This window comes from Ruegeria marina, from assembly GCF_900101475.1.
Lineage (GTDB): Bacteria > Pseudomonadota > Alphaproteobacteria > Rhodobacterales > Rhodobacteraceae > Ruegeria_B > Ruegeria_B marina.
On the sequence record NZ_FMZV01000019.1, the window covers coordinates 1 to 57,671 of the forward strand.

Here is a 57,671-nt window from a genome sequence, read left to right on the forward strand (position 1 = left end):
GAGCCGTGAATCACGCCGTGCGACCGAAATCAATGCATCCTGACCCTAAGCCCTCCTCAGGTCAACTTGGGGTGGTGGTAATTTGCGGTCTCGACACGTCGCCAGTCCAGCCCCTCGAACAGGGCTTCAAACTGGGCCTTGGTCATGGAAATGGTGCCTTCGCTCAGCTTTGGCCAAACGAAACCAGCGCCCTCGATACGTTTGTAGACCAGAACGAGACCCGTTCCATCCCACATCAGTATCTTGATCTTGTCTCGCCCCTTCGATCTGAAGACGAAGAATGCCCCTGAGAGCGGATCGAGGTCAAAATTGCTGAGAACGTAATTTGCCAGCCCATCCATCCCCTTTCGAAAATCGACAGGGGTCGTGGCGAGATAAATCTTGTAGGTGTTGGAAGGCGCAATCATTGGAGCTGGCCCGCGACCTTCATGAGCTTCACAAGGTTGCCTTCCGAGATCCCCAGAGGAAATTCGATTGTCACGGTCCCGCAGAGAATGCGCCCACAGCCCGTCTGATCGCTGGCCGGTCGTGGCGTCTCGACGACGGAAGCATCATCCTCGACACTCAAAGCGGCGAATGCAGGGCCTTCTATATGGATTTTCTCGCCTCGGCGTCGCCGGTCGGCAACGGACCACTTGCGGACAAGGCATTCATGAGCACCAAGCTCTGCAGCCACGTCTCCCGGAGATTGCCCATCTTCTCGAATGCGCCGAGTAGCTTCCCACTTCAACTCATTGGGCCAGATGTTCTTTCCTGTAGGGGTCTTGCGAATGGTGAAGCCCCAAACCTTATTTTCCGCCATGGTGGCCTCCAGTTTAGTTCCGGGGCCTGAATACCATTCGCAGCACTGGTAGGTTTAGGGGGCAAGAAGCGGGCTAGATGCAACGCTTACGATTGTCAAACCTAACGCCGAAAAGCGTCAAACCCGATCCGATTAAGGACCAGACATGACAACAAAACCTAACTATTTCAGCTTTTAAGTGGTGCCCGGGGGCGGAATCGAACCACCGACACGAGGATTTTCAATCCACTGCTCTACCCCTGAGCTACCCGGGCACGGGAACGACGACTGCCGTTGGGTTGCGGCCTTCTATGACGAGCCAAGCAAGGTGTCCAGAGGCTTTTTTGTTTTTTCCCGTTTTCCATAACCATCTGTTTTCCTGCGGCGCAGAACTTCTTTCGCTGCTTGAAGAATTGAGATGTCACCAGGTGTTCTGTCCCGGCATTCATTGTATCGAGTCGGCGTTGGATCTGTGGGACTCTTGAACCCGGGCACTGCAAATGTATTCATAGGGTGTGGGTCCTTAGAGCATCGTGACCCTGCGAGTGACTTTGGGGAAATGGGCGTCTGCGCAACGCGTCCCGTGCGGGAAAGCGACGTGACCGCACACCGGGTCCCGGTTGCCGTTGGACACGGCATGTTTCCCGTTAACTGAAAAATGCATTCTCCCAACATGATTTCGATAACAATTTACTATGGAAACAATCGGAAAATAAAACTTATACTGATCCGTCGACCTTGCTAACGTCTTGCCATGTTGCCCGTTTCGCTTCCGGAGTCGCGGGCCCCGGGGTGATTGGCACGCGACAAATTCACATTGTTCCACAATTGGAGATACACATGGACGGAAACGACGCCCCCCAGAATGGCAAGTGCCCGGTAATGCGTGGGCATGCCGCAGGTACCGGCATGCAAAACCATCACTGGTGGCCGAACCAGATCAACCTGAAGGTGCTGCATCAGCATTCGTCCAAGTCGGATCCGATGGGCGCCAACTTCGACTATGCCGAATCCTTCAAGTCGCTTGATCTCGATGCGATCAAGGCCGATCTGACCGCCCTGATGACCGACAGCCAGGACTGGTGGCCCGCTGACTATGGTCACTACGGCCCCCTTTTCATCCGCATGGCCTGGCACAGCGCGGGCACTTACCGTACATCGGACGGACGGGGAGGTGGCAGTACCGGCAACCAGCGTTTTGCACCGCTCAACAGTTGGCCGGACAATGGTAACCTCGACAAGGCACGCCGCCTGCTCTGGCCGATCAAGAAGAAATATGGCGACAAGATTTCCTGGGCCGACCTGATGATCCTGGCCGGGAACGTGGCGTTGGAATCGATGGGTTTCAAAACCTTCGGTTTTGCCGGTGGCCGCGCCGATATCTGGGAGCCCGAGGAAGACATCTATTGGGGGTCTGAAGGAGAGTGGCTCGCGACTTCGGACAAGCCGAACAGCCGCTATTCCGGCGAACGCGATCTGGAAAACCCGCTTGCCGCAGTTCAGATGGGTCTGATCTACGTGAACCCCGAAGGACCGGACGGCAACCCCGATCCCGTTGCCTCGGGCCGTGACGTGCGCGAGACATTCGCCCGCATGGCGATGAATGACGAGGAAACCGTGGCGCTGGTCGCAGGCGGACATACCTTCGGCAAGGCTCATGGGGCCGGTGATGCCGCCAATGTAGGCCCGGAACCCGAGGCAGCTCCGATCGAAGCGATGGGCCTTGGCTGGCTCAGCACCAATGGGTCCGGCAAGGCCGGCGATGCCATCACCAGCGGTATCGAAGGCGCATGGAAACCCAACCCGACCCAATGGGACATGGGGTATTTCGACGTGCTGTTCGGCTATGAATGGGAACTGGTCAAGAGCCCGGCAGGCGCGAACCAGTGGCGGGCCAAGGACGTGAAACCCGAGCACATGGTGGTTGACGCCTTCGACCCGGAAAAGCGTCATGCACCGATGATGACCACGGCCGACTTGTCCATGCGGATGGATCCGGAGTACGAGAAGATCTCGCGCCGTTTCCATGCCAATCCAGAAGAATTCGCCGACGCCTTCGCCCGCGCCTGGTTCAAGCTGACCCATCGCGACATGGGCCCTCGCGCGCGCTATCTGGGCAAAGAGGTTCCGGCCGAGGAACTGATCTGGCAGGATCCGATCCCCGCCGGCCCGGTTATCGACGCCGCGGATGCAACACTGTTGAAGGAAAAGATCCTTGCTTCGGGTCTCAGCGTTTCGGAACTCGTCTCCACCGCCTGGGCTTCGGCCTCGACCTTCCGCGGGTCCGACATGCGCGGCGGCGCAAACGGCTCACGTATCCGCCTGGCCCCGCAAAAGGACTGGGACGTGAACCAGCCAGAACAACTGGCCAAGGTTCTCGGCGTGCTCGAAGCGGTTCAGTCCGAGTTCAACTCTGGTACCAAGAAGGTTTCGATGGCAGACCTCATCGTGTTGGCCGGTTCGGCGGGTGTCGAAGCGGCGGCCAAGGCTGGTGGTCACGAAATCGAGGTTCCGTTCGCATCCGGCCGTGGCGATGCCACCGCAGAACAAACCGACGCCGACAGCTTTGCGGTGATGGAACCGGTGATGGATGGGTTCCGCAACTACCAGGCACGCAAGCTCAGCACCTCGCCCGAAGAGATGCTGGTGGACCGCGCCCAGTTGCTGGGTTTGACTGCGCCTGAGATGACGGTTCTGGTTGCTGGCCTGCGTGTTCTGGGCGCCAACCACGGCGGCTCGAAGCACGGAGTCCTGACTGACCGTCCGGGCGTACTGAGCAACGATTTCCTGATCAACCTGCTCGACATGGGAACCGTATGGAAACCGTCGGGCGATGGCGTCTACGAGGGTCGCGACCGGGCAACCGGCCAGACCCGCTGGACGGCAACCCGCGTCGATCTAGTGTTCGGCTCGAACTCACAACTTCGGGCACTGGCCGAGCGCTACGCCCAGGACGACGCGGCCGGTGACTTCGTTGCCGATTTCGTCGCGGCCTGGACCAAGGTCATGAACGCGGACCGGTTCGACCTGAAGTAATCGGAACCCCATGATGACAGGCGGGGCGGCTTCGGGCCGCCCCGTTTTTTGCGCCTGCAAGGTTGTTGGTCCGGAAATGCCGACCTGCTGCCGCGGCGCCAGATTATCCTCGCACTGATTGATGCGGCATTCGTCGCTTTATGCCAAAGTGATCGCGCCGCAGCGTGGTTGCCGAACAGCCTGCAAGACTGCTTTCGTGCCCCCCCTTTGGAACCGCATCTGACCTCGAATGTGACGACAGAACGCGTGGCCCCCTGCCCTCACACTGCCGCCGCCCAGAAGCGGTATCTTCCCTGCCCGGTGATTTCGCGGGCCAGACCACGGTCGGTGAACAGGTTGAGGTTACGCCGGGCCGACATCGGGGAACAGCCTACATACTGCGCCACTAGATCGGCCGACAGGATCGGAAACCGGGTGAGCGCGTCGGTCAAAGCGGGCGGCGTGCGGCCGGACAAGTCCTGTGTCTTCAAGCGTGCGCGCTCCAGCCAGACTTTCAGCCGATCCAGTTCCATCAGCGCGGCCAACGCGCCGGCCTCGACGGCGGCGTAAAAAACCCGCAGCCGCGCTTCGGCAAAATCTTCGCCGCCATTTACCGCATAGCGGTCAAACCGGTGCCCGCCCGCGACCGGCAGAAACGGGGCCAGCCCCCCTGCCCCGATGATCATTGCCGCCGTTACAGGTTCTAGAAGTTCATCCCACGGCGTGATCCCTTCGCTTCGCCAGAAAGCCAGATCGCAAGCCGCCCGAGTTATCTCGTGGCAAGCAACCTGGCTTTGATGGTGGGCACAAAATGCAGTGCCGAGCGCGTCCAGTTCACCGCCCACGGGACGGTCTGCATAGGGGTCAGGGTCACGAGCGTCCGTGACATCTGCCCGGCCCAGGAAGGCGCGCAGATCCTCATGAACCGCGATGCCTTGCCCGGTCAGTCGCCGCACCGCCCAACTCGCTCGCGCCAGGGCGCGCGCCTCGTCCTCCCCGGCCAGGCGCGAGGCACGATAGAGCGCAATCTTCTCCGGGCCCAGCCAGACACCTTCTGCGCGCAAGATGGCCGAAACCGACTGCAACGCAAACCGCTCTCTGATGCCGATGGGCATTTGTTTGAGCCTTTCTCCGAAACGGGTCACGGCCTCTACTGAAACCAGCAATTCGCGATAGCAGGCTCGCTCGGCCTGAAGCCAGACATCGGGCTGCAACGATCCTTCGCGCGCGGTGACGGGCCAAGGCAGATCGGTCGACGTCTCGTCCGGGTCCGGCGCCTGAGGCAGGAACCACAGGTCCTCTTCCGGCGTCGGATCTCGGTCGTAGATCGACTTTGGCTGGCCCAGAATTACTGCCATATTTTTTTCGCTTCCTTTATTTACAAACATTATATCCGAATTTTGTTCGTATCATAGAGGGTTCCATTTCAGTACATTTATATTTGATAACTTTCTGTTATCGTGTGTGATTGAACTTCTGCCGGCATCATGCATAATCAGCCGCATGACACAGGTCAGCACCCCTCCCTTTGCGCCGCCCGCCCTATCCGTCCAGGATATCGAGGCATTGAACGACCTGTATCGGCGCGGCACCCCAGAGAATACTATACGCGCCTACGAACGGGACCTGGTTTACATTACAGCGTGGAAACAGTTGCGATTTGACGAACCCCTGGTCTGGCCTGAGAGGCACGAATGTGCGCTTCGCTTTGTACTGGATCATTCCCGCGACCTGTCCGAAGCCAAGGATGGCGCCCGCGAGGTGGCCGAGGCCCTGATCGCCCAACGGTTACGCCGCGCGCTGACCTGCCCTGCACCGTCAACATTGAATCGCCGCATCGCCTCCTGGCAGGCCTTTCATCGCATGAAGAACCTCGACAGCCCATTCGATGCACCCCTTCTGAAACAGGCCCGGGCCAAGGCGCGTCGGGCCGCTGCACGCCCAGCCAAGCCGAAATCCCGCAACCCGATCACCCGTCCAATTCTGGAACAGTTGCTTGCGACCTGTCGCGGTACGATACGTGACTGTCGAGATCGAGCCATTCTGATGCTGGGTTGGGCAAGTGGCGGTCGCCGCAGATCCGAGATCGCCGCGTTGATGGTCGAGGACATCTCGCTCAAGGATTTTGCCAAGACCGGTATTGTTTGGATCTCACTGGTCGAAACCAAGACAACGGCGCGCGGCAGCACGCCGCGTCTTGTGCTCAAGGGACGCGCCGCGCAGGCGCTGGTTCACTGGCTCGAAATATCCGGGATTAAGGACGGTCCGCTGTTCCGCCCGATATCCAAAGCCGATCGCCTGCTGAAAAGGCGCATGACCCCGGATGCAATTTATCAGATCGTAAAGCGCCGCCTGCGACTGGCCGGATTGCCCGAAGATTTCGCGTCACCCCATGGCATTCGCTCGGGCTTCCTGACACAAGCCGCACTCGATGGCGCCCCGATCCAGGCAGCCATGCGCCTGTCGCTGCATCGTTCGGTCGCGCAAGCGCAGCGTTATTACGACGATGTAGACATAGCCGAAAACCCGGCAACGGATCTGCTTGGATAGCGCGGTCTTACCCGTGGGTAAGACCGCGTGGCTTATGGCTTCGACAAGCCGACATCAGTCATCCTGAAGATCGTCGATCAATCGCGCAACCGCCTGCTCAAGCCGGTTTCGATCAATTCGCGTAAAATCGAGATTGTACCGCAGATCGATTCGACCGTTCGAGGCAGAGCATTTGGCGACACCATGCGAACGGCTGATCTGGAACGTAGTCTTGGCCTTTCGGGGATTCACGACACCCTGCACAGGTGCCGCCCCCCCCTTCCCTTCGAGCTTTTCACCTTCCAAGGCCCCGCGCAAAATCGCCAACTCTTCGGCGCTAGTCCGTTCAGGCCGCATCGCCAGCGACGTCTGAAGCCTGAGCACAAGATCGGGATCGACGTCGAGCCGGCGCTTGAGATCAACGCCCAGGTTGCGCGGAATGTCATTTGCATGTGCCAGCGATGCACCCAAAACAGACAAAAGGCTGGCGAACGCCCGGATGTAGCTGCGCTTGGTATAGCTTGCCGACTTGAACAGAACGCTGACCGCCTTGTCCACGTCCTCGCACTCGTTCTCCGGATCCTCTGCATAGGCTCGCGCCAGCGCCCCCATTTCCGCAAAAGAGATATCCTTGCGGATCAGGTTCTCGTCCACCATCCGCCGGTACTGGTCGTCGCGCGAAGCTTCGGACAAGATGCCCGCCGGGATGCGAAGATATCGGTCATCGCCGGTTTCCTCGAAAAGCGCGCGATAGGCCGACAACCGACGCATCCCCTGCACCAGTTCATAGCTGCCGTCGGCGTTCTGTTCGACCCGGATCGGGTTGGACAGCCCGATTTCCCGGATCGAGGTCTTGAGCTCCTCCAGTTCCGGATCAGGGCCGTCGGCGCGGTCCCGGGTCAGCTTTTCTGTCCGGATCGCGTCCAGCGGTACAAGGTCGGTGATCAAGCCTTCTTTCTTCAAACGAACAAGTTCGTGCGCCAGCTTGTCGTTTTCGGCCCGGATACGATCTTCGGTTTCCTGCCGGTTGCGCAGCGCATCGGCGTTTTCCGAAATCGCCGTGGCCATCGGACCGCGACGCCGCTCAACTACCGGGTCTGGAACCTTGGTCGCCGGGATGGCTTCCATCTCCGGCATGTCGATGTCGAAAATTCTCCGCTTGCGGCTCATGCATCATCCTCCAGTTGGCCCCAGGCCGACAACATCACCGTTCGAAATTCGCGATAAGCGTTGTCAAACGTACCCCGCGCGCGGCGCCAGGTTTCCCGAGTCATGTCGCGATAATCCATCTCGTAGACCGAATTCAGGAAGCGTCCCGACTGCTCGACCGCGCGCGTCATCTCGACGGGGTGCTCGGCCACATGTTCACCAAACACCTTGCGGAATGCATCGAACATCGCCTGGTGCAGCGCGTTGCCGGGTTCGTAGCGGGTCAGAACGAAACGGATCTCGGCAAAGGCCTTGGGCAGACCGATCTTACCCGTGGGTAAGGTGCCATTGAAGCCATGCGCCAGATCCTCCAACGCCTCGGCCAATTGCCCGATAAAAGACGTGGTTGAATCGTATTCCCAATAACCCGGACCTGAGGGGATATAGAGCATGTCTGCCGCAAATACCGCGTTCATCGATTGATAACCGATGGCAGGAGGACAGTCGAAAAGAATCAGGTCGTAGGCGTCGTCAGGAATTTGATCCAGATAGCGAGACACCGCAGCAAAGAACGACCACTCCGGATTTAGGTGCCGGTATTGCGCACTTGCAAATTCGACAAAGGCCGCGTTGGCGCAGGATGGGATCGCGTCGATGGTAGACCAGGACGTCGGCTTGATGAAATCGCCAACCCGCAGATCACCCAGACCCATGCCCGTAATCGATGCCGGCAGTTGCCGGCGGGGCAGGGCGGTACCGCTTTCCGCCGCCGCAGACCGGTTGTTCATTCGCTCGGTTTCACGGATCAGATCGCGCGCCATGATGCCCCAGACGGTGTAATCCTCCGCCACGTCAGTCAGGCCCATGGAGTGACTGAGCGTAGCCTGCGGATCGAAATCCACAACCAAAACCCTGTAGCCATCCAAAGCGGCAGCATGCGCCAGGTGCAGCGCGACCGTGGACTTGCCGGCCCCGCCCTTGAAATTGGCGACCGCTGCACGAACCGCCCGCTTTCCGGCGGGACGTGGTGGCATCAATGACTTACGGTTGACCTTCAGTCGGCGACGCAACTCGTTGACCTCTTCGAGGCTGAACCAGCGTTGGCGGCCGTCCGGCTCGACCTCGCCGCCGGGCAGGGTGGGGTCGGCGGCCAGTTTGCCGCGAAAGGTTGACTGGTTCAGTTCGAAGATAAGCTCGCTGACCTCCCAACTGGAAAACCGGCGCAGGGTCTTCTCCATCTGCGGACTGAAAGTCTGTTGCCGGATCCAGCCTTGCAGTTTCAGCGACTGGTTTCGCAAGTTGTTCAGGTCTTCGTGCGTGTACATGCCTCTGGCTCCCCTGTTTGTCAGGACGCTAATTTTAACTGTTTGCCTATTTACGCTTAATTTGCATTCATGGCAAAAGGAAATATCATGAACACAGGACTTACCCGTGGGTAAGGTTTTCTCAACCAGAACCGGGACTTCCGATTCGCGGACGCCCCGAATCTCCCAACGGCCAGAGACCCCTAACCCGCGCCGAAAACCAACAACATCTGGGGGGTCATGACCAGCCCCATCCCAAACAATAGGGGGGCATAAAGCATAATTAAGGGGACAGTATGAATGTCCCCCTTCACCAATAACTCACCATTTTTTAGAACAAGATTTAAGGATAACCGCCGCCGGAAATCCAAGTCGCTTGACAGAATCGAGGAATTGGACGCTAATTACGGCATGATCCGGAAAAGCGTTGCGCAATGACCAAATTCGGACACCTGGGCACCAGACCCAACCTTGAGGCGATCGAGCGGAGAGAAATGCGGATGCAAATAGCCAAACCGGTCGGGCGAAATGCTTCGGCCTTGAAATACGACATACTCTCGGCACTATCCGCCCATGCACTGGCAGGTGACAAGAACCGTCAGCGACTTGTCCTGCGCATCAGTCTATTGATTACCGCCCGTTACAACTGGCAAAGAAACGAACTTTCCATCGGTCGCGAGGAAATCTCGCGCCTATGGTCTGTCGATGAACGCACCGTGAAACGCGAGATGTCACGGCTTCGGTCGATGGGTTGGTTAACGGTAAAACGACCCGGAGCACGGGGTCGGGTCAGTGTCTACGAACTGGATTTGAAACAGATGCTCGTCGATACGAGACCCTCCTGGCATGTTCTCGGGGCGGATTTTACCGACAGGATCGACCAGGAGCCAAGGACGGAAAGCAATGTTGTTCCTTTTCAGGCAAATGTTGCCGCACCGCCGGACGGAACGGAAGACACGTGGTCATTGGTGCAGGCGGCGCTCCACGCTCGCGACCCTGAACTCTGGTCCAGCTGGTTTCGCCACCTTTCCGAGGCGGAGAGGGCAGGGGGCCGCGCCACGCTGATGGCCCCTAGCCGCTTCATGGCCGATTATATCGCCTCGCAATGGACAGGCCGACTGTTGGCCGCCTATGCGCGGGTTGATCCCTCCGTCCGTTCTATCCGGATCGAAAGCGCTGTTTGAACAGGCTCTAATATGCTGTTTAGAGCCTGTTCAACGTTTACGGAACGCATCCTGCAAAGCAGCTCCCAGCGCTCCACCGGTGTTGTTTTCGCGCGGTGCGGATTGCATTGGCCCTTTTGGTTTTCGGTCACGCGGCCCCGGCTGGCTCCGCGCCGCGCGGTCCTCGCGGGCCGAGGACCCGCCATCCTTGCGCATCGTCAGCCCGATCCGCTTGCGCGCCACGTCCACCTCGGTCACCGTCACCTTGACCACCTGGCCGGTCTTGACCACTTCGTGCGGGTCCTTGACGAACCGGTCGGCCAACTGGCTGACATGCACCAACCCGTCCTGATGCACGCCAATATCGACAAAGGCACCGAAGGCCGCGACATTGGTCACCGTGCCTTCCAGCACCATCCCTGGCCGAAGGTCGGTGATCTCTTCGACGCCGTCGGCAAAGGCCGCGGTGACGAAACTCGGGCGCGGGTCGCGGCCGGGTTTTTCCAGTTCGGCAAAGATGTCGCGCACCGTGGGCAGACCAAATGTGTCTGTCACGAACTGTTCGGCGCGCAGCCCCTTCAACGCGCCCTCGTGCCCCATGATCTGGCGGATATCGCGGCCGCAGGAGGCGACCACCCGGCGCGCCACCTCATAGGCTTCGGGATGCACGGCCGAGGCATCCAGCGGTTCCTTGCCGTCGCGGATGCGCAGGAAGCCCGCGCATTGTTCGAACGCGCGCGGCCCCAGCCGCGCGACCTTCAGCAAATCCCGACGCGAGGCAAAGGCGCCATGCGCATCCCGGTGTGTCACGATGGCCTCGGCCAGACCGGGGCCCAACCCCGAGACATGCGCCAGCAGCGGCGCCGAGGCGGTGTTCAGATCCACGCCGACAGCGTTCACCACATCCTCGATCACCGCCTCCAGCATCTGCCCCAGCCGGTGTTGATCGACATCGTGCTGGTACTGGCCGACACCGATACTCCTGGGTTCGATCTTTACCAGTTCGGCCAGCGGGTCCTGCAGCCGCCGGGCAATCGACACCGCCCCGCGCAAGGATACGTCGAGCCCCGGAAACTCGCGCGCCGCAAGTTCCGACGCCGAATAGACCGAGGCGCCGGCCTCGCTCACCACCACCTTGGTCGGCGCCTTGGCCGATTTCGGCAGCATCTTCAGCGTTTCGGCCACCATTCGCTCCGTCTCGCGGCTGGCGGTGCCGTTGCCGATGGCGATCAGTTCCACCTTGTGCTCGGCGATCAGCTTGAAGATCGTGGACTGCGCCCCGCGCAGATCGTTCCTGGGTTGAAACGGATAGAGCGTCTCGGTCGCCACCAGCTTGCCGGTGGCATCGACCACCGCTGCCTTGACCCCGGTGCGGATACCCGGATCCAGCCCCAGCGTGGGCCGGGCCCCGGCGGGGGCGGCGAAAAGCAGGTCTTTGAGATTGCGGGCAAAAACCTGGATCGCCTCTTCCTGCGCCCGCGACCGCAGATCGCCCATCAGTTCGACCATCATCGACAGTGAAAGTTTCACCCGCCAGGTCCAACCTGCCACCTTGCGCAACCAGTCATCGCCGGGGCCGCTGCCACGGGTCTGCAGACAGGCCGCAACCATCGCCTCGGCCCGCGCGACCCCGTCCTCGTCGGGCGCGATGTCGAGTGTAACCACGCCCTCTTTCTGGGCGCGCAGCATCGCCAGCGCCCGGTGCGACGGGACGGTGGCCCATTTCTCGGAATGGGCGAAGTAGTCCCAAAACTTGGCGCCTGCCTGTTCCTGCCCCTCGATCACCTTCGCGCTCAGCACCGCTTCGCGTTGCAGAAACGTGCGCAACTCACCCAGCAGGGCGGCGTTCTCCGTCAGCCGTTCGGCAATGATGTCACGCGCGCCGTTCAGCGCATCCTTGGTCGTGGGAACTGCCTCGGACAGATACCCGGCTGCCAGCGCCTCGGGCTCGGTGCGGCGGTCGGCCAGAATGGCATCGGCCAGCGGCTCCAGCCCGTTTTCCCGCGCGATCATCGCCTTGGTCCGGCGTTTGGGCTTGTAGGGCAGATAGATGTCTTCCAGTTGCGCCTTGGTCTCGGCCCGCGCGATCGACAGCGCCAACTCGTCGGTCAGCTTGTCCTGGTCCCGGATCGAGCCGAGAATGGTTTCACGCCGCGCCTCCAGTTCGCGCAGATAGGACAGCCGATCGGCCAGAGTGCGCAGCTGCGTATCATCCAGCCCGCCTGTCACCTCCTTGCGGTAACGCGCGACAAAGGGCACGGTCGCGCCTTCGTCCAGCAGTTTGACAGCCGCCATGACCTGTTCGGGGCGGGCGTTGATCTCGGTGGCGATGGTGCGGGCAATGCGGTCCAAGCGATATCCTCCGGGCATGTTGGACAATCTATCTAGCCAGCGGGGCAGGGGAGGGGAAGTGCCATTGATCCTACCCTGCGGAAATGCGCAAATTGCCTGCAAATTGCGCAGCATGATCGCCGGTTTCCAGACCCGCGCGGCTTTTTGCGCAGACTGGGGCAAAATGCGCAGGCTACCTCGATTGATCCGCAGCCAAAGGCCATGTATGGGGAGCCTGTCAAATCAGAGTCGCCCCGAACGGTCCACCTGTGACCTGTTCGGTCAAGCCACGAATTCCGTGGCCCACGCCCTCGGAATGCACGCCCCAGGAAAGGCTAAAAAAGGTAAGAGAATATGGCTGATAAAATGACCTCCGACATATTGTATACCATTGTAGACGAAGCGCCCGAGCTTGCCAGCGCCTCGTTCCTGCCGATCATTCGCAAGTTTGTTTCGGCCGCGGGCATCACCGTCGGCACGCCCGATATCTCGCTGGCCGGCCGCATCATCGCGACCTTTCCGGAAAACCTGACCGCCGAGCAGCGCCAGTCTGACGACCTTGCCGCCTTGGGTGAACTGGTCAAGACGCCCACCGCCAACGTGATCAAGCTGCCCAACATCTCGGCCTCGGTGCCGCAGCTGGTCGCCGCCATCGAAGAGCTCCAGAGCCAGGGCTACGACATTCCCGACTATCCCGAGGCGCCCGCCACCGACGCGGAAAAGGAAATCCGCGCCCGCTATGACTCGATCAAGGGCTCGGCCGTGAACCCGGTCCTGCGCGAGGGCAACTCGGACCGCCGGTCGGCCAAGGCAGTCAAGAACTACGCCCAGAAGAACCCGCATTCGATGGGCGAATGGGTCTCGACCTCGAAAACCAAGGTCAGCTCGATGCCGGGCAACGATTTCTACGCCAACGAGAAATCGGCCACAATCACCGCCGCCCAGGCCGGCAAGGCGCGGATCGAATTCGTCGCCCAGGATGGCAGCGTGACCGAGTTGAAGAAGAACTGGCAACTTGACGAGGGCACCGTCGCCGATGCCACCTTCCTGTCGGTCAAGGCGCTCAGCGCCTTCCTGGCCGATGCCATCGAGGACACGAAAAAAGACGGCACCATGTTCTCGCTGCACCTGAAGGCCACGATGATGAAGGTCTCGGACCCGATCATCTTCGGCTATGCCGTCAAGGCCTGGCTGGCGCCGGTGTTCGAGAAATACGGTGACCGCATGGCGGCGCTGGGGGTCAACCCCAACTCGGGCATGGGCGACCTGCTGGAGCGGGTGAAGGGCGATGCCGAGATCATGGCCGCCATCGAGGCGGTCAAGGCCGACCGCCCGCATATGTACATGGTCGACAGCGACAAGGGCGTCACCAACCTGCACGTTCCGTCGGACGTGATCATTGATGCCTCGATGCCTGCCGTGATCCGCGCGGGCGGCAAGGGTTGGGACGAGACCGGCGCCAAGGGCGACACCAACTGCGTCATCCCCGACCGTTGCTACGCACCTGTCTATGACGAGGCGATCAACTTCTTCAAGGCCAACGGCGCGCTGGACCCGACCACCGCCGGTGCCGTCGCGAACGTCGGCCTGATGGCCCAGAAGGCCGAGGAATACGGCTCACACCCGACCACCTTCGAGGCTCCGGCCGACGGCATTATCCGCATCGTGCTGGCCAACGGCGAAACCCTGCATTCGCATGAGGTCGAGGCCGGCGACATCTGGCGCGCCTGCACTGTCAAGAAGGCCCCGATCGAAAACTGGATCCAGCTGGCGATGGACCGTCAACGCCTGACCGGCTCCGAAGCCATTTTCTGGCTCGACGAAAATCGGGCTCATGACGCGCAGTTGATCGCCTATGTCAAACCGGTGCTCGAAGCGGCCGGCGTGGCCGACAAGTTCCTGATCATGGCCCCGCGCGAGGCGACTGCCCAATCGCTCAAGACCATCACCGCAGGCCAGGACAGCATCGCCATCACCGGCAACGTCCTGCGCGACTATCTGACCGACCTGTTCCCGATCCTGGAACTGGGAACCTCGGCCAAGATGCTGTCGATCGTCAAGCTGATGCAGGGCGGCGGCCTGTTCGAGACCGGGGCAGGGGGCTCGGCCCCCAAACATGTGCAGCAACTGGTCGAGGAAAACCACCTGCGCTGGGATTCTATGGGTGAATTCTGTGCGCTCAGCGAGTCGCTCAACTTTCTCGCCGACAGCCGTGGCAACGCCAGGGCTGGCGTTCTGGGCGCCGCCGCCGAGCTGGCGACCCAGGGTATCCTGGATTACAACCGCAGCCCCAGCCGCAAGGTCGGTCAGCCAGACAACCGCGACAGCCACTACTGGTTCGCGCGCTACTGGGCTGAAGCGCTGGCGGCGCAGACCGAGGACGCAGCCCTTGCCACCGAGTTCGCGCCCATCGCACAAGCGCTGGCCGCTGGTGAAGCGCAGATCCTGCAGGAACTGGCCGCCGCTCAGGGCAGGCCCGTTGACATCGGTGGCTACTATCATCCCAGCGTGGAAAAGAAGGCGGCGGTGATGCGTCCCAGTGTGACACTGAACGCAATCATCGGCTAAGCTGGACCAAGGTCGAAAACCAGGGGCGCGGGGCAAGATCCCGCGCCCTTTTCGTTTCAGCCGAGACGTGGAAAAAACGCCGTCCTCTTGGCTGCGCCATAAAAGAAATCGGTGTCTATTGATACATAGCCTCCATCGGAATTTATCCGTTTGCGGGGTCGTTCACTGTCATCCAGCCCGGACACCACGACCTGCGGTTGATAATCCATCGCACCGATCGTGGCGTGACATTCCCGCACCTCTTCGCTCTGCCGCACGCGCGCCTCGAAACGGCGCAGGTGCTGGCTATGCCGTTCTGGCCGGATGCGGACAAAGACGGTGATCTTCAGTCGATAACCGCCGGATCGACGGCATGGCCCGGATCGCGTCCTTTTGCTACCGGTTGCGCACCCGGATCAGGCAGAGTGCGGGTGCCGGACTCACCTTGTCCGCAAGGTGCTCATTTGGTCATGTGCCGGTCCTGTTCCAGGCGCAGATGACCTGAGGACTTCAAGGATTTGGCCGAGCCGATATGGCGTAAAAAGTTAATATGAGAACAAATCGTAGGGAAATAAGCCAATATGAAAGCACAAAATATAATAATTCACTAAAATTTTAGATCAGATTGGTGGTATCTGCAACTCATGTGCGGTTGGCATTGAATGCCCGAGCACAACACAAGTTCAGAAGAACCTGCCATGACCAGGCCAAGCGTTTTGCCGGCCCGTCCAGGCCCCTTCGAGTGTGGCGATGCGCCGTTCTGTGGACGTGGTTTCCTCCCGGTGACGAGGTGCGCATGGAGGAGACGCCGGCGCCCGGGGGGGGTATTTCAGTCTATCATAGGTTCATCGCTGATCGGGATGGGCCAGAACGGGCTTGCCCTCGCCTGCCACAAGGTGATTAACATGTTACAAGTATCGGCGTGGGCCAAGCGGCGGGAATTTCAGTAGATATCCGCCGCCACGATTTCACGCGAAATCGTGTTCCACAGAACCTCCCGTCGCCGGCGAAAGAGGAGAAGCGCCATGCCGCATTTCATCGTCGAATATTCAGGCAATCTCGAAGTCACGCTGGATATCGGCGCGCTCTGCGAGGTGATACGCGCCACTGCGGCGACGATCGATACCTTTCCAATGCCCGGCATCCGGGTGCGCGCCTTTCGCGCCGATCACTGGGCGATTGCGGATGGCGATGCGAAACACGGATTCATCGACATCTCGATCCGGCTTCGCGCGGGCCGCGCCCCAGAGGTGAAACAGGCCGCTGCCAATCAGATATTCGAGGCGGTCCGCGCCTTTGTCGCTCCGGTCATGGAGCGGCAATCGCTGGCCCTGTCGCTGGAGATGCGCGATATAGACCCCGATCTCTCGCCCAAGACAGGCTCGATCCGCGCTCACCTCTGAACCCTGACCAGATTGGACTCGCCCCCCCGCCCGATCCGCTGTAATCGGCGGGAATGGACAAGACGCAGACATTCGACATTTTCCTGATGGCCCCGCCGGGGCTGGAACAACCCCTGGCCGAAGAGGTGGTGGAACGCGGGTTTGCCGATCCGCGCGCGGTGCCGGGTGGCGTAGAAACCCGCGGCCCCTGGTCCGAGGTACTGCGCGCCAATCTTGTGCTTCGCGGTGCGGGCCGGGTGCTGGTGCGGATTGGCGGCTTTCCAGCGGTGCACCTGGCGCAGCTAGACAAGCGGGCGCGCAAGTTTGCCTGGGGCGACTTCCTGCGCCCCGATACGCCGGTGCGGGTCGAGGCCGTTTGTCGCAAGTCGAAAATCTATCATGCTGGCGCCGCCAAGGAGCGCATCGAACGCGCCATTGCCGAGACGCTGGGTGCACCGATCTCCGATACCGCCGACCTCCGGTTGATGCTGCGGATCGAACGCGATCTCTGCACCTTCTCCATCGACACTTCGGGCGAGGCGCTGCACAAGCGCGGCCACAAGGAGGCGGTCGGCAAGGCCCCCATGCGCGAGACCATGGCGGCGCTCTTCCTGCGGCAATGCGGCTTCGACGGGACCGGGCCGGTGCTCGACCCGATGTGCGGCTCGGGATCCTTCGTGATCGAGGCGGCGGAATGGGCGGCGGGGCTGGCGCCGGGCCGCTCGCGCAGCTTTGCCTTCGAACAGCTGGTCGGTTTCCACGCCGCCGAATGGCAGGCGATGCAGGCCGGGGCAGGGGGCCGCACCCCCGACAGCCGCTACTGCGGCTCCGATCGCAACGCCGGCGCCATCGAGGCCAGCCGCGCCAACGCGGCCCGCGCCGGCGTGGCGGAATTCTGCGACTTCCTGCAACGCCCGGTCAGCGACATCCGCCCGCCCGAGGGCAGGCCGGGCCTTGTCATCGTCAACCCGCCCTATGGTGCGCGCATCGGTGACCAGACCCGGCTCAGGGCGCTCTACGGCAGCCTTGGCAAGGTGCTGACAGAGCGTTTCGCCGGCTGGCGCGTCGGTCTGATCACCTCCGAGATGAGCCTGGCCCGCGCCACCCGGCTGCCGTTCAAGGCACCCGGTCCGGTCGTCGACCACGGTGGCATCAAGGTCCGGCTTTACCAGACCCCACCGTTGCGCTGATCCTTACTGCGCCGCCATCGGCACCCGCGCCATCTGGCATCGCTGCCACAATGTGCTCAGCGCCTGAACCAGATGTTCGACATCGGTATCGCTGTGCACCGGCGATGGGGTGATGCGCAGCCGTTCGGTGCCTTTCGGGACCGTGGGATAGTTGATCGGCTGGATATAGATGCCAAATTCTTCCAGCAGCGTGTCCGAGATGAACTTGCATTTCACCGGGTCGCCCACCATCACCGGGATGATATGGCTGGGGTTCGGCAGATGCGGAATGCCCGCCGAATCCAGCAGCGCCCGCACCTGCGCCACCCGCGCCTGCTGCGCCGCGCGCTCGGCCTGCGAGGTCTTCAGATGCCGGATCGAGGCGGCGGCCCCCGCCGCCACAGCCGGTGGCAACGCGGTGGTAAAGATGAACCCGCTGGCAAAGCTGCGCACGAAATCGCACAGTGCCGCCGAGGCGGCGATATAGCCGCCGACCACGCCGAATGCCTTGCCCAGCGTCCCCTCGATCACCGTCAGCCGGTGCATCAGCCCCTCGCGCTCGGCGATGCCGCCGCCGCGCGGACCATAAAGCCCCACCGCATGAACCTCGTCGAGATAGGTCATCGCGCCGTATCTGTCGGCCAGGTCGCAGATCTCGCGGATCGGGGCGATGTCGCCATCCATAGAATAGACCGATTCAAAGGCGATCATCTTCGGCGCCTGCGGGTCGGCTGCGGCCAGCTTGGTCTCCAGGTCGGCAAGGTCGTTGTGCTTCCAGATAACTCGTTCGGCACGCGAATGGCGAATGCCCTCGATCATCGAGGCATGGTTCAGCGCGTCTGAAAACACGATCATGCCGGGGACCCTGGCGGCAAGGGTGCCGAGGGCGGCCCAGTTCGACACATATCCGGAGGTGAACACCAGCGCCGCTTCCTTGCCATGCAGATCGGCAAGCTCTTCCTCCAGCAGCACATGGTCATGCGTGGTGCCGGATATGTTCCGGGTGCCCCCGGCCCCGGCACCGCAGCGGTCCAGCGCGTCATGCATCGCGCCTAAAACCGCCGGGTGTTGACCCATTCCAAGGTAATCGTTCGAACACCAGATCCGCACCTCGCGCCGGGTCTGCCCTTCGGTTTGGCGCGCCGCGGGGAAACTGCCCCGCCGTCGCTCCAGGTCGATGAAAACGCGATAGTTTCCCTCTTCCTTCAACTGCGCAAGACTGTCGCGAAAGAATTGCTCGTACTCCATGCTGTACGCTCCCGGATCTCGTGGCTCTGTCGTGAGGATATGAAACAGCGGCGTCCCGCGACATGACTATGGTCAAGCGCACCACGGGTTGACGGCCCGAACCGGAAAAGGCAGATGCACCGGCGCGGCATTTGCCATAGGCTGGTCGCAACGAAGGAAATGCGGGGACAGGAGAGGCGGGCGTGACTCATGAACGGCAAAAGGCGATAGCCAGGAATTCGCTGCTGATCAGGTCCCTACCTGAACAGCACGTGGACGCGCTGTTGTCTCAGGCGATCTGGCGCGGCTACGGGCGCGGCGAGACCCTGTTCCTGCAAGAGGAAAAGGCGCAGGCGATCCATGTCGTGATCGACGGTTGGGTCAAGCTGTTCCGCATGACGCCCACCGGTGCCGAAGCGGTGGTGAGCGTGTTCACCCGCGGCGAAAGCTTTGGCGAGGCGGTTGCGCTCAAGAATATGCCCTATCCGGTGTCGGCCGAGGCGGTTACGGCCTGCGAAGTGATGCATATTCCCAGTTCGGTATTCCTCTCCCTGATGCGCCGCGATCCCGAGATCGGCATCTCGATCCTTGCCTCGACCTTCGGCCACCTGCATTCGCTGGTGGCCCAGCTCGAACAGCTCAAGGCGCAGACCGGGGCGCAGCGTGTCGCCGAATTCCTGCTCAATCTCTGCGACGGCGGCGATGGCACCTGCGAGGTCAGGCTGCCCTATGACAAGATGCTGATCGCCGGCCGCTTGGGGATGAAGCCCGAAAGCCTCAGCCGCGCCTTCGCCCGGCTCAAGGACGCGGGCGTTACGGTAAGACGCAACCATGCCGAGATCGCGGATATCGCGCAATTGCGCGACTATGCCGAAAGCGATCCGGCCGAAAGCTGGAGCAAAGGATGACGGAACGCCTGCAAAATGTTCTCGCGGCCATCGACGCCGCCAACAGCGCCGATCCGCGCCAGGACGAGGGCCGCCCCGAGGCGCTGCTCTATGGCGAGCGGATGAGCGCCGAACTGGACCGGCTGTTTCCCGACGCCTCCGAACCGCTGCGCATCGCCGCGCGCGGCCAGCACGTCGAGCGCTGGAAACTGGCGCGCGATACCTATCCCGAGGGCCGCGCCGGATACCTCGCCTGGCGCCGGGCGCAGGCGGTGCACCATGCCGAGCGCATCTCGGCGCTGATGCAGGATGCAGGCTACGGCGCCGAGGATATCGAGGCCACGGGCCGGATGCTGCGCAAGGAAGGCATCAAGCGCGACCCGCAGGTGCAGGCGCTCGAGGATGTGATCTGCTTTGTCTTCCTGCGGTGGTACTTTGCCCCCTTCGCCGTCAAACACAGCCCCGACAAGGTGCTCGATATCGTGGTCAAGACCGCCCGCAAGATGTCGGCTGGGGCCCGTAATCGTGTGTTGGACGAATTCGATCTGCCCGAAGACCTGGCCGCCGCGTTCCGGATCTAGAAATGACAAGGTCCAGCCCGATGGACTGGACCTTGTCATGGCCGGGGCCCTTTCGGGGCCCCGATCCGGTTTTGTATCAGAAGATGAAATCGAACGAGTCGATGTCGGCCAGCTGGATCCCGACCAGCGTCAGGGTGTTGCCGTTCAGATCGTCTATGATCAGGTTCCCGCCGGATTCGGTGGTATGCCCGCCCAGCGGATCGACCAGATCGGTAAAGTTGACGATCGTGGTGGCAAAGCTCAGGTCGATACGGTCTTCGGTGCCAGAGAAGAAGTTCAGCGTGTCGTTTCCTGCCGACATGATGATGACATCCGCGCCGGGTCCGGCGAACATTTCATCGTCACCCTCGCCGCCATCGATGACATCGTTGCCAGCCGCGCCATAGATGGTGTCGTTTCCTTCGTTGCCGAACAACGTATCGTTTCCAAGACCGCCGAACACTTGGTCGTTGCCAGCGCCGCCCGATGCAAGGTCGTCGTCAGCGCCTGCGCCGATACTGTCGTCGCCTTCGCCACCGTCCAGCGTGTCGTTGCCTGCGGCGCCCCACATCTCGTCGTTGTCGCCCTCGCCCAGAAGGCTGTCGTTGCCGGTGAAGCCGCCCAACGTGTCCTGCCCGTTGCCGCCAAGGAGCGTGTCGTTCCCATGCGAGCCCCAGACCTCGTCGTTTCCGTCACCACCGTTGGCAGAGTCGTTTCCGTCCGCACCTCCGAGTGTGTCGTTGCCCAGGCCGCCGTCCAGCGTATCGTCGCCGGCTGCGCCCCAAAGCTGGTCGTTTCCGCCTCCGCCAGTCAGGCTGTCGTTACCGGTGAAGCCGCCCAGTGTATCACTGCCAAAGCCACCTTCGGCAGTGTCGTTGCCAGGGCCGCCATAGCCTTGGTCGTTGCCGCCGCCGCCGTTGAGGGTGTCGTCGCCAGCGCCGCCACCCATCAGGTCGTCGCCTTCGCCGCCGCTCAACGTGTCGTTGCCGCCGCCACCGTATTGGGTGTCGTTGCCATCACCGCCTTCGAGGTTGCCCACTTCACCCTGCGGCACGGTCTGTGTATCGCCCCCGCTGGTTCCAGGTGTCGCCGGAGTTTCGATGACCGGAACAGTCTGTACACTGGCCAGCGCTTCGGGAGTGCCGCCGCCATCGACATAGTTGACGAGAACCGAAATGCGCGCGCCGATATCCGCCGCAAGAAGCGTATAGGTCATCGCGTTTGCGCCCGGGATCGCCACGCCGTCACGCAGCCAGGTGTACACAAAATTGCCCAGCCCGTTGGCATCCTGGATGCTGCCGGTCAGCGCGGTCAGAACCTGACCGGTTTGCGGTGTTCCGCTGATCACCGGTGCGCCGGTTGGCGCCTGGTTGATCCCCTGCCCGACAAGCGTCAGGGTCGAACCATCGCTCAGGGTGATGACCCGGTTGCCGTTCACGTTGGCTTCGGTGATTGCGGCGATCTCGGTCTGGCCCAGCCTGCTGTAATCCAGTTGGTCCTCTCCTGCGATATAGTCGAAGACGGTATCGTGCCCCATGCCAAGTTCCAGAAGGAAGCGATCCCCTCCGGCTTCGCCGTTCAGAGAGTCGTTGCCCGCCCCGCCGAACATCTGGTCACCACCGGCACCACCCAAAAGGGTGTCGTCACCGGCGCCGCCGTCCAGAGTATCGTTGCCGGCAAGGCCGCTCAGGCGGTCATTCCCGGCAAAGCCCAGCAACTCGTTTGCTACCCAGTTCCCGGCGATCGTGTCGTTGCCGGAACCTCCCCATGCGTTCTCCACAAGGTTGATGACCTGTCCGCCTACTGTCACGGCGGCAGCGATGCCGATGTTGTTGGCGATTGAACCGATGGTCGAATAGCTTCCGGGTGCCAGGTTGATATTGCTGTTCGTCGAAAGGTCAGAGCCGTCGATAGTATCGTTTCCGCCGGCATCCCAGATTGTCAGGATCACCGGACGGTCACGGTTGTCTTCGCCGGTAACCATCATGTTGTTGGTGCCGTATTGATAGGCGGCCTCGTGATGGCTCGATTCCGTTGGCAGTACACCGTCGCCGAAGTAGGCGGTATCGCCTGTCCGAGTCGTGGTGTTGGCACCATACAGTTCCTGCAGCGCCTGGATATCCCAGACCATCGGCGTCAGGCTGAATGCCTGGTCGAGCAGTGCCTCACCCGCGACGCTTGGGTGCGGCACATAGGACATCACCGTGAACTGGTTGTTGGTGGCCGGATCGTTCGGCGCCTCGTTGGGATGGCGCAGGCCCAGTGCATGACCCAGTTCGTGCAGATAGGTGTTCCAGCTGGTATGGCCATAGATCGGGCCGACGCCCGGTACGAACTGGTTGGGGTTGTTGGAGTTGATCCACATATCCCCGTGTGGCGACGGGGTTTCACCCAGATCGTCCGGTTCAGGGAAATCCGAGACGAAGCCGTAAAGCCCGGTGTCGGGGAAGTTGGTGGCGCCAAACGCGATGTCGCCAGCAACTGCGCCGTTGCGGACTTCAAACACCCACATGCCGGTGACCCCGGTATTGCCCACGGTGTTCTCAAGGTTCAGGATGGCGCTTTCGCTGCCGGATTGTGGCAGTTCGAAGAAGTCCTGTCCGTTGCCTGCTGAAAAACCGGCTCTTGCGGGAGTTCCGCCAAGCCCTTGATCGTTGCTTCCCGACGCCTGACCCGAGGTCCAGTTGATGTCTTCGTAACGGAAAACGATGTCGAAGTCGCCATTGCCGCGGTCGAATAGCTGGAGTTGGAAGGAATTGAGCGCGTTGTCGTTCTCGTTGTAAAAGGCGACATTTTCCCAGGTGATGGTGACCACATCGGCATTCGGGTCGACGTTCACGAGAATTGGGTTTCCGGGCGTATCCACACTGTCGCCGGTGTCGACATCCGCCCAGAACGGCGCGATCAGGGCCCGTGTGCCGGCCGAAATGCCCGAAGGCGTATACTGGCTGAGGTTGCCGTTGAACGTGATGTTTCCGTTGGTGTTTACCCAGATCTGGCTGGCATCGTAATGCTGCCCGAAGAAGTTCAGGCCGTCTTCGAACACCGCCGAAAAGTCCTGAAGCGATGAGCCGTCATCGTTTCGCGGCAGCGGGTTGCCTCCGACCGGTTGCAATGTTCCATTTCCGGTAATCGGGGTACCGTGCAGCGGGTTTGGGTTGGCTGGATCGTCGGGGTCGATCGTACCCGGTTGCAGGTTGACGTTGGCGACCTCGTTCCACGCCTGGATCGCCAGAGACGTCATGGCGCGCTGCTCCACCGTCATCGAGAAGTTCTGGCCGGTGAACGGAATCAGGTCCCCTTGGCCGACATCCCAGCTGTCCGCGTCGCCATCGGCATTCGTATCCACTGTCGGATAGTAGTTGGGCATTTCCGTTCCGATGAACGAATAGGTAATGATGCCTTCTCCGTCATGCCAGCCGTCGGTGTTGCTGACGAGAAGGGACGTATAGTTCTGTACCATCTTGGGTCCCCTAATTAGTTTTTTGGTTGCAACTGAGTCTGATGGATCCACGCGTTACCGGCGCAGCACTGGTAATATCTCACGTTCGTGAACTGCCTGAGGATGGACTGTGCTTCGGACGCCGACATCGTCTTCCCCTCTGTGCAGAGCTGGAAAGCGGAAGTGGCGGTCTCGATGGCCTCGACCTGATTGCCGCAATCGACCTTGGCCATGCAGGTCGGTTCGGCTGCCTCACGCAGAATTTCACATCCGGATGGAAAAAGGCTGGCCGCTCGGCTCCCATGTGGCACCAACGCAGAAAGCACAGCAATCAGCGACAGCACCGGCGGCAAGTTCAGCATACGGCCCCCCAACATGCAGCAAACGCGTCGAACACACGCTTCCGCGATCTTGCCAAGTACATTGGCGCAATGGAAGGGTTGTAACACGAAACCGTCCAAAGGTTAAATATTCTATTTAACATATGTGTTTAGCGGGCACGAAACAGAAAAAGGTCACCACACCTTGGCTTGAGTAGTCCGATTGTGCAATGGAGGAATACGTCCAGTGACAGCCCGTTGTTGCCGTGCCGTCGTGGCAGAAACTGTGGGACCGGACAGTGTTGTTTCAGTCCCTGAAGGCCGTGGAGTGGTCGGGAAAGACCGTGCGCAGATATGCCATTGTCAACCGCAGCGCATCGGTGACCGAAAAGGTTTCCGGGCTCAGATACAGTCTTTGCCAGAACCCGTCCGTCAGGGAATCGATGCTGAAAGCAATGTCCTGGGCTGTTCCCTCCGGGGCATCCGAAAGCAGTTCATCACACAGTTCGCACAACACGGCGCCGCGCTGAAGATCGAAGTCCCGTGCGCTTTCCGCATATCGGGGCCGGAAACTCGCCTCGCCCCAAAACGAGAACCAGACCGCCAGCGCCTCGCGGTTGCAGACCAGGGGTGAAAAGTCAGCCCTGATCAGAGCCGCCAGTTTTTCGGGTGCATCAGTCCCGGCCTCGGACACCGCCTTACGCCATGTATCGGCGTAGATTGAATACTGGTGCTCCAATGCCGCCGCCAAAAGCATGTCTTTGCTTTTGAAATAGAATACAGCGACGCCTTGCGACAGCCCCGCGGCATTGGCGACCGTAGCAAGCGTCGTGCGGGACAATCCATTCTCCACGACCGAGCGCAAGGTTGCTTCGATCAGCTGTTTACGGCGCCGGTCGGCGTTGTCCTTGCGTTCCTTGCGTTGCCGGGGCGGGGGGGCGTTCTGAATCATCAATACGGCTCCGACTTTTCAGCTGTCGTCTCTCTATCGTGTTTGCGGCTACGATTAAAGCAGGATACAAATTTATTTGAGCGCTCAAAAAACTTTACCGATCCCGGGAACTAGGGTATTCATTTGGCAGGCTTGGAGCAAACGATGGGGCGGAGACCTTTTCGCCGCCTGCACCGCAGGCGCAGTGCAACCATTGTGCAGGGCTGAAAATGGCGCCTGCGGCCCAGGAAACATGAACTCGGCGCTGGTGCCGGGTTCGGATCAAGATCGAAATGAAGAGAACATCATGTCTGGAGCTCATTTGAAATCCGTCAGAAACAGCCCCACGGTGGACGAGTTGCACGAGTGGGATCGCCTGCACAACCTCAAGCCGTGGTCGATGATGAACACATGGCGCGAGGAAGACGGGCAGATCATCGACCGGGGCGATGGCATCTACATGTGGGACAGCCATGGCCGCCGGATGATAGACGGGCCGGGCGGCATGTGGTGCGTGCAGATCGGTCATGGCCGCCGGGAAATGGCGGATGCCATTTCGGATCAGGTCATGCGGCTTGCCTATTCCTCGCCGTTTTCGACGGGGACCGAACCGGCCGCGATCCTTGCGCGCAGGCTGGCCGAGTTCGCTCCGGGCGATCTGAACACGGTGTTCTTCACCACCGGCGGGTCGACCGCCGTCGACACGGCGCTGCGCGCAATGCATTTCCTGAACAACCGGCGCGGAATGCCGGACAAGAAGATCGTGATATCACGCGAACGCGCCTATCACGGGTCGACTTATCTGTCGGCGACCGTTTCCGGCAAGGAGCGCAACCGCACCCGGTTCGACAAGGAAAACCGGCTGGTGCATTTCCTGCCCGACGTAGACCCCTATCGCCGCCCCGAAGGCATGAGCATCGAGGCGTTCTGCGATCAGAAGGTCGATGATCTGGAGCAGGCGATCCTGGAACTTGGCCCCGAAAACGTGGGTGCCTTCATCGCCGAACCGATCCTGTGTTCGGGCGGGGTGATCGTGCCTCCGCCAGGGTATCACAAGCGCACTTTGGAAATTTGCAGAAAACACGACGTTCTTTACATTTCCGACGAGGTGGTCACGGGTTTCGGCAGGCTGGGACACTGGTTTGCCTCCGAACCTGTCTTCGACATCGTGCCCGACATGATTACCTGCGCAAAGGGGCTGACTTCGGGCTACCTGCCGCTCGGAGCCTGCATCATTTCGGACAGGGTCATGGAACAGATGACAGGCCCGGAGGAAGTTCTCTTCTCGAACGGGTACACCTATTCCGCGCACCCGGTCAGTTGCGCGGCCGCGTTGAAGAACATCGAGATCATGGAGCGGGAAAACGTCCTTGGTCATGTGCGCGAGGTCGCACCCTATTTTCAGGAACGCTTGCGCAGCTTCGAAAAGTTCCCGATCGTCGGAGACCTTCGCGGCATGGGCCTGCTGGGCTGTATCGAGGGCAAGGTGACCGAAGGGCGCTCGTCACTGGCGCTGGACAGTGATTTCGGCACGCGCCTGGACACGATCTGCGAGGAAAACGGGTTGCTGCTGCGCCCGCTGATCAACATGGCCGTGTTCTCGCCGCCGCTGATCATCTCGAAGGCGCAGATCGACGCCATGTTCGATATTATCGAGGACGCACTGGAGCAGGTTTCAAGCGAAATGGAGGTCGATGGCTGACAAGTTTGTACCCTGGTTTCCTTTGCGATGTGCAAAATGCTTGTGCGCTCGGCGCACGGGTTCGTTCGACCGGGATCGCCCGAGCGAGGAAAAACAGAAGGTAACAAGAGAACCAAAACAGGGAGACAATTTATGAAACACTTCAGAATGGCGTTGCTGATGTCCGCCAGTCTTGTGGCGGGCGCCGCTTTTGCCGAAGACACGGAACTGGTCGTGTTCGACTGGGCCGGGTACGAAGACCCGGAGTTCTTCGTGGACTTCACCGAGAAGTACGGCGATGGCCCGACCTTCGCCTTTTTCTCCGACGAGGAAGAGGCCTTCCAGAAACTGCGCGCGGGTTTCAAGGCGGACGCGGTCCATCCCTGTTCGCAATCGGTGCCGAAATGGATCGAGGCCGGACTCCTCGCTCCGCTCGACACGTCGAAGATTACCGAATGGGACAATCTCGAACCGGGGTTCCGTGACATCGAGGCTTATTGGAAGGACGGTAAACCCTATTTCGTACCAGTCGACTGGGGTAACACGGCGCTCACCTACAACACCGAGTTGTTGAAGCCCGAGGACGTTCAGTCGCTCAAGGCCTTTGCGGACCCAAAACATGCCGGACGCGTTTCCATTCCCGACAATGTGGATGACGCCTATGCTCTCGGGTTTCTGGCGACGGGTGTCCGCGACTGGACCAACGTGACCGACGATCAGGTTCAGGCGGCCTCCGATTTCCTCCGTCAGGTTCACCAGAACATGCGCGCCTATTGGACCGACGGCGCCTCTCTGGCCCAGATGATGCAGAGCGGTGAGGTTTATCTGGCCTGGGCGTGGAACGAAACCTTCTCGACCATGAGCGCCGAGGGCCATCCCATAGCAATGAAGCGCGACACGGACGAAGGATCGTCGAGTTGGGTGTGCGGATATTCGAAACTGGTCGACGCGCCGGGCAGCGAAGACAAGTTCTACGATTTCGTGAACGCGTGGCTGGCACCGCGCACCGCCGACTACATCGTTTCAGCCTGGGGCTATGGCCATTCCAACGCGGCGGCCATGAGCCAGATGAGCGCCGAAGATCTGGCGGCCGTAGGTCTCGATACCTCTGAAAACCTGCGTGCGGGAACCTTGTGGCAGGCACCGACAAGTTCGCAACTGCGCGAGAAACTGATCGCCGATTTCGAGAAGATCAAGGCCGGGTTCTGACCCCCTCCAAGGCAGGATGAAGCCGCCCGGAGGTGTTCCGGGCGGCTTGTTTCATGCGATCGTGCGCAGGTAGGATTCGACGAACCACCGGGTATGGCTTTCCATTGGTGAAAAGGGTCCGGGTTCGTAGAACCGCGAGTTCACCCCTTCCTGGTTCTTTTCGATGATCAGCTTGTCGCTTTCGGTGGTCACGTCCCAAAGCCAGGTCAATCTGTCCTTGTCATAGTCGCGGCCCTCGACCGCATCCTCGTGCACCAGCCAGATGATCTCCTGGATCGAATTGTCCTTGTCCACGGGAATGAAGCGATAAATGACGGCGTGATCGGAATAGACAAGCATCGGGTTCAGGATGCCCACATAGATGTCCGACGCGGCACTGTCCCAACCGCTGAGGTCGCCCAGAAGAGGGGCAAGTGGCTTGCCGTCTTCGCTGCCGGTCTCGTAGCCATCGAACAGGGCATAGCGTCGATAGTAGATGTCTATCGCCCCCTTCGGTTTGTTCGGGCCGGTGGCATCTAGCCGGTCCGCCGGCGCCCCTGTGCCCGCAGCCCTGGCGCCAACCTTGGCGTTCAGCGGTTCATAAAGCCGCTCGGGCAGATGGATCACATGGCTGCGCGAAAACTCGGGATGGGCGGCGGTGCAATGGTAGCACTCGTTGTAATTCTCGACGAGCAGCTTCCAGTTTGCCGCCACCGGATAGGAAGTTCGCGCCGCTATCCTGGTTCGGACCAGACCGAAGGGCGCAACCATCGGTTCCAGCATTGTACGGGCGGTCGAGAAATCCTCGGGCCTATCCGAGAAGCACACGTAGATCAGCCCGTGGAACACTTCGATGGCGAACCGTTTCAGGCCCAGACTGTTCTTGTCCGTGTCGGCACCCATCAGGCGGGCTGAAAACAGGCTGCCGTCCAGATTGTAGACCCAGGCGTGGTAAGGGCACGAAAATCGGCTGACATTGCCGCGCGGTTCCAGGCAAACGCGCGATCCGCGATGGCGGCAGACGTTTGCAAGCGCGTGAAAAGCACCTTCGCGATTGCGTACAACGATCACGCTTTCGCCCAGAAGTTCGAACAAAAGATAGTCGCCGGGTTCGGGCAATTCGCTGACATGACCAACAAGGTGCCATTCCTTCAGGAACACGCGGTCGACATCGCGCTGAAATACGGCCTCGGACGTATAGAACGGCTGGGCCAGCGCATATCCTCGTTTGTACCCCGCGATCAGTTCGGAGATTTCGTCCTGCCACGGAGTAGGATGCAGTGTAGGTTTTCCAGTCATGCGGAACCTCCTTTTTAGCCGGACGTCGGAAAGGGATCTTCGCCTCAGCGAAACAAGATTATCGAATCCGTTGCGAAACCGACGCGCGCGATCTCGCCCGGGCGCAGTACGGCGCGCCCGGCCGTGTTGCGCATGGAGATGGTGACTGGCTCCTCGAGGCCGATCAACCTGACCGCATAGTAGGTCATGTCGCCGTAATAGGAGGTTTCGACCACTTCTCCTTCGATGATGCGCTCGGCTGTGGTGGCGCTGTCGATCAGAATGGTCATCATTTCGGGTCGCACGCCGACACGGTGGATATCCTCGGGCTTCATTCCTTCCGGCAGGCCAGCACGCGGAATGTCGATCCTTCCCAATGCCTGAACGTCGAGTGACACTTGGTTTTCATCCGACCCGGAAACCTGGGCACCAAGAAAGTTCATCACCCCGATAAAGGAGGCAACCCGCTGGTTGACGGGACGCCGGTAGAGGTCTTCGGGTGTGGCGAGCTGTTCGATCTGCCCATCGAACATCACTGCGATGCGGTCGGACATGATCAACGCTTCCTCCTGGTCGTGGGTCACGAGAATGAAGGTGATCCCGACAGAACGCTGCAATTGGCGCAGTTCCAGCTGCATCTGGTCGCGCAGTTTCTTGTCGAGCGCTGACAACGGCTCGTCCAGCAGAACAACCTTGGGCTTCATGATCAGGGCACGGGCCAGCGCGACGCGCTGACGCTGACCGCCCGACAAGGTGTGCGCCGCGCGCGGGCCGTAACCGCCAAGATCGACCATCTCCAGCGCCTGTTCCACCTCTCGCCTGTATTCGGCCTTTGGCAGGCGGCGTTTCTTCAGCCCGTAGCCCACGTTGTCGGCGACGCTGAGATGCGGGAAGATCGCGTAACTCTGGAAGACCATGTTGGTTGGCCGATGATTGGCGGCGATCCCGGCCATGGGTTTGCCATCGATCGCGATGGTTCCGGTCGTAGGTTCGTCAAACCCCGCGATCATGCGCAAAAGGGTCGTCTTGCCGCAGCCCGAAGGGCCCAGCAGCGAAAAGAACTCACCTTCCCGGATATTCGCGGTGATCCCCTTGAGCGCTTGTACCGCACCAAAGCTCTTGGTGACGGCATTCAGCGCGATGATCGTTCGGGCCTGAGGGTTTTCGGTGTCGCGCATGTTCAGACAAGCCCTTCGGTTGTGGAGGCATCGAGACCGCGGCGCGTGGCTGAACGGCGGCGGAAGATTTCGGCCAGGATCAGCAAGGCAACGGTCAGGCCCAGAAGTATGGTTCCGAGAGCCATGATGCTGGGCAGTTTCGCCGGAAAGCGCATCTGGCTCCAGATGTAGACAGGCAGGGTGACATCGGTTCCGGTCAGGAAAAAGGCGATGATGAACTCGTCCAGCGAGATCGTGAAGGTAATCAGAAGACTCGAGATCACCCCTGGTAGCACCAGCGGAAAAGTCACGCGGCGAAAGGTGCCCCAGCGTGTTTCACCAAGATCAAAGGAGGCTTCCTCCATGCTGGGATCCAGGCCCCTGAAGGCGGAACCGAGAACCGCTATGGAGAAGGGCGTGCAGATCAGCACATGCCCCAGGACGACGGTCCAGAGAGACAGGCTCAGACCCAGCTGTATCAGCACGATCAGCAGGGCCACCGCGATGATGATCTCGGGCAGCACCAAGGGTAGCATGATCAGACCCATGATGCCGCGCTCCAGGGGGAAAGAATAGCGTGCCACTGCGCGGGCCGCAAAAAGCCCAAGGACGGTGCTGATCGTTGCGGCGGACACTGCGACCAGCAAACTGTTCCTGACCGCGCTGTGCAGCGCGTCGGTCGTCCAGAGAACCCCGAACCATTCGGTCGTGAAGCCGCTCAGCGGAAAGGCGATGATGGTTGAACTGTTGAAGGCAAAGATCGGCAGAAGCACGACCGGGGCATAAAGAAACACCATGTAGACGACGGCGTAGGTGTTCAGCCAGTTCAATTTGTTCCGACGGTTCGACATGGTCAGTCCGCGCCTCCGCGCCCGATCTTGCGTGTCGCAAAGAAGATCATCAGGCTGAGGCCGCCGACGATGAACATCGAAGATACCGCGAGCGCCGCGCCCAGCGGTGCGTTGTTGGCCTTGCCGAACTGAACCTGGATCATGTTCGAGATCATCAGCCCTTCGGTTCCGCCGACCAGACGCGGGGTGATGTAATCGCCGACGGTCGGGATAAGGACGATGATCGTGGCCGCGACAACACCGGGCATCGCCAGCGGCAATGTCACCCGAAAGAAACTGCGCACAGGCCCGTCGCCCAGGTCCTTGGCCGCTTCGAGCAGCGATCGGTCGATCCGTTCGAGCGCCACGAAGATCGGCAGGATCGCAAATGGCGCCCAGGCATGGGCCAACGTTATGACCACCGCATTGGCGTTATAGAGGATGAAAGACAGCGGCTCGTCGATCAGGCCGAGGCCCAGCAGCGCCGAGTTCAGAACGCCGTTGTACCCTAGGATCACCTTCCACAGGAAAACCCGCAGCAGATAGCTGGTCCAGAACGGAACCGTGATCAGGAAAAGCCAGAGCGCCTTGTGGTTTCGGACGTGGAAAGAGACATAATACGCGATGGGAAAGGCCAGGACGACGGTAGCAACCGTAACGACCACCGATATTCTGAGCGACCGCAGCATCAGTTCTCGATACAGCGGATCGGTCCAGGCCTCGCGGTAGTTGGCAAGCGTGAAGGTCGTATCGAGATCCAGGTAGTTCTGGGTCCAGAAGCTGAACGTCACGACCATCGCCAGCGGCGCAGCCAGAAGCAGCACTGCATATGTAAACGGCGGGCCGATCAGTATCAGGCCTTGCCTTTGGTCTCGGTCGATCAGTTGTGCAACTCCCAGTTTGTCGGTCCGGCATTTTTCGGTGCGCGGTTCCGACAGGTTATCCTGTTTACTCAGGTCGGCAATTCCCCGGATTTTCCGGCTTCCTTTCGCAATGCGTCGTTGCGTTGTTTCAATGTTCCGGGTTCCGGTTCGTCTTCCTTCAGGATGGGAAAGACCTGTCGCAACTGGTCGTGGTAGCTCATGACCCCGATTTCCAGGTCGGACAGAATTACGCCGTCATAGACGGATGAAAACGCTGCCTCCCAGGTCCATTTGGTCAGCATCTCGTCCTCGCGAGAGGTGATGCGGTCGATACGACTGGACAGGTAGCGCGCCGCACGCATTCTGCGGCCTTCGTCGGGATGGCGGTACACGGCACCCCGCTGGATGGTGCGGCCGACCTCGACCGGGATTTCCTGGTAGAAATAGATCGAGTCAGGATAAAGACCGAAAACGAAATTCGGGAACACGCCGATGTAAAGCCATGCCCGCTTGTGATCGGTGTCGAGATCAGCAACATCGGGCAGGATCTTTTTGTAGTTCCGGACGCTCCAAAGACGCCCGTCGCCCGCCCGGAACTTCGAAAAGGAACGTGATGTCCCGTCGCGGAATGGTTCGTCGAAGTAATTCCGTCCGAACAGATCGTCCAACCCCGGATGCGCCATCGGAACGTGATAGCCCTCATTGTCCACGTCGCGAATGCATTTCCAATTCACCTCGACCTCGGTCGACCAGACGCCGTTGCTGTCGGGCACCATCCGGTCCATTCCGTATTGCGCCAGTTCCTTGTCCCAGCGCCTCAGAAGATGGGAGACCGAAGGCTGAGGGCCGGGTTGAAAGCGGACAAATACAAACCCGTTCCAGATTTCCGATTCCAGCGGTTTCAGACCCCATTCCACCGGATCGAGATCGGGCAGGCTGTCGGGCTGGGCGGGGCTTCTGAGAGTGCCGTCCAGATTGTAGACCCAGCCGTGAAACGGACACACGATGGAATTCCGGCAATTTCCCTGTTCGGCACCCAAAACCCGGCTGCCGCGGTGGCGGCACAGGTTGTGGAACGCGCGAACGGCTCCTTCGGAATCGCGAACAATCAGGGCGCGGTCGCCGACGATGTCGCAGGTGAAGAAGTCGCCGGGTCCTGGAATGTCATTGACATGGCAGATGACCTGCCAATGCCGGCGAAACAGGTCTTCTTTCTCTTGCTCAAGCAGGTCCTGACTGAAGTAGCCCCATGCCGGCAGACCGCTGCGGTCACGGTCGTTTTCCACGCTTTTCGCTTGGCTTCCGGTGCGCCTGGTGGTCATGTCCTTGTCCAATATTTTTTTGAGCGGTTAAATAAATTTTAGTCCAGACTCCATTTTCAGGCAAGCCAAAAGCTGGCATCAAGAAATGGAAAGCGGCTAGCATTGCCTTAAAACCAGCGAAGGACGGCGAGATGGCGCAAACAGCGGCAGATGCGGAAAACCCGGACTATGATGCGCACGCGATTGAATTTCTCGAACTTTTATGGGGCAAGGGCCATCTGTCTCCGGGCGGTACGGATGAGGTGGACCGGATCGTTTCCGGTATCGACTTCACCGGGTTGCGGGTGCTCGACATCGGATGCGGTTCTGGCGGCAACGTCCTGCATCTTGCGCGGACCAGGCCACTTGCGTCGATCGTCGGCTTCGATGTCGAAGCTCCGGTGGTCGCAGTCGCGTCTCGCCGCGCCGAAAAAGATGGGCTGGCCGAGCGGGTGAGTTTCGTCAGGGCCGATCCCGGCCCTTTACCCTTTGCCGAAGAAGCCTTCGACCTGGTCTTTTCCAAGGATTCGTTGTTGCACGTCCCGGACAAGGACGCTCTGGCTGCGGAATTGTTCCGCATCCTGGCTCCTGGCGGTCAGGTTGCTGTTGGCGATTGGATGATCGGGCACGATGGTCCGATGTCAGCGGACATGGCGGCCTATGTCGCCGCCGAGGATCTGGGATTCGCAATGGGATCGCCCGAGCGTTATCGCTCTGCGATGGAAAAGGCCGGTTTCCGGGAGGTGAAAGTCGTATCGCGGAACCGCTGGTACCTGGAGCGGGCGCAAAACGAGTTGGCTGACCTGAAAGACCGCAGATATCAAGAGTTCTGCGCCGCATGCGGCAAAGATTACATAGACTACCAGATAAACACCTGGACTCTGATGGTCCGCGTTCTGGAAACCGGTGAACATTGTCCTTCGCATCTGTTCGCGAGAAAACCGTGATGAGTTTTCCCGGTAGCGCAGGTTGGTTCGATCCTGATGCGCTCGCTGCCCTCAACAGGATTTTGGCGCGGCCCGACTGTCTTGGGGCGAACTGAATGGAGACCTACGCCATAGTCGAAGACGCCGTATGTGCAGCTTTCCGCCACGCGATGTCGCCACCGGAATACGACCTGTGTCTGCGATTTGTGCCGGTCACTGGCGGGCTTCGATGATCCTGCTGGCCACGCCCAGTATGTCTGCTTCTCGCCCGCGCAGGGTTTCGGCCAGCGCTTCGGCGACGGAAGATACGCTTTCATCCCGTGGTCGGCGCATGTCGAACAGGGGCGTCCGGCTGAGAATGGCTATGACTTCGCTTTTTCCGTAGTCACCTTCCGTGACCTGGATGGCAAGACGTGAATCGTCCTGTTGCAACTCGGCTATCGACCACAGGACCCGGACATCCCGCAATCCGTTTTCCACGGTGCCAAGTTCGCCCAGCTCATGCTCTGTCCGCACGACGTTTGGCAGGATGTGGAACACCTTGCCAGTATTGTCCACGACCATCACCCAGAGTGATCCCGCTGTGGATGCCGGGACGCGGACATCGACGACCGGGTTCTCTCCTGTATGAAATACCCCGGTCAGAGACGTCTGGCCGCTTGCGCCGTTGATCAGCCGGATCGACAGGGCATCCGACGGGGCCGGGGGCAGAACCGCCCGGATGGCGCACAGATCGCGGTTCAGAACGGTTGTGTCCAGCCGCAAGTCCCGGTCCCCGATCCGTGGGCGCAGCGCATCCTGAATCATTGCCGCGTCTTCGGGCTGTTCCAGATCGCCGGAGAGAGTGATGGTATCCGTCAGACCATAGATTGCATCGCCGCCATCCGTCTGGGTCAGCGGGCCGCAACTCGCCAGCGGATCGACAAGCTTCTGGACGTCGGCCGCCGTCAGCGTTTCGGGACCGGCGGCCAGTTCCGTGCGCACCGAAAAGCCCGAAAGCTTTTCCCATTCGTCAATCCGGCTTTCAAGGGCGTCCCGGGCTTCCCGATCTGGGGCAAGCCCGACCAGCGTGGCCTGCGTGTCTGCGATTTCGAGTTGCCACGGGGCGAGGCGGGCCGCAAGTGCCAAAAGTTCCTCGGCCTTGGCTGGCCAGTCCGGAACCGGCATGCCCTGCGCCAGCGTGATGTCGTTCGATGCCGGTGACACGCCTGCGATACGTGTGGCCGCGGCTTCGAGCGCGGTTGCAGTCTCGGCATCGGGGGCATGAGCGGCCAGGGACAGGCTGCCATTCTCGAAAACCGCTGAAAACATGTAGGGCGCCGCCAGCGGCAGCGGCGGCGGAAACAGCCGATCTCCGAACAACATGTAGCCGCCAGTCGCGCCGCCTGCGAGGCCCAACAGAACAAGACCCAGGACCACTCGCTTGGTTCGTTTGCTTCCCGAACCGGACTTGCGGCCGGCCTTTTCCGCGGAATGCGGTTTCAGTATCCGGTCAAGCCGCCGAAGTGCTTCGGTCGCCGAGGCAGGTCGGTCTTCGAGTTTCGGAGCGCTCAACGAGTCGATCAGCCCCTTGAGTGGTTCCTTCAGCCGCGAAGTGTCGAGCGGTTGCTGTTTGCGACGGATGATCTCTCCGGGTGTGCTTCCGACATCGGGTATCTCGCCCTTGGCCGCGGCAAGGATCGAGGCGCCTAGCGCATAAAGATCGGTCCGGAACTCCGAGCGGCCGTCCAGTTGCTCCGGGGCGGCGAACTCGTATTTGCCGGCGAAATCGTTGCCGACAATCGTGCGGGCGTTGGCAGAGGTGTCCTTGGCGATCCCGAAATCAATGATCGTGGCGCGCTCGGCCTCGCGTCCGCGCAGGATGATGTTGTCGGGTGAAAGATCTCGATGCACGATGCCCTGAGCATGGGTGGCTTCCAGGCCTTCCAGGATTCTGTGGGCGATGATCATCAATTCGCGATCGGACGGGCGGCGCTCGAACATGACGTCGTTCAGGGATGGCCCGTCAATGTAGTCCATCACCAAAAACACCTGGCCGGAATCCGCCCGCGAACAATCGGCGTAACGCACGACTGCATCGTGTACGATCGCGCGCATCTCTTCCTCGCGCTTCATGAGTTCGAGGTAATCGTCATTGCCGGAGAACCGTGCATTGAGCGCCTTGATCGCAAAGCTGCGCCCCGTGATCTGGTTGCGCGCAAGATAGACTTCGCCGGTTCCACCGCGACCCAGAACGCCCTCGATCTCGTAGGTATTGTTCAGAACCTGCCCTGGGCGGAACATGTCGGAGGGCAGCGGATCGATCATCTGAGAGGCTCCGTAAGCTGAGGCAGGTTCCAAGAAAAACTGTCGATTCAATCACAAATCCGGCCTACACTTACCGGAATATCAATGGGACGATTATTTCATCGGAACCCGGTTCCAACAACATTTTTCAGATAAGAGGTCTGCCATGGCGGCACGTGCTGCGCAGGAGACGGTCAAGCGCAAGGAACTCGTGGGCAAGCTGAATCCGGTTTGTCTCAAGGCGTTTTCAGCGGCAGCGCAGGCCGCCAAGAGGCGCGGCAACCCCTATGTCGAACTGGTGCATTTCGTGACCGCCCTCGCCGATAGCGAACGGTCCGACTTTGCCTTGTTGCTGGAGGCTGCGGGCGTGGACCGTGGCAAGCTTGACGGCGACATGCTGCGGGCCACGGATGCCCTGCCACACGGGGCGGGTTCGGTCGAGGAGTTCTCGGACCATATCTTTCGCGCGATTCAGGAAGCGTGGAATTTCGGGTCTCTGGAATTTGGCGACGATCAGGTCCGGTCCGCCTATATCCTGCTGGCTGCGCTCAGGACTCCGGTTCTCGAAGGTTTGTTGTTCAAGATGAGCCTCGAGTTCGACAAACTTGATGCGGGCACCATGTCCGCGCAACTTGACGAGTTGCTGGCCGCCTCGTTGGAACGTACCGGCGATGCCGCGGGCGATGCGCCCAAGGCAAAACCCAAACCGGGCGGGCAGACGGCGCTGTCGCAATATGCGGTCAACCTGACCGAACGCGCACGCGGCGGCAAGATGGATCCGGTGGTGGGGCGAGACGCCGAGATCCGCCAGATCATAGATATCCTGATGCGGCGAAAGCAGAACAACCCGATCCTGACCGGCGAGGCGGGGGTGGGCAAGACCGCCGTTGTCGAAGGCTTCGCACAGCGACTGGCCAAGGGCGACGTGCCGCCACAACTTAAGAATGTCGAGTTGCAGATGCTGGATATCGGGCTGATGCAGGCCGGTGCCTCGGTCAAGGGCGAATTCGAAAAGCGGCTGAAATCGGTGATCGAAGAGGTGCAAAGCTCAGACGTGCCGATCATTCTCTTCATCGACGAGGCGCATACGCTGATCGGGGCAGGGGGCGCGGCAGGAACCGGCGATGCGGCGAACCTGCTGAAACCGCCCTTGGCGCGTGGCGAATTGCGCACGATTGCTGCGACGACCTGGGCGGAATACAAACAGCATATCGAACCCGACCCGGCGCTGACCCGCCGGTTCCAGGTGGTCAAGGTCGAAGAACCCTCCGAGGCCAATGCCGTGCTGATGTGCCGGGGCGTCGCGGGCGTGCTGGAAAAACACCACCAAGTCGAAGTGCTGGACGAAGCGATCGAAGCCGCGGTCGCCATGTCGCACCGTTACATCCCAAGCCGGCAATTGCCGGACAAGGCGATCAGCCTGCTCGACACGGCCTGCGCCCGCGTGGCGGTCTCGCAGCACGCGACACCCGCCGAGGTCGAGGATATCGACCGGCGTCTGGCCGCGCTGGAAATCGAGCAGGGTATCATCGAGCGCGAAGAGGCAATCGGGATCGACGTGAGCGAGCGCAAGGCGGATGTGGAGGCCGCGCTCGAGACGACCCGTGCGGCCATGGATGCTGCAAATGCACGCTGGGCGGCGGAAAAGGAACTTGTGGCCGAAATCCTGGATCTGCGGGCCAGGTTGCGTGGTGTCGGCGCCGCTGTGGACGACACAGGCAATGTGGGAGACGCGTCTGCCGAAGAGATGGGTGAGGTCGAGGCCGCAGAGACGGATTTGCCCGAAGAAGTGGTGTTTGACCGCGAAGAAACGCTAAAGACTTTGCGCGACCGGATGGGCGATCTTTCCAATGCACAGGGTGAGAACCCGCTGATCCTGCCGTCGGTTGACAGGATGGCCGTTGCTTCTGTGGTGCAGGACTGGACCGGCATTCCCATGGGCCGGATGCTCGCCAGCCAGGCCGAGCGTGCACTGACACTGGCGGCGGCACTGACCGAGCGGGTTGTGGGCCAGGATCACGCGATGGCAATGATCGCGAACCGCATCCAGACATCTTCCGCCGGTTTGAAGGCGCCCGAAAAGCCGGTCGGTGTTTTCCTGTTATGCGGGCCATCCGGCGTCGGAAAGACGGAAACTGCCCTGGCCATCGCTGAACAGATGTACGGTGGCGAAGACAATCTGATTTCGATCAACATGAGCGAGTACCAGGAAGCACATACGGTAAGTACTTTGAAAGGAGCCCCACCGGGATATGTCGGCTACGGCAAGGGCGGTGTCCTGACCGAGGCGGTGCGTCGCCGGCCGTATTCCGTGATCCTGCTGGACGAAGTGGAGAAAGCGCATCCCGATGTGCACGAGATCTTCTTCCAGGTTTTTGACAAGGGGATGATGGACGATAGCGAAGGCCGCAGAATCGACTTCAAGAACACGCTGATCCTTCTGACGTCGAACGTCGGATCAGATGAAATCATGGCGATGACCGAGGATGGAAACAGGCTGGCCGATCAGGATGAACTGACGGCAGCGTTGCGTGCCCCATTGCTCAAGGTTTTCCCTGCCGCCCTTTTGGGGCGGGTGGTTACCATACCATATTATCCGCTGTCGGATGCAATGATCGAGGCCATTGCCGGCCACAAGCTGCGCTCGATCGCGAAACGGCTCGAAGCCGGGTACGATGCCAAACTGGTGCTGGGCGAGGGCGCGATGGACTTGATCAAGGCGCGCTGCACCGAGATCGAAAGCGGCGGCCGGATGATCGACGCGATCCTGACCAATACTCTTTTGCCCGAACTCAGCCGCAGGCTGCTACAGGGGCGTTTGAGCGGGGAAAGCTTTTCCAGGGTGACAGTCACCGGTGGTGATGGCGGATTTGACTACGTGTTCGAATAGGTCTGGATGCTGAGGGCCGGTATGTGGCTGCTCTTCAACAATACCCCTTTTGCCGCCGAACGCGGCTGGACCCGCGACGAAAACGGAGCGGAATCCTGGCTTGTGGTCATCAAGGCGACCTTCGATGTTGCGCCGGATGGCGTGCAGACTCCGGCTGAAAAGCAGCGACCTGTTTCCCTGTCGCCTGTCTACGAAGGCTCGGGCGCGACCGCGGAACTCGTCGAAGACACCGATCTCAATATCGCCAAGCCACGAACGGATGTCTTTGTCGCCGGGCAGGCCCATGCGCCGGGGGGCCGGGCTGTCGAATGCGAATTGCGGCTGAAGGTTGCCGATATCGACAAACGGGTGCGGGTGCTGGGTGACCGTGTTCTGGGGGTCGGTCCTGTCGGGTTGGCCATAGGAGCGCCCCGCGATTTTGACAGGATACCGCTCAGTTGGCGTCGCACCTATGGCGGCTGGGATCAGGATCCGGAAAACCCCGGCTGGGAACCGGAAAACACAATCGGGACGGGGTTTGCCACCGATACCCAGCGTCTGGCGGGCCACCCGGCACCGAATTTCGAGTATCCCGACGCGCCCTATGCCGGACCGGGAAGGGGACGTCCGGCAGGCTTCGGCCCGGTCGCGCGGCACTGGCAGCCAAGGGTTCGCTACGCGGGAACCTATGATGGGCACTGGGAAAAGACCCGCGATCCGCTTTTGCCGCTCGATTTCGACCGCCAGTTCTATCAATCGGCTCCGCGCGACCAGCAGAGCGCCCAGCCGCTGGTCGGGTACGAGCATGTCCGGCTCGGCAATTTCACACCTGACGGGTTCTGGCAGTTCCTGATCCCCCGCGTGACCTTCGACATCGTCACGGAGTTTTACAATCGGCCTACGCGGCGCAGCGGTGCCCAGATCCATTCCTTGTGGGTCTATCCGGAAGAACGCCGGTTCACGGTTGTCTGGCTTTCGGCACTACCGGTTCCTTACGACGAGGAACGCTTGAAATCGACGACCGTATCGGTGCGTCGTCGCGCCGGTGTGCCGGACTCGATCCGGCGCACCGGTGTATGGTTGGGGGACGCATGATGGCGGAGTCCGTTGTGATCCTGTCGGTTGGGGCGCGTACACCCCTGGGGTTTTCCCTCGCGGCGTCGGCGGCGGCGGTTCGGGCGGGAATATCGGCGATCGGGGACCACCCTTTCATGATCGACCGGTTCGGACAGTGCATGAAGGTCACGCGGGATATCGGTCTCGATCCTCAGGCAAATGGTGTCGATCGGGAAATCGAACTGGCCCTGTCCGCCGCCAGGGACGCGCTGCAGGCTTTATCCGATGTGTCAGACCTTCCGCCAGTGACATTACTGCTTTCCACGGGGGAAAGCCGGCCCGGCAAGGTGGACGGGCATGCCGATGCGGTCTACCAGGCGATGGCGGCGCAACTCCGTCCGGCCATGGGCGGAGCAATCGCCGAAGGAACCTGCGGCGGCCTCATGGCCATCCATCACGCGGCGGTTGCCCTTTCCGAAAGTCGTGCCGAACTGTGCCTGGCAGGCGGCGTTGACAGCTATCTGGTTCCCGAGACGATGGAGTGGCTGGACGAGTCCGAACGTCTCCATTCCGAAGGCAACATCTACGGGTTCTGTCCCGGCGAAGGAGCGGCCTTTTGCCTGATGGCGAGGGCGGAAACGGCTGCCCGGCTCGGACTCGCGCCTCTGGTATCCGTTTTGGCTTCGGAAACTGGTACAGAGGAAAACAGGATAGGCACCGAAACGATATGCCTCGGAGAAGGGCTGGGCATGGTTCTGGCCAAGATGCGCGACAACCTGCCGGACCCCGAACATCCGGTCGACCGTATCCTTTGTGACATGAACGGCGAACGTTATCGTGGCAATGAATACGGTTTTGCCGTCCTGCGCAGCTCCGGCCTGTTCCGAGACGCGGCCGGGTTTGAAACGCCGGCGGATTGCTGGGGCGATCTGGGCGCCGCCACCGGACCGGCCTGTATCGGACTGGTCGCAGAGGCCCACGCCCGTGGGTATGCCAAGGGACCATTGTCGCTGGTCTGGGGCAGTTCCGACAACGGCAGCCGCGCGGCAGTGATGGTGGCGGACGCAAGGAGAGATGCCGATGCCTAGTCATGTCTTGGTTAACGGTCTGGGACTGACCTACAAGTCGACGATCGGCATCTCGATCGCAACCATACCGGATGTCTGCAAGACACCCTCGCCCGGCGGTCCGGTGCCGATCCCCTATCCCAATATCGCCAACCAGGGAACGCTGGGAGACGGGACGACCACGGTCAAGGCGATGGGCAAGATGATCGCCATCAAGGGCTCGCAATACAAGTCCTCGAACGGCGACGAGCCCGGCACGGCCGGCGGTGTCAAATCCAACGTCAACATGAAGGCGACCGACTGGATCACCTATTCCTTCGACGTCAAGATGGACGGCAAAAACGCCTGCCGCCACACGGACAAGAAGTTCCACAACAACCAGAATACCGTGGATTTGGCGGGGAACCTCGACCCGGCTGTTGGTGGTCTGGATGGCGGGGATAACCCGTTCGAGATCAAGTGCGAAGACGCGCCCGCATCCAGCAGCGAGAAATTCACGGACTGCCAGAAAAAGGAGATCTGTGCCAAGTGCGGGCGTCTGAATGCCGCAATGAAGGATCCAGCCTATGACCTCAGCCGCGTTACCGATGACAAGGCGGCATACAAGGCAACCCGCAAAGAGGGGAACTCGGCCTGTGCCGCCATTCATCGTCAGGCGAAGAAGGGGAAAGGAATTGGAGGCGAGGGCAAGCCCGAAGACATGGGATTTCAGGTCGCGGATGAAGAATGCGAGAAGGAACTGAAGCAACAGGCCGCCGACAATGACTACAAGGGGTTCAGCCCGGATCACGTCCAGGAACTGCAATTGGGCGGCCACCCGACCAATCCAAGCAATCTTCTGTGGATGACGAGCCGGGCCAACAGCTGGGTAGGTACAACGCTCAAGAACTTTGACCCGAAACCAAATGGCAGCCACACCGGGGTGAAGCCCGACTGCTGCGACTGAGAGCAAGAGGATGCCTGCAACTGACGAAGAACTGCGAGCACTGATCGCCAGGATGCTCGACCGCAAAGCGGAATATGAGACATTGAAGTTCGATGAGCCATTCGAGCGCCCGAATCCCGGTCCAGCTGCAGAAGACGACTTGCGCAGGGCCGAGTCGCTGATCGGCAAACCACTTCCCGTCGATCTTCGCCGGTTCTTGTCGATCAGGGATGGTTTCGACTACATGGATGGCCGTGCGAAAATCCTGGGCGCCGGCGAATATGGCGCCCGCTGGGTCGTGGAAGCGATGGATGCCATGGACGAACTCTTTACTGAGTTCGCCGCCCACAACCCACTTCGCCATGGTGCCTTCCCAGTCATGGTCGGTGAGGATTCAAGACCGATGGTGCTCTACGAAATCCCGGCCGGAGGGGGGGCGGGTGAATATGTCGAATATGACTGGGTCGAAGAGATAGACCGGTATGCCTCGCTCGTGGATTGGCTGGAAAGCGACCTTGCAGTCGTCGAAGTGCTGATCGACCGTGAACTCAACGGCACTGAGGAGGGTTAGTGCATGCAATTGCCACTGCCACTGGCCGAACCCGACCGGATCAACGGCAAGCCAGCGTTCAAAGTTCTCTTTGAGCTCGTTTTTTATCACGATGCGCTGACGATTGGCGAGTTCGATGCCTTGCTGGACATGTGGCGCGAAATCTGCCCGCCGGACCGCCTGACGTTGTTCACCATATCCGAATTGGATTTCTGGTCGCGACTGGACAGTCCGGTACTTACCGAATCTGCCCGTGCGGCGGCTGAAGGGCGTTTGACCTGGCCAATGTTCGAAGCCACGCGGCGCCGGATCCAGATGGGCCGGGCCTTGAAGGCACAGATCTGGGATGGCCTGAAAATCGATCAGGCGCCTGGAACCTGGTCGATGGAGCTAAGGCGACTTCATCGGCGCGACACCGGATTGCATGGCTATGTGCGCATGCTTTTTCCGATCGATACAGCGCCGGATCTGCTGATTGATGTCGCTTGCCGTCTTGGTGATCTGCTCCCCGCTCATTCTGGTCATGGTGGCCTGGTGTTCACATATGAACCGGACCTTCGGTTCGAGGCTTTCCGTTACATCCATGCTGCAGCGCGACGGTTTCACGGAATTGATGTCGAAGCGCTCAAGACAACGCTCACCTTGATGCGAACAGGTGTGAAATCGCCGTGTTGGCTGAATTTCCTGGGAGGGGAACCGGACAAGGAAATCGCGTCCGGCCTGCGTAGCCAGGAAGGTGTGCGTATGTTCGATCTCGCGCATGGCACACTGTATGCGCTAGGTGACGCGCCAGCGATACTTGACGTGAACAGGCCGCCGGTTCCGTTGCAACCATACCAGGCTCTGGCAGAGGTATTGGCCGGGCGACTGATCTCGGATATCGGAGAATTCAACGGTGGGGGTTGGCTGGAAAACATGGGCAGTGCGGACGAATGGCTAAGCCGCTTTCATCCGGGCTCGAGTTGGGGGCCAAGAGAACAGCGCTGACCACGTGTTCAAGGTGTTCGATCGGTCTTGAGACCAGCTACACGAAGATATTCCAGAACTCTTCCCGCCACCGGTAGAACCTCCATCTCGTCTCCGAACGCCGCGACAAACGCCTGGCCGTGGTCATTGGGTTCGAGAGAGGTCAGATCGTCCCAATCCGTTCTGGCCTGTGGAAACAGGTCCAGAAAGGCGCAGCCGGCGGCGTCGGCCAGGGCCGGGTCGCGCATCTTCTCGACCAGCCAGGGCGCAATGGACTTGTCGCCCAGCATCCCGGCCCCGCGAACCGCGACAGGTGCCGTATCGGCATTTTCGAGCAAGGCTGTAAACCACGCCCGGATGTCTGCCGCAGGGCTGACCCGAACCAGCATGCGCAGGCTTTCCACCCTGTTCACGCCCGCTAGGACGGCACGGCGCAGGGCTGTTGTCAGGCTGTCGTCGGCCTCGGCGCCAAGTTCCAGCAGGGCAGAGACAGCTGCAAGTTCCAGTTCCCGCCGTTGTTCATCGAGTATTCTTCGCAAGTGCGGAATGACGTCACGGCGTCCGCTGCGCGCGGCAGCGGTACAAGCCGCTTGCCTGACATCGTCATCCGGGTCGAACAACAGACGCTCCAGCCGGGCACCGGGGTCGGCATGGCGGTCGGCAAAGGCGCACACAGCGAGCCAGCGCAGGCTTGCTTCTGGTGCGTCGAGCCACTCCCGCACATGTGCTGCGGCCAGTTCGGGTGCGATCCAGGCCACCGCTCCACGCAGGCCAACGCGGCCATCGTCATTCAGCGCGAGGCCCATTACCTGCCGGAGCCGGCGCGCATCCGACTGTTCGAAAGCCAGCGTGGCGGCGGCGAAGGCTTCGCCGCGCTCCGAATAAGTTTCCAGCTGATCGATCAGAAAGGGCCATGCCTGCTTGCCGGCAATGCGCAGCCCGTCGAGATGCGCTTCGGTCTCGGCGCGGCGCTTTTCGACCACGGCTTCGTCGAAGGGGTCCGCCAGAGTGGCCAGGCTGAACTGCGCCCAGGCAAAGGCCGCGCCTTCGGCATGGGCGCGGACAACATCTTCGACGATCCGGCCATCCACGATGCAACCTCAGTTCAGGTGTATCGAGCCGCCGCGCAGCCGATTGGCTGCGCTGGCCTGAGAGGTGACGTTGGTCCCACGGATCGTGATACGGCCATCCTGTTCCATAATGATGGAGGCTTTCCCCACCCTGAGTTCAAGCCGTTTGTTCGCCGTGATGCGAACATTTTCGCCATCGCGAATGACAGTCGGTTCCGCCGGTTCGCGTGCCGGGTCCTGAATGCGACCCAGGATCAGCGGTCGGGTCAGATCCCCGTCCTCGAACATCAGGGCGACTTCGCATCCCGCATCGGTACCGCTCAACCGGGCAAGGCTGCGGGCAGCGATGGCATGGTCGCTCGGGTTGCCGGGAAAGACGACGAGGGGCGCGTTGTTCTCAAACCCCAGGAACAAACCAATCGACACCCCGTCGATCTGTCGGGTTACGGGCATGGCAATCTCCACAACAATCGCAGGCAGTATCTCACAGCAACCGCAAATCGCCAAACTCCAAGCAGGGCGACCTTGCAGAGAATCTCTGATAGTCTTTCCGGAAATGGGTCTGGAAGGAGTTGGAAGAGTGATCCGTCAAATCTTTGCCGCGATGCTGCTGGCGCCAACCGCTGGTCTGGCGCAGTTTGCAGGACCTCTTGTGGTCGAACTGAACAAGCTGGAACCAGGTGAAGGCGACAGTTGCCGGGCATATTTCCTTTTCCGCAACCAGACCGGCATGAGTTTCGAAGCGCTTGAAATGTCACTGGCGCTGCTGCAATCGGATGGGGTGATTGATCGCCTGGTGACGGTGGACGCGTCGCCCTTGCCGGTGGCGCGAACCACTCTGAAGCTCTTCGAATTCCCGCAGACTCGCTGCGATGGTCTGGGCGAGATTCTGCTGCACGAGATCGGACGCTGCAAACCGCAGAACCGGGACGAGGCCGATTGCTTCGAGATCATCGAAATCGACAGCAAGGCATCCGTGCCTCTGGTCAAGTAGTCATGGGTGATCTGGACATGTCCGGGCTGGGAGTCGCGGGGCCAGTCCTGGCGTTGCTGGGCATCTTGTCGGTGGCCTCGGTCACGGTGCTGGTTGCGCGTCTTTTGGCATTGTACGGCGCGGTCAAGGGGCAGGCCCAGCGGGACGAGCAACTCCGGCGTCTGGCGGAGGGCGAAACCACCTCCACAGCTGGCACCGGCGCTGCCGATCGGGTGCTTTCGCTGGCCTGCGATCTGGTTGCCGAGGGCGTGCCTCACGATGTCCTGGCGGCGCAAGTGGAACATAGAGGCAATGCAGAGGCGCAGCAGTTCTACCGTGGGGTCCGGTTTCTGGAACTGGCCGGGATGATAGCGCCGCTTCTGGGGCTTCTAGGCACCGTTCTTGGCATGATCCAGTCGTTTCGTTCCCTGGAGTTGGCCGAAGGCGCAGCCAATGCCTCGATACTTGCTGGCGGAATCTGGCAGGCGCTGCTGACCACAGCGGCCGGACTGGTGGTGGCGATCCCTGCTCTTGTCGGCGCGGCGCTTCTCTCCGCGCGGGCCGATGCTGCCGCAGCGGAAGTTGAACGCACCATGGTCGGCGCCATGGCCGCCGTGCGCAGGCGGACGGGCGGATGAAGCCGGTTCGTCGCAACGGAACCCTGCCCAGGGTCACGCTGGTTCCGCTGATCGACGTGCTGTTCATCCTGCTTTTCTATTTCATGGTCACGTCGGTCTATCTCGATCTTGACATGATTCCGGTGTCGAAAGTCTCGGATTTGCCCCCGCCCGTTGCCGTCGGGCAGTCGGAGGCTCCGTTGATGCTGCGGCTGACACCAGTTGGAAATGTCGTGGTGCAGGGCCAGACGCTGCGGCCTGACGAACTGACCGAATGGTTGCAAAAGGACGATCGAGCGGTGCGGCCCGTGCTTGTCCTGCCCTCCGGGCAAGCGCCGGTCCAGGCGTTGGCAAGCGTCATGGATGAGCTTGCCCGGGCCGGTGTCACGCGGACTCGTCTCATTCGCATCGAAGGTCATCCATGAAACTGCGTCGCCGAGCCCGGACCACCCGCGCTGAGCCGGTGGTGGCCCTGATCGATGTCGTCTTTTTTCTGCTGGTCTTCTTCATGCTGGTGGCACGGCTTGATGCAACGGCGCCGTTTCAGGTGACGCCACCGGTTGCGGGATCCGGCCGGGACATGCCGGGTGGAGGTGTAACCATTTCGGTGGCGCGGGATGGTGCCCTGGCCGTGAACGGTCGTCCGGCCGGACCCGACTGGATGGACCGGGTCAGATACGCGGCCGCGGCCGATCAGGTCGATCTCATCCGGGTCAATGCCGATGCGGGTACGCCGTTGCGGCATGTCTTGCCGCTGTTTTCGGCGCTCGAGGCGGCACAACTGGCCGAGGTCGTGCTGGTCGTGACACCGGAGCCTGTCCGGTGACCCGGCTCACTCAGGTCGCGGCAGGAGGCGCGGCATCGCTGCTGCTGCATGGCGGTTTTCTGCTGGCAGTCGTTGCGCTGCTGTCGCCGCGTCCAATACCGCAGCAGGATGTCGGTCCTGCCGAGTTGACCATGGCGGTGCTGCGGGTGCCCCAGGTTCAGGGAAAATCGGCCACGCCCGACGCATCCGATGCACCCGAGGCTGAAGCCGGCAGCCGGCAAGCAACCGCGACCGGCATCCCGACCGGGTTGGCGCGACCGGTTTTTCCTGACGGCATGGTTCTGTCGCCCGCGCCCCCGCATTCCGTGTCCGCCGCCGCGGTTGCCGAGGTCGCAGTGGAAACAGTGACGCAATTGACGGCAAGGCATGCGCCGTTGCCTTCAGTGACGAGCGAGGCGCCTCTTGCTCGGCCTGCCTCGGTCCCGGTTCAGAACGCCGCATTGGCGCAACCAGTGGCAGATGATCTGGGTGCGGTGCTGCCATCCATGGTGCAAATCGGGCAAGCCACCCCTGCGGCGGATCCGGTTCACGCACACCGGGAGATGGCCGAGACCATTCCAGGTTCGCGTCCGGTTGCGATCCCGCTCGACAGTTTGCCGGCCCCCCCGCTGGCCCTGTTGCCAGGCGCGGCGCCGAACGGCGAGAAAGTGAAGGAAGCGGTCCCTGCGGTGCGGCTGGCTCTGCCGTCGGACCCACCCCAGGTGCACTTGTCGGCTGCTTTCGACTGGAGCGCGGTTGGCCTTCCGGAGCTGGATGCTGCCGGGCTTCTGGCTGTGGAGGCCTTTCTGGCACCGTCAGATGCAACCGGCGTGCGCGACGGGATCCGGGCTGCAATGGCCGGAGTTGACTGTGCCCGCCTGCGCACCGAGTTCGATCCTGAAAGCGGACGAATCCGCCTTCTTGGTCACGTGCCCGAAGAAGCCGCGCGTGCGCCAGCAATGGCGGCGCTGCGGACGCAACTCGGCGCGGTGCTGCCCGTCGAGGATGGATTGCGTATTCTGCCGCGTCCGCAATGCAACGTGCTGGGCCAGATTGCGGCGACCGGCCTGGCCCAGTCGGAAGAGCAGTATACTGATGCGGCGATGATCGGGGCACAGGGTTTCGCGCGCGAATACGCCTTTTCAGAAGGCGATCTGCTGCGGATCGACCTGACCGCACCTGATTATGACGCGTATATTTACGTCGATTATTACGATGCTGCGGGACAGGTCCTGCATCTTGCTCCTTCGCTGGCGACTCCTCGAAAATATCAGGCCGGAACGGTGTTCTCCCTACCCGCGGCCGAGGCGGGGCAAACGCCTTTGAAACTGGAGATCGCGCCGCCTTTCGGGCAGGACATCGCTGTGACTATTGCGGTCAGCGCGCCGCTTTACACGGATCCGCGGCCCGTCGTGGAACCTGCGGCGGACTATCTCGTTTTCCTGCAAAACGCACTCGAACGACTGTCGTCGTCGCCGGATTTCCAAGGTGAATGGGCCTATCTTTTCGTGGCAACCGGTCCTCAAAAACCATGAATGTTGCAAGAATCAATATCATCTGAAAAACTACACGCATTGATTTTGTTTTATTTTTGCGAGGGTTGGTCGATATGGATTTTGGCGCCCTGCTCGCGGGACCGGAGGGGGAGAACCCCGCCGGAATCGAGCTGAGGAACGAGCCAGCATTTCACGCAATCGAGCGGCTTTTGCAGCCTGCCGCCCGATCCGAACGCTTGAACCCTGATGGTTCGGTCAACGAAAGTGCTTCGCAGGTCGATTGGCAAGACGTGTGGGATCAGGTGATCGAGCTGGCCGGACAAGGGCGGGACCTGCGGCTGTCGGTGATTGCAACACGCGCAGCGGCCAATCTTGACGGGTTCGGCGGGCTCGCCCAGGGATTTGACATGTTGGCCGAGACAATCCGGCAACACTGGGATGCACTTCACCCGGCATTGAGAGACAGGGACGATCTGAAGGCCGCCGCGCTTCCACGTCTGAATGCGCTGCGTCAACTGGAAAATGACGACAATGGCCTGCTCGGAGATCTGAAATTCAACATCGTACTCAATCCGAGGGGGATCGGGCCGGTGACGGGCCGCGAACTGTCCGAGGGACTGTTGAGTGATTTCGATGTCCTGAACCGGGCTGCATCCGGTTTGAGCCAGGCCGAAAAGGATGCCATCGTCGCGGCGCACGGCGCACGCCGCAATCGCGTCACTGCCGCAGTCCGTGCTCTGGCCGCTGAAGACGCCGAGCGGGCCGCAGAGTTGGTGGCTGATTTGTCCGCCGCGCTTGCAGGTATATCGGCCATTTCAGCGGCCCTTGGCGAAAAGGCCAACGGGGCCGGAGATCTGGGTTTTGCCCTGCCGGAACTGGCGGATTTCCTGGAACGCAGCAAGGCTGCGATCAATGCCGGAATCGCCCATGCAGCGGGCAACGATGTGGCCCCTGTCCAGGAGGCGGGAGCCGAACCTGCTCCCGCGCCCACGTCGACCGGAGGCGCGCCGGCGCCGCGCGCAACTTCCGGGGTGCCTGGCAGCATCAGCTCGCGGGCAGATGTCGAAAAGAGCCTCGATGCGATCATCGGGTTCTATGAACGTACCGAACCGTCCAGTCCGATTCCGCATCTGGCCCGTCGTCTGCGCCGAATGGTGGCGATGGATTTTGTGCAGTTGATGGAAGAAGTCGCGCCTTCCGGGCTGAAGGAATTCCGGATGGTCGCCGGCATGGAAGAGCCGAAGAAGAAGTAAGGGAAGTCAGGAGAGGTCACGAGAATGAGCGAAAGCAAGCAGAAGGTCATCGAACGCAATCGCGCCCCCAGGGTGCAGATTGCCTACGATGTCGAACATTATGGTAGCCCGACGACGATCGAGCTTCCGTTTGTCATGGGGGTCATGGCTGACCTTGCTGGCGCATCCGAGACGCGCGAAGCCAAGAAGGCGGTCGTAGACCGGGCTTTTGTCGAAACCGACGCCGGGCGCTTCAACAAGTTCATGGAGGCGCTGGCTCCGCGGGTAAAGGCGCGGGTCCCGAACAAGCTGCCCGCCGCAGAAGGGGAAGAGGCGGACGAGGAGATGTTCGTTGACCTGACTTTCAAGAGCATGAGCGATTTCGCACCGGACAAGGTTGCCGAGCAGGTTCCTGCGCTTTCGGAACTGCTGAAGATGCGTCGACAGCTCGAAGAATTGCTGAGCTACATGGACGGCAAGGTCGATGCGGAAAAACGCATCGCGCAACTGCTGAACAACGAACCGCTCCTGGCCCAGGTCGCCGAAGAAGCGGTCAAGACCAATGCTGGCGGAAGCGAGGACTGATATGGCCGAAGAACAGAAGCAGGGCGCCGCGGGCGCAGCAGAAGCCGAAGCACTTGATCTTGGCGAGTTCAGCGACCTTCTGGAGAAGGATTTCCGCGTAAAGGACAGCGAAGGGGAAAAGATCAAGTCGCTGGTCCAGAACCTGGCGCTGGCTGCCAAGGAGCGGTCCGGAACGGCGACGATCTCGGGAAATGCGGTCAAGTCCATAAAGTCGCTGATCTCGGGTATCGATAGCCTGCTCAGCACCCAGATGAACGAGATCCTGCACTCCGAGGAAGTGCGCCAGATGGAAGGTACCTGGCGGGGGCTTCACTATCTGGTCAACAACACGGAAACCGACCAGAAACTCAAGATACGGGTTCTGAACATCAAGAAAGAGGATCTGGCGGACCATCTGGAAGATTACGAAGGCCAGATGTGGGATCAGTCACCGATCTTCAAGAAGGTCTACAGCGACGAATACTCGATGTTCGGCGGAGAGCCTTTCGGAGCAATCGTCGGAGCCTACGAGTTCAGCCACAAACCCAAGGACGTGGGTCTGTTGCGCAACTTGTCCGGCATCTGCGCTTCGGCCCACGCGCCTTTTATCGCGGCGGCCGCGCCACAACTGTTCCGGATGGAAAGCTGGCAGGAATTGCCCAACCCGCAGGATCTGGAGCAGATCGTGTCGAGTCCGGACTATGCCAGCTGGCAATCCCTGCGGGAAAGCGAGGATGCGCGTTATATCGGTCTGACCATGCCACGGGTTCTGGCACGTCTTCCCTACGGGGCTGACACGGTGCCGGTAAAAGGTTTCGATTTCGAGGAAGAGATCGACGGCAAGCACGACCACTATGTGTGGATGAACGCGGCCTTTGCCATGGGTGTGAACATCAACCGCAGCCACAAGCTCTATGGCTGGGGCACCCAGATCCGCGGGGTTGAATCCGGTGGAACGGTCACAAACCTGCCGGTCCATACCTTCCCAACGGATGACGGATCAGTGGCGATGAAATGCCCCACCGAGATCGCCATCGACGACCGGCGCGAGGCGGAGTTGGCCAAGCTGGGGATGATGCCGATCCTGCACCGCAAGAACACCGACGTTGCCGCGTTCATCGGGGCACATAGCCTCCAGGACGACGAGGCGCGGGCCGGCCGTCTGGTCGATCCGGACGCACAGGCCAACGAACGGCTTTCCGCAAACCTTCCATATCTGTTCCCGGTCAGCCGGTTCGCGCATTACCTCAAGGCGATTGCGCGCGACAAGGTCGGGACATTCAAGGAGCGTTCGGACATGCAGGTCTGGCTCAGCGAGTGGATTAACCGCTATGTGCTGGCCAACCCTGCCATGGCCGACGACAAGGCCAAGGCCAAGCGCCCCCTCGCTGCGGCCGAGGTACAGGTGGACAGTGTCGAAGGACGCCCGGGATATTACAACGCTCGGTTCTTCCTGCGGCCCCATTACCAACTCGAAGGCATCAATGCGAGCCTGAGGCTGGTCTCGGAGCTGCCCTCCGTAAAAGGCTGATTTGTTAACTTCAACTTGAAAAAAGGGAGACTGAACCATGCCGTTGACCGGTTATCTGAAAATCCCCGATATCGACGGGGAATCGCAACGCGCTGACCATGAAGAAGAGATCGATATTCACGACATCCAGTGGCTGATCGAGCAGGCCGCTGTTGCCCAGGTGGGTCGCGGTCGTTCGCAAGCGCGTGCACGTGTCGATGCGCTGAAGTTCCGCAAGATCTATGATGCGTCGTCGCCGTATCTTGCATTGGCATGCATGCAGGCCAAATCGTTCGACGAAGTCGTGCTGACAGTGCGCAAGGATTCGGGCGAGGCGCATCTCGACTATCTGACCATCACGATGACGAACGTCATCATCTCCAAGTATGAGGTACTTGGAAACAGTTCCGATGTTCATGACATGATCGAAGAAGAGGGTGGCCTTAACTTCGAGCAGGTCAAAATCAAGTATGTCGTGCAAGCCGACGATCACTCGGCGGGTGACGAGCACGAAGTCGAATACGACATCGCAAAAGGCGTCTGATTTGAAGAAGCGGACGACGGCGCATGGCTGAGGCCCACGACATAAGAACGTCACGGCACGAAGCAGTGCAGCCATCGCTCTGGGACCGGCTTGTTGACGACCTGCCGGGGCTGGTTGCGGAAACTGATGGAATGCGCGTGGAACTCGCGCGCATTCTGGGCAACATGGAAGATGTGGATCGTATTGTTGCAGGTGGTCCCCGAGCCATTGAAAAGCGCACCGATCTACCCGAGAAGACCCGGCTTCTGCTGCATCATCTGCAGCAGAAGCTGGCGATTCGTGCACGGCTTGAAGACCGCGGTGTCGTCGTTTCCGCCGATGTGCTGCGCGAGGCGGTCCGTCGTGACATCGAGATGCTTTTCAACGTCGAACGACTGGAAGCAGACTTCCTGATGACCGAGCGCGAAGCCTTGTCTGTCGAAACCCCCGCAGCAAGGCTTGCCGGTTTTCCGGAAGTGCGGCGCAGCGTACTGAACTACGGAGTGCCGTCATTCGCAGGTCGAATGTCGGGAACCGATTTCGACAAGGACGAACTGGCCCGCGAGATCCGAGAGGTATTGCAGGTGTTCGAACCCCGCCTGCGCCGGGACAGTGTCAAGGTCAAGGTTCGTGTCGGCGACAAGACCGGGATGCGTATAGACGTGGATGGGGTGCTCTTGTTGTCGCCGGTGCCCGAGAGGTTACGCCTGTCGACAACCGTTGATCTGGATAATGGGCAGGCCCGCACCCAGCTTGAGGAAATCTGATGGATCAAACCTTTCTGGAATATTACGAGGAAGAATTGATCCAGCTCAGGGCATTGGCCCAGGAGTTTTCCGCGCTGCACCCGAATGTGGCGCGCAACCTGTCGCTGGACAGTGTTCCCTGTACCGATCCCTACGTCGAACGTCTTCTGGAAGGTGTCGCCTTCCTGGCTGCCCGGACAAGGCTCAAGGTCGATGGCGAGGCCAGCCGCTATGTGCGCAACCTGCTCGACATGCTTTATCCCGACCTTGCGGGGCCCGGCCCGGCCATGTCGATGGCCCAGCTGAAACCCGGTCCCCAGGTGGAAAGCATGACCGGTGGCCATCTGGTCAGACGGGGGACACGGCTGGTCGCCGGCCTGAAACAGGGTCTCAGCACACGAGCGGTCTATACCACGGCGCAGGACGTGCAACTTTGGCCGATCAAGTTGAAAACTGCCACCTATCTGCAAGATGTCGGCGCATTGACCGAGGCAGGTGTGCCTGAGCGTCTTGTCCGGGACGCCGCCGCGGGTATCCGGCTGGTCTTGGGACGGGCCGGGCCAGGAGCACTGGCCGATTTGTCCCTGGACCAGATCGATCTGCATTTCGGCATGGCCTCACGCGGGTCCATGCTGTTCGATGCGATCTTCGGGTTTGGCGCCGCGGTTCTGTCACGGCCGGCCCGGCAAGGCGCTGCATTCGAGCATTGCGCGCCGCCCGCCATGGTGGGGCTCTCGGACAATCAGGCCTTGTTGCCGCGGGTGCGACCGGCCTTCGAAGGATATCGGCTGCTCAGGGAATACTTTCTCATGCCGGAAAGATTCCTTGGCGTCACTCTTGCGGGGCTTTCAACCAGTGTCCGTGCGGCTGGGGATGCAGATCTGGAACTGATCTTGTTGCTGCGTCAGCCATTCGACAATCTGCGCGATCTCGGTGCGGACGATTTCAGGCTGTTTGTCGCGCCTCTGGTCAATCTTTTCGAACACGAATGCAATCTGGTCGGGCTCGACAGGCATCGGTCAGGGCATATCGTACATGCCGACCGAACGCGGCCACGCGATTTCGAGATCTACCGGCTGCTGCGGGTCGAGAACGCTGATGTCAACGGCCCCGAGGCGGTCGTTCCGCCGCTCTTCTCATTCGAGGACAAGGCCGACAGCGGATTTGTCTACACGACGGACCGACGCCCGCGCCGTCCCGGCGAGGACGAACTTCGCCGGGGTCAGACCCGAACCAGCTACACCGGAGACGACCTGTTCATCTCGGTGGCGCGTCCTGCCGGGGCGAAGCCGGGCGGGGCGCCGCCGAGCCGGCTGGATATCCGGGCCTTGTGCACGAACAGGGATCTTCCGATTCTGGACGACACGCCGGTCCTGACCCTTGAGACCGGCGACCCGGTCGGTGGCGTCAACCTTCTCCAGCCCTTCCGGCGGCCGCGTCCCTCGCTGCGCAGTGCCCGCCCGGGTGGGCCGGGAGGCGAGGAGCGGATGAACGATCTGATCTGGAGGTGGATCGCGCAACTCAGTCTGGGTTTTGTCTCGCTGGCCGAAGACAACGCCGGAGCCGAACCATTGCGCGCCATGGTCGCGCTATACGCGGACCGCGGGGATCCGGCTTTGGCGCGGCACGGACGTTCGATTGCAGGGCTCGGGTCACGCCCATTGATCGAAAGATTGCAGGTGCCCGGACCGATCTGTTTTGGCAACGGCACCGAAATTACGCTCGACGTCGACGAAAGCCAGCTCTCCGGCGGGAGTGCCCTATTGCTTTCGGCCCTGTTGGCACAGGTGTTTACCCGCGCTGCGGCCACCAATTCATTTGTCCGGACGAAGACCCGGCTCATGCAACAACAGTTGGAGGTTACATGGCCCATGAAACCGGGCGGCAGGGTTCTGATTTGACAGAACATGCCGACAGCGTACTCCGCATGGACTTCTTTCAGTTGCTGAGGCTTCTGGAACGTGAAGGCGCACGGTTCGGGCGTGCGGGCGGTCCCGGTTCGGAACCTGCGCGTCTGGGTCAATCGCCACGACTGGTTTTCGCGGCCTCCGACGTTGCGGAGGTGAAGCGTGGTGTAGACGGTCGCCCGCCTGAGGTTGCGGTGAACGTCCTGGGGCTGATCGGCCCGGAGGGGCCGATGCCACTGCACATGACGCGCTGGATCATGGAGCGGATGTCCAACCGCTGGTTTGCCGGCGACACCTCGGGTGCGACCGCAGATACGTCGTTCCTGAATTTCATCAACATGATCCAACACCGGCACATAGCGCTTTACTGGCGGGCCTGGGCCGACGCGCGGGCCGATGTCCAGGTCGGTCACGCGGGCGGCGGCAGTGTCAGCGCGATGATGCGGGCGATGTCCGGGATCGGCCTGCCCGGCACGGCGAGCGGCGACCGACGGTTGGACAATGGCAAGTTGCGACAGGCAACCGCGCTGGTGCAACAGGTACAAAGCCCTGGCCGGTTGTCGGCTTTTCTTTCGACCGTGCTGGAATTGCCCGTGATCATTCGCGAGTTCACAGGTCATTGGATCACCCTTCCGTCGCATCTGCAGACCCGGCTGGGGCAGGCCCACGCGGGGCTCGGTCGCGGGGCGGTGGCCGGCGCACGGGTCTTCGACCGGCAGTCACGGGCGGAAATCCGGGTCGGGCCGCTTTCATTCGCGGATTTCAAGGCATTTCTTGACGATAACGCTACATGGCAGAGATTGCGGCGCGCCGTGATCTTTGCCGAGGGCAAGGGCGTCGACTATGATCTGCGTTTGGTGTTGGCCCCCGGAGAAGTTCCGGCCGCGCGCCTGGGATCGGCGCGACTGGGGCGTACCGCGTGGCTGGCGCCGGATCTCTCTCGTGGCGCCGACGACATGTGTTTTGCGCGGATAACGGGCCCCGACCGGAGGGTTCGGTCATGATGCTGCGGCTGGTTCTCGAAAATGCACCGCGCCCACAGGGATTTACCGAGATTCCCTATTCGGGCGGACAGGTTGTCATCGGACGCAGCGACGAGGCGGACTGGCGGCTGGACGATCCGGACATGTTCGTGTCACGGCGGCACGCGATCCTCAGCGAGGAGGATGGCGCGGTAATGGTCACGGATGCATCAAGCGGCGGGCTGTTCGTCGACAATGCCGCCAATCCGCTCGGGGCGGGAAATTCCGTGCCTCTGGAACAGGGGATGCGTCTGCGGCTGGGCGATTTCGTGTTCCGGGTCGAAACGTCGACCGAAGTGCCAGCAACCGAGGCGACAGGAAAAAAAGAAGATCCTTTCGCATTTGGGTCTGCCGAACCGATACCGGAGACCCCGCGCAGGCCAGAGACGCTGCCGGACCCGTTCGGCATGCGTCGCGAGGACCGGTCGCAGGTACGCAGCGCCCCTCCTGCAACCCCTCGTCCGTTCGGGCAGGAAGACCCGTTCGGGCTGGACTTGAGCCGCGCTTTCGAAGGCTCCAAGCCGGAACAGGATGTGCCTCCAGCCAGCGGCAGGCGAGGTGGATATTTCGACACGCCCGCGCCGCAGCCGGCGCGTGAAGCGACGCCTGCTCCGGAGAGCACGCCGGTCCGGTTTGATCCGCCTGCCGCGGCCGAGAACCCCGTTTCTGCGGTTCCGCCGCCGGAACCGCCTTCGGTTTCGGCGGGCGGGGCTGAATCCGAGGTTCTTCGGGCCGCCTTGTTCCGTGGCCTCGGCCTGCAGGCCGACAGGTTCGAAGCGGAAGACTTTGAAGCGGAAATGGAAGCGGTCGGCGCCCGGCTCCGCGAACTGGTGGACGGGCTGATGCTGTTGCTGCGGACGCGAGCGCAGGAAAAACAGAAGGTCAGGGTGGCTCAGACCCTGATTTCCAGTGCAGATGTCAACCCGCTGAAATTTCTGGCCTCGACAGACGAGGCGCTTGCGGCCCTGTTGCGTCCGCGCGGGGCTGGTTATTTGCCGCCCGATCGCGCCGTGGCCGAGGCATATGGCGATCTTGTCGATCACCAGTTGCGGACCTGGACAGCGCTGCAAACGGCACTAAGGCGGATGATCGACAAATTCGATCCCGAAGAAATTGAACGTGAGCTCGCGGAAACCGGTCTGTTGGAAAAGCTGATCGCCGGCGGACGCAGCGCCAAGATGTGGCAACTCTACCAGGAACGTTACCGCGAAATAGCGCGGGCTGCCGAAGAGCAGTTCCTGGGCGAGGTCGGGCATGATTTCAGGGAAGCATATGAAAACAATCGGAGGAACTGACATGTCTTTTGCACGCAGAGAATTCGTGATCCTGGGCGGAGTGACCGCCGTTGCCGGGCTTTCGGGATGTTTGGGGCCTTCGGCTGCCAACCTGACGGTCAAGGCTGTCGGGACGCCCGGCATGAATCCGGGGCCGGATGGCGCTGATCGCCCGCTGACGCTGACCATTGTCCAGATGACCGGGACGGGCGCGTTTGACAGCGCGGACTACTTCGCCCTGCAAAACCCCGC

The 57,671-nt window shown here is 60.9% G+C and carries 50 protein-coding genes and 1 tRNA gene (1 of these 51 running past the window's edge); 31 read left to right on the forward strand and 20 right to left on the reverse strand.

The features are described 5' to 3' along the window. Nucleotides 1–56: 56 nt before the first annotated feature. From tnpB to BLT75_RS20260, 3 genes are all read right to left on the reverse strand, one after another. Nucleotides 57–407 carry an IS66 family insertion sequence element accessory protein TnpB gene (tnpB, locus tag BLT75_RS20250; protein WP_093036355.1) on the reverse strand — a complete coding sequence of 117 codons (351 nt, stop codon included), beginning with the start codon at nucleotides 405–407 and terminating at the stop codon, nucleotides 57–59. Continuing rightward, nucleotides 404–802 carry a hypothetical protein gene (locus BLT75_RS20255; RefSeq protein WP_093036358.1) on the reverse strand — a complete coding sequence of 133 codons (399 nt, stop codon included), beginning with the start codon at nucleotides 800–802 and terminating at the stop codon, nucleotides 404–406. Before BLT75_RS20255 ends, tnpB begins: the two co-directional genes overlap by 4 nt. Nucleotides 803–981: 179 nt before the next feature. After that, nucleotides 982–1,056: transfer RNA gene (locus tag BLT75_RS20260), tRNA-Phe, on the reverse strand. Nucleotides 1,057–1,621: 565 nt separating this feature from the next. Here BLT75_RS20260 and katG point away from each other — a divergent pair. After that, a complete protein-coding gene (gene katG, locus BLT75_RS20265; RefSeq protein ID WP_093036361.1) occupies nucleotides 1,622–3,817 on the forward strand; it encodes a catalase/peroxidase HPI in 2,196 nt (731 codons plus the stop codon). 260 nt (nucleotides 3,818–4,077) lie between these two features. Here the strand turns inward: katG and BLT75_RS20270 are convergent, their stop codons facing one another. Further along, a complete protein-coding gene (locus BLT75_RS20270; RefSeq protein WP_176828152.1) occupies nucleotides 4,078–5,154 on the reverse strand; it encodes a helix-turn-helix domain-containing protein in 1,077 nt (358 codons plus the stop codon). Between the two features lie 145 nt (nucleotides 5,155–5,299). Here BLT75_RS20270 and BLT75_RS20275 point away from each other — a divergent pair, with 145 nt between their 5' ends. After that, on the forward strand, nucleotides 5,300–6,346 hold the full coding sequence (locus BLT75_RS20275) for a tyrosine-type recombinase/integrase (RefSeq protein ID WP_093036368.1): 1,047 nt from the start codon (nucleotides 5,300–5,302) through the stop codon (nucleotides 6,344–6,346). A gap of 54 nt (nucleotides 6,347–6,400) precedes the next feature. Here BLT75_RS20275 and BLT75_RS20280 read toward each other — a convergent pair whose 3' ends face one another. Next, nucleotides 6,401–7,495, reverse strand: a complete 1,095-nt coding sequence (locus tag BLT75_RS20280; protein ID WP_093036371.1) for a ParB/RepB/Spo0J family partition protein — start codon at nucleotides 7,493–7,495, stop codon at nucleotides 6,401–6,403. After that, on the reverse strand, nucleotides 7,492–8,799 hold the full coding sequence (locus BLT75_RS20285; protein WP_093036375.1) for an AAA family ATPase: 1,308 nt from the start codon (nucleotides 8,797–8,799) through the stop codon (nucleotides 7,492–7,494). The genes BLT75_RS20280 and BLT75_RS20285 overlap by 4 nt, the downstream gene beginning before the upstream one ends. A gap of 413 nt (nucleotides 8,800–9,212) precedes the next feature. Between BLT75_RS20285 and BLT75_RS20290 the strand changes: the two genes are divergently transcribed. Further along, nucleotides 9,213–9,962: a DnaA N-terminal domain-containing protein gene (locus tag BLT75_RS20290; protein WP_342728025.1), complete on the forward strand. Its 750-nt coding sequence runs from the start codon at nucleotides 9,213–9,215 to the stop codon at nucleotides 9,960–9,962. 30 nt (nucleotides 9,963–9,992) lie between these two features. Here the strand turns inward: BLT75_RS20290 and BLT75_RS20295 are convergent, their stop codons facing one another. Next, nucleotides 9,993–12,236 (reverse strand): Tex family protein, encoded by a 2,244-nt coding sequence (locus BLT75_RS20295; RefSeq protein WP_245706602.1) that lies wholly within the window; start codon nucleotides 12,234–12,236, stop codon nucleotides 9,993–9,995. A 390-nt stretch (nucleotides 12,237–12,626) separates the two neighbouring features. On the opposite strand from BLT75_RS20295, the gene BLT75_RS20300 reads away from it, so the two are divergent. After that, nucleotides 12,627–14,840 (forward strand): NADP-dependent isocitrate dehydrogenase, encoded by a 2,214-nt coding sequence (locus BLT75_RS20300; RefSeq protein WP_093036381.1) that lies wholly within the window; start codon nucleotides 12,627–12,629, stop codon nucleotides 14,838–14,840. Between the two features lie 56 nt (nucleotides 14,841–14,896). On the opposite strand, the gene BLT75_RS25305 is transcribed toward BLT75_RS20300, so the two are convergent. Beyond that, nucleotides 14,897–15,097, reverse strand: a complete 201-nt coding sequence (locus BLT75_RS25305; RefSeq protein WP_425441151.1) for a hypothetical protein — start codon at nucleotides 15,095–15,097, stop codon at nucleotides 14,897–14,899. Nucleotides 15,098–15,844: 747 nt separating this feature from the next. On the opposite strand from BLT75_RS25305, the gene BLT75_RS20310 reads away from it, so the two are divergent. Together BLT75_RS20310 and BLT75_RS20315 are read left to right on the forward strand one after the other, a co-directional pair. Further along, entirely contained in the window at nucleotides 15,845–16,222 is a 378-nt protein-coding gene (locus BLT75_RS20310; RefSeq protein ID WP_093036384.1) for a 5-carboxymethyl-2-hydroxymuconate Delta-isomerase, read from the forward strand. A gap of 53 nt (nucleotides 16,223–16,275) precedes the next feature. Beyond that, nucleotides 16,276–17,391: a THUMP domain-containing class I SAM-dependent RNA methyltransferase gene (locus tag BLT75_RS20315; protein WP_093036386.1), complete on the forward strand. Its 1,116-nt coding sequence runs from the start codon at nucleotides 16,276–16,278 to the stop codon at nucleotides 17,389–17,391. 3 nt (nucleotides 17,392–17,394) lie between these two features. Here BLT75_RS20315 and hemA read toward each other — a convergent pair whose 3' ends face one another. After that, nucleotides 17,395–18,618 carry a 5-aminolevulinate synthase gene (gene hemA / locus BLT75_RS20320; RefSeq protein WP_093036389.1) on the reverse strand — a complete coding sequence of 408 codons (1,224 nt, stop codon included), beginning with the start codon at nucleotides 18,616–18,618 and terminating at the stop codon, nucleotides 17,395–17,397. A 182-nt stretch (nucleotides 18,619–18,800) separates the two neighbouring features. Here hemA and BLT75_RS20325 point away from each other — a divergent pair, with 182 nt between their 5' ends. Together BLT75_RS20325 and BLT75_RS20330 are read left to right on the forward strand one after the other, a co-directional pair. Continuing rightward, nucleotides 18,801–19,505: a Crp/Fnr family transcriptional regulator gene (locus BLT75_RS20325; protein WP_093036392.1), complete on the forward strand. Its 705-nt coding sequence runs from the start codon at nucleotides 18,801–18,803 to the stop codon at nucleotides 19,503–19,505. Further along, nucleotides 19,502–20,065, forward strand: a complete 564-nt coding sequence (locus tag BLT75_RS20330) for a DUF4202 domain-containing protein (RefSeq protein WP_093036395.1) — start codon at nucleotides 19,502–19,504, stop codon at nucleotides 20,063–20,065. The genes BLT75_RS20325 and BLT75_RS20330 overlap by 4 nt, the downstream gene beginning before the upstream one ends. A gap of 76 nt (nucleotides 20,066–20,141) precedes the next feature. Here the strand turns inward: BLT75_RS20330 and BLT75_RS20335 are convergent, their stop codons facing one another. The 3 genes from BLT75_RS20335 to betI all read right to left on the reverse strand — a co-directional run bounded on the left by BLT75_RS20335 (nucleotide 20,142) and on the right by betI (nucleotide 24,758). After that, nucleotides 20,142–23,507, reverse strand: a complete 3,366-nt coding sequence (locus BLT75_RS20335) for a nidogen-like domain-containing protein (protein ID WP_093036399.1) — start codon at nucleotides 23,505–23,507, stop codon at nucleotides 20,142–20,144. Nucleotides 23,508–23,521: 14 nt separating this feature from the next. Continuing rightward, entirely contained in the window at nucleotides 23,522–23,848 is a 327-nt protein-coding gene (locus BLT75_RS24170) for a hypothetical protein (RefSeq protein ID WP_143028611.1), read from the reverse strand. Between the two features lie 265 nt (nucleotides 23,849–24,113). Continuing rightward, entirely contained in the window at nucleotides 24,114–24,758 is a 645-nt protein-coding gene (gene betI / locus BLT75_RS20345) for a transcriptional regulator BetI (RefSeq protein ID WP_093036405.1), read from the reverse strand. A 286-nt stretch (nucleotides 24,759–25,044) separates the two neighbouring features. On the opposite strand from betI, the gene BLT75_RS20350 reads away from it, so the two are divergent. Then, nucleotides 25,045–26,439 (forward strand): aminotransferase, encoded by a 1,395-nt coding sequence (locus BLT75_RS20350; protein ID WP_093036535.1) that lies wholly within the window; start codon nucleotides 25,045–25,047, stop codon nucleotides 26,437–26,439. A 132-nt stretch (nucleotides 26,440–26,571) separates the two neighbouring features. Further along, nucleotides 26,572–27,627: an ABC transporter substrate-binding protein gene (locus BLT75_RS20355; protein ID WP_093036408.1), complete on the forward strand. Its 1,056-nt coding sequence runs from the start codon at nucleotides 26,572–26,574 to the stop codon at nucleotides 27,625–27,627. A 51-nt stretch (nucleotides 27,628–27,678) separates the two neighbouring features. Here BLT75_RS20355 and BLT75_RS20360 read toward each other — a convergent pair whose 3' ends face one another. From BLT75_RS20360 to BLT75_RS20380, 5 genes are all read right to left on the reverse strand, one after another. Next, complete coding sequence (locus tag BLT75_RS20360; protein ID WP_093036411.1) at nucleotides 27,679–28,905, reverse strand: aromatic ring-hydroxylating oxygenase subunit alpha; 1,227 nt, start codon at nucleotides 28,903–28,905, stop codon at nucleotides 27,679–27,681. A 44-nt stretch (nucleotides 28,906–28,949) separates the two neighbouring features. Further along, complete coding sequence (locus tag BLT75_RS20365) at nucleotides 28,950–30,062, reverse strand: ABC transporter ATP-binding protein (RefSeq protein WP_093036414.1); 1,113 nt, start codon at nucleotides 30,060–30,062, stop codon at nucleotides 28,950–28,952. 2 nt (nucleotides 30,063–30,064) lie between these two features. Beyond that, nucleotides 30,065–30,892: an ABC transporter permease gene (locus BLT75_RS20370; protein ID WP_093036417.1), complete on the reverse strand. Its 828-nt coding sequence runs from the start codon at nucleotides 30,890–30,892 to the stop codon at nucleotides 30,065–30,067. A 2-nt stretch (nucleotides 30,893–30,894) separates the two neighbouring features. Next, entirely contained in the window at nucleotides 30,895–31,695 is an 801-nt protein-coding gene (locus tag BLT75_RS20375; RefSeq protein WP_342728032.1) for an ABC transporter permease, read from the reverse strand. Nucleotides 31,696–31,823: 128 nt separating this feature from the next. Continuing rightward, the gene (locus BLT75_RS20380; RefSeq protein ID WP_093036541.1) at nucleotides 31,824–33,056 is read right to left on the reverse strand and encodes an aromatic ring-hydroxylating oxygenase subunit alpha; all 1,233 of its coding nucleotides are present in this window, start codon (nucleotides 33,054–33,056) and stop codon (nucleotides 31,824–31,826) included. A 131-nt stretch (nucleotides 33,057–33,187) separates the two neighbouring features. Between BLT75_RS20380 and BLT75_RS20385 the strand changes: the two genes are divergently transcribed. Further along, entirely contained in the window at nucleotides 33,188–33,982 is a 795-nt protein-coding gene (locus BLT75_RS20385; RefSeq protein WP_093036420.1) for a class I SAM-dependent methyltransferase, read from the forward strand. 192 nt (nucleotides 33,983–34,174) lie between these two features. Here the strand turns inward: BLT75_RS20385 and BLT75_RS20390 are convergent, their stop codons facing one another. After that, entirely contained in the window at nucleotides 34,175–36,268 is a 2,094-nt protein-coding gene (locus tag BLT75_RS20390) for a serine/threonine protein kinase (RefSeq protein ID WP_093036423.1), read from the reverse strand. Between the two features lie 145 nt (nucleotides 36,269–36,413). Here BLT75_RS20390 and tssH point away from each other — a divergent pair, with 145 nt between their 5' ends. Genes tssH through BLT75_RS20420 form a run of 6 tightly spaced genes read left to right on the forward strand, consistent with a single transcriptional unit; the run spans nucleotide 36,414 to nucleotide 43,701 of the window. Then, nucleotides 36,414–39,137: a type VI secretion system ATPase TssH gene (tssH, locus tag BLT75_RS20395; RefSeq protein ID WP_093036426.1), complete on the forward strand. Its 2,724-nt coding sequence runs from the start codon at nucleotides 36,414–36,416 to the stop codon at nucleotides 39,135–39,137. 21 nt (nucleotides 39,138–39,158) lie between these two features. Continuing rightward, entirely contained in the window at nucleotides 39,159–40,211 is a 1,053-nt protein-coding gene (locus tag BLT75_RS20400; RefSeq protein ID WP_093036429.1) for a DUF2169 family type VI secretion system accessory protein, read from the forward strand. Then, nucleotides 40,211–41,260 (forward strand): beta-ketoacyl synthase N-terminal-like domain-containing protein, encoded by a 1,050-nt coding sequence (locus BLT75_RS20405; RefSeq protein ID WP_093036544.1) that lies wholly within the window; start codon nucleotides 40,211–40,213, stop codon nucleotides 41,258–41,260. The genes BLT75_RS20400 and BLT75_RS20405 overlap by 1 nt, the downstream gene beginning before the upstream one ends. After that, nucleotides 41,253–42,185 carry a DUF4150 domain-containing protein gene (locus tag BLT75_RS20410; RefSeq protein ID WP_093036432.1) on the forward strand — a complete coding sequence of 311 codons (933 nt, stop codon included), beginning with the start codon at nucleotides 41,253–41,255 and terminating at the stop codon, nucleotides 42,183–42,185. Before BLT75_RS20405 ends, BLT75_RS20410 begins: the two co-directional genes overlap by 8 nt. Nucleotides 42,186–42,195: 10 nt before the next feature. Then, the gene (locus BLT75_RS20415; RefSeq protein WP_093036435.1) at nucleotides 42,196–42,735 is read left to right on the forward strand and encodes an SMI1/KNR4 family protein; all 540 of its coding nucleotides are present in this window, start codon (nucleotides 42,196–42,198) and stop codon (nucleotides 42,733–42,735) included. 3 nt (nucleotides 42,736–42,738) lie between these two features. Next, entirely contained in the window at nucleotides 42,739–43,701 is a 963-nt protein-coding gene (locus BLT75_RS20420; RefSeq protein ID WP_093036438.1) for a type VI immunity family protein, read from the forward strand. Between the two features lie 8 nt (nucleotides 43,702–43,709). Here BLT75_RS20420 and BLT75_RS20425 read toward each other — a convergent pair whose 3' ends face one another. Continuing rightward, complete coding sequence (locus tag BLT75_RS20425) at nucleotides 43,710–44,771, reverse strand: HEAT repeat domain-containing protein (RefSeq protein ID WP_093036440.1); 1,062 nt, start codon at nucleotides 44,769–44,771, stop codon at nucleotides 43,710–43,712. A gap of 9 nt (nucleotides 44,772–44,780) precedes the next feature. After that, on the reverse strand, nucleotides 44,781–45,203 hold the full coding sequence (locus BLT75_RS20430; RefSeq protein ID WP_093036547.1) for a DUF6484 domain-containing protein: 423 nt from the start codon (nucleotides 45,201–45,203) through the stop codon (nucleotides 44,781–44,783). 127 nt (nucleotides 45,204–45,330) lie between these two features. Between BLT75_RS20430 and BLT75_RS20435 the strand changes: the two genes are divergently transcribed. From BLT75_RS20435 to tssJ, 14 genes are all read left to right on the forward strand, one after another. Continuing rightward, entirely contained in the window at nucleotides 45,331–45,744 is a 414-nt protein-coding gene (locus tag BLT75_RS20435) for a hypothetical protein (protein WP_245706598.1), read from the forward strand. 2 nt (nucleotides 45,745–45,746) lie between these two features. After that, on the forward strand, nucleotides 45,747–46,361 hold the full coding sequence (locus BLT75_RS20440) for a MotA/TolQ/ExbB proton channel family protein (RefSeq protein WP_093036443.1): 615 nt from the start codon (nucleotides 45,747–45,749) through the stop codon (nucleotides 46,359–46,361). Further along, nucleotides 46,358–46,765, forward strand: coding sequence for an ExbD/TolR family protein (locus tag BLT75_RS20445; RefSeq protein ID WP_093036446.1), 408 nt, complete (start codon nucleotides 46,358–46,360; stop codon nucleotides 46,763–46,765). The genes BLT75_RS20440 and BLT75_RS20445 overlap by 4 nt, the downstream gene beginning before the upstream one ends. After that, nucleotides 46,762–47,166 carry an ExbD/TolR family protein gene (locus BLT75_RS20450; protein ID WP_093036449.1) on the forward strand — a complete coding sequence of 135 codons (405 nt, stop codon included), beginning with the start codon at nucleotides 46,762–46,764 and terminating at the stop codon, nucleotides 47,164–47,166. Before BLT75_RS20445 ends, BLT75_RS20450 begins: the two co-directional genes overlap by 4 nt. Next, nucleotides 47,163–48,680, forward strand: a complete 1,518-nt coding sequence (locus tag BLT75_RS20455; protein WP_093036452.1) for a DUF4384 domain-containing protein — start codon at nucleotides 47,163–47,165, stop codon at nucleotides 48,678–48,680. Before BLT75_RS20450 ends, BLT75_RS20455 begins: the two co-directional genes overlap by 4 nt. A gap of 74 nt (nucleotides 48,681–48,754) precedes the next feature. Beyond that, the gene (locus BLT75_RS20460; protein ID WP_093036455.1) at nucleotides 48,755–49,894 is read left to right on the forward strand and encodes a type VI secretion system protein TssA; all 1,140 of its coding nucleotides are present in this window, start codon (nucleotides 48,755–48,757) and stop codon (nucleotides 49,892–49,894) included. Nucleotides 49,895–49,918: 24 nt separating this feature from the next. Then, entirely contained in the window at nucleotides 49,919–50,458 is a 540-nt protein-coding gene (tssB, locus tag BLT75_RS20465) for a type VI secretion system contractile sheath small subunit (RefSeq protein ID WP_093036458.1), read from the forward strand. Nucleotide 50,459: 1 nt separating this feature from the next. After that, nucleotides 50,460–51,968 carry a type VI secretion system contractile sheath large subunit gene (gene tssC / locus BLT75_RS20470; protein WP_093036461.1) on the forward strand — a complete coding sequence of 503 codons (1,509 nt, stop codon included), beginning with the start codon at nucleotides 50,460–50,462 and terminating at the stop codon, nucleotides 51,966–51,968. 37 nt (nucleotides 51,969–52,005) lie between these two features. Then, nucleotides 52,006–52,491 carry an Hcp family type VI secretion system effector gene (locus BLT75_RS20475; protein ID WP_093036464.1) on the forward strand — a complete coding sequence of 162 codons (486 nt, stop codon included), beginning with the start codon at nucleotides 52,006–52,008 and terminating at the stop codon, nucleotides 52,489–52,491. Between the two features lie 131 nt (nucleotides 52,492–52,622). Beyond that, nucleotides 52,623–53,237 (forward strand): type VI secretion system baseplate subunit TssE, encoded by a 615-nt coding sequence (gene tssE / locus BLT75_RS20480; RefSeq protein WP_245706604.1) that lies wholly within the window; start codon nucleotides 52,623–52,625, stop codon nucleotides 53,235–53,237. Further along, nucleotides 53,237–55,117 (forward strand): type VI secretion system baseplate subunit TssF, encoded by a 1,881-nt coding sequence (gene tssF / locus BLT75_RS20485; protein WP_093036470.1) that lies wholly within the window; start codon nucleotides 53,237–53,239, stop codon nucleotides 55,115–55,117. Before tssE ends, tssF begins: the two co-directional genes overlap by 1 nt. After that, nucleotides 55,081–56,127 carry a type VI secretion system baseplate subunit TssG gene (gene tssG, locus BLT75_RS20490; RefSeq protein WP_093036553.1) on the forward strand — a complete coding sequence of 349 codons (1,047 nt, stop codon included), beginning with the start codon at nucleotides 55,081–55,083 and terminating at the stop codon, nucleotides 56,125–56,127. Before tssF ends, tssG begins: the two co-directional genes overlap by 37 nt. Further along, entirely contained in the window at nucleotides 56,124–57,440 is a 1,317-nt protein-coding gene (gene tagH / locus BLT75_RS20495) for a type VI secretion system-associated FHA domain protein TagH (protein ID WP_245706599.1), read from the forward strand. Before tssG ends, tagH begins: the two co-directional genes overlap by 4 nt. Before the next feature lies 1 nt (nucleotide 57,441). Continuing rightward, on the forward strand, nucleotides 57,442–57,671 hold the 5' portion of the coding sequence (gene tssJ, locus BLT75_RS20500; protein ID WP_093036473.1) for a type VI secretion system lipoprotein TssJ. It continues 223 nt past the right edge of the window; only the first 230 of its 453 coding nucleotides appear in the window; the start codon lies at nucleotides 57,442–57,444; its stop codon lies off the right edge, out of view.

Coding starts and splice junctions, on each gene's coding strand:
- tnpB (WP_093036355.1), bottom strand. CDS start 407: ATGATTGCGCCTTCCAACACCTACAAGATTTATCTCGCCACGACCCCT.
- BLT75_RS20255 (WP_093036358.1), bottom strand. CDS start 802: ATGGCGGAAAATAAGGTTTGGGGCTTCACCATTCGCAAGACCCCTACA.
- katG (WP_093036361.1), top strand. CDS start 1,622: ATGGACGGAAACGACGCCCCCCAGAATGGCAAGTGCCCGGTAATGCGT.
- BLT75_RS20270 (WP_176828152.1), bottom strand. CDS start 5,154: ATGGCAGTAATTCTGGGCCAGCCAAAGTCGATCTACGACCGAGATCCG.
- BLT75_RS20275 (WP_093036368.1), top strand. CDS start 5,300: ATGACACAGGTCAGCACCCCTCCCTTTGCGCCGCCCGCCCTATCCGTC.
- BLT75_RS20280 (WP_093036371.1), bottom strand. CDS start 7,495: ATGAGCCGCAAGCGGAGAATTTTCGACATCGACATGCCGGAGATGGAA.
- BLT75_RS20285 (WP_093036375.1), bottom strand. CDS start 8,799: ATGTACACGCACGAAGACCTGAACAACTTGCGAAACCAGTCGCTGAAA.
- BLT75_RS20290 (WP_342728025.1), top strand. CDS start 9,213: ATGACCAAATTCGGACACCTGGGCACCAGACCCAACCTTGAGGCGATC.
- BLT75_RS20295 (WP_245706602.1), bottom strand. CDS start 12,236: ATGGCGGCTGTCAAACTGCTGGACGAAGGCGCGACCGTGCCCTTTGTC.
- BLT75_RS20300 (WP_093036381.1), top strand. CDS start 12,627: ATGGCTGATAAAATGACCTCCGACATATTGTATACCATTGTAGACGAA.
- BLT75_RS20310 (WP_093036384.1), top strand. CDS start 15,845: ATGCCGCATTTCATCGTCGAATATTCAGGCAATCTCGAAGTCACGCTG.
- BLT75_RS20315 (WP_093036386.1), top strand. CDS start 16,276: ATGGACAAGACGCAGACATTCGACATTTTCCTGATGGCCCCGCCGGGG.
- hemA (WP_093036389.1), bottom strand. CDS start 18,618: ATGGAGTACGAGCAATTCTTTCGCGACAGTCTTGCGCAGTTGAAGGAA.
- BLT75_RS20330 (WP_093036395.1), top strand. CDS start 19,502: ATGACGGAACGCCTGCAAAATGTTCTCGCGGCCATCGACGCCGCCAAC.
- BLT75_RS20335 (WP_093036399.1), bottom strand. CDS start 23,507: ATGGTACAGAACTATACGTCCCTTCTCGTCAGCAACACCGACGGCTGG.
- BLT75_RS24170 (WP_143028611.1), bottom strand. CDS start 23,848: ATGCTGAACTTGCCGCCGGTGCTGTCGCTGATTGCTGTGCTTTCTGCG.
- betI (WP_093036405.1), bottom strand. CDS start 24,758: ATGATTCAGAACGCCCCCCCGCCCCGGCAACGCAAGGAACGCAAGGAC.
- BLT75_RS20350 (WP_093036535.1), top strand. CDS start 25,045: ATGTCTGGAGCTCATTTGAAATCCGTCAGAAACAGCCCCACGGTGGAC.
- BLT75_RS20355 (WP_093036408.1), top strand. CDS start 26,572: ATGAAACACTTCAGAATGGCGTTGCTGATGTCCGCCAGTCTTGTGGCG.
- BLT75_RS20360 (WP_093036411.1), bottom strand. CDS start 28,905: ATGACTGGAAAACCTACACTGCATCCTACTCCGTGGCAGGACGAAATC.
- BLT75_RS20365 (WP_093036414.1), bottom strand. CDS start 30,062: ATGCGCGACACCGAAAACCCTCAGGCCCGAACGATCATCGCGCTGAAT.
- BLT75_RS20370 (WP_093036417.1), bottom strand. CDS start 30,892: ATGTCGAACCGTCGGAACAAATTGAACTGGCTGAACACCTACGCCGTC.
- BLT75_RS20380 (WP_093036541.1), bottom strand. CDS start 33,056: ATGACCACCAGGCGCACCGGAAGCCAAGCGAAAAGCGTGGAAAACGAC.
- BLT75_RS20385 (WP_093036420.1), top strand. CDS start 33,188: ATGGCGCAAACAGCGGCAGATGCGGAAAACCCGGACTATGATGCGCAC.
- BLT75_RS20390 (WP_093036423.1), bottom strand. CDS start 36,268: ATGATCGATCCGCTGCCCTCCGACATGTTCCGCCCAGGGCAGGTTCTG.
- tssH (WP_093036426.1), top strand. CDS start 36,414: ATGGCGGCACGTGCTGCGCAGGAGACGGTCAAGCGCAAGGAACTCGTG.
- BLT75_RS20400 (WP_093036429.1), top strand. CDS start 39,159: ATGTGGCTGCTCTTCAACAATACCCCTTTTGCCGCCGAACGCGGCTGG.
- BLT75_RS20405 (WP_093036544.1), top strand. CDS start 40,211: ATGGCGGAGTCCGTTGTGATCCTGTCGGTTGGGGCGCGTACACCCCTG.
- BLT75_RS20410 (WP_093036432.1), top strand. CDS start 41,253: ATGCCTAGTCATGTCTTGGTTAACGGTCTGGGACTGACCTACAAGTCG.
- BLT75_RS20415 (WP_093036435.1), top strand. CDS start 42,196: ATGCCTGCAACTGACGAAGAACTGCGAGCACTGATCGCCAGGATGCTC.
- BLT75_RS20420 (WP_093036438.1), top strand. CDS start 42,739: ATGCAATTGCCACTGCCACTGGCCGAACCCGACCGGATCAACGGCAAG.
- BLT75_RS20430 (WP_093036547.1), bottom strand. CDS start 45,203: ATGCCCGTAACCCGACAGATCGACGGGGTGTCGATTGGTTTGTTCCTG.
- BLT75_RS20440 (WP_093036443.1), top strand. CDS start 45,747: ATGGGTGATCTGGACATGTCCGGGCTGGGAGTCGCGGGGCCAGTCCTG.
- BLT75_RS20445 (WP_093036446.1), top strand. CDS start 46,358: ATGAAGCCGGTTCGTCGCAACGGAACCCTGCCCAGGGTCACGCTGGTT.
- BLT75_RS20450 (WP_093036449.1), top strand. CDS start 46,762: ATGAAACTGCGTCGCCGAGCCCGGACCACCCGCGCTGAGCCGGTGGTG.
- BLT75_RS20460 (WP_093036455.1), top strand. CDS start 48,755: ATGGATTTTGGCGCCCTGCTCGCGGGACCGGAGGGGGAGAACCCCGCC.
- tssB (WP_093036458.1), top strand. CDS start 49,919: ATGAGCGAAAGCAAGCAGAAGGTCATCGAACGCAATCGCGCCCCCAGG.
- tssC (WP_093036461.1), top strand. CDS start 50,460: ATGGCCGAAGAACAGAAGCAGGGCGCCGCGGGCGCAGCAGAAGCCGAA.
- BLT75_RS20475 (WP_093036464.1), top strand. CDS start 52,006: ATGCCGTTGACCGGTTATCTGAAAATCCCCGATATCGACGGGGAATCG.
- tssE (WP_245706604.1), top strand. CDS start 52,623: ATGCGCGTGGAACTCGCGCGCATTCTGGGCAACATGGAAGATGTGGAT.
- tssF (WP_093036470.1), top strand. CDS start 53,237: ATGGATCAAACCTTTCTGGAATATTACGAGGAAGAATTGATCCAGCTC.
- tssG (WP_093036553.1), top strand. CDS start 55,081: ATGGCCCATGAAACCGGGCGGCAGGGTTCTGATTTGACAGAACATGCC.
- tagH (WP_245706599.1), top strand. CDS start 56,124: ATGATGCTGCGGCTGGTTCTCGAAAATGCACCGCGCCCACAGGGATTT.